Origin of the sequence: Herbaspirillum sp. WGmk3, assembly GCF_023952535.1 — a bacterium.
GTDB lineage: Bacteria > Pseudomonadota > Gammaproteobacteria > Burkholderiales > Burkholderiaceae_D > Herbaspirillum > Herbaspirillum huttiense.
Genome location: NZ_JAKYWT010000004.1, coordinates 570,279 through 627,949, shown reverse-complemented (window position 1 = coordinate 627,949; position 57,671 = coordinate 570,279). Strand labels below are relative to the sequence as shown.

General features: G+C 63.1%; 47 protein-coding genes, 1 other RNA gene and 1 riboswitch (1 of these 49 only partly in view). Of the genes, 24 read left to right on the top strand and 24 right to left on the bottom strand.

What is annotated here, in order from left to right; translation table 11 throughout:
• The 3 genes from tolQ to MKD49_RS18395 all read right to left on the bottom strand — a co-directional run.
• Positions 1-519, bottom strand: the 5' portion of a protein-coding gene (tolQ, locus tag MKD49_RS18405) for a protein TolQ (RefSeq protein ID WP_252697019.1). Its footprint begins 183 nt before the window's first position; only the first 519 of its 702 coding nucleotides appear in the window; it begins with the start codon at positions 517-519; its stop codon lies beyond the left edge, outside the window.
• A 235-nt stretch (positions 520-754) separates the two neighbouring features.
• Entirely contained in the window at positions 755-1,216 is a 462-nt protein-coding gene (gene ybgC, locus MKD49_RS18400; protein ID WP_252697018.1) for a tol-pal system-associated acyl-CoA thioesterase, read from the bottom strand.
• A 228-nt stretch (positions 1,217-1,444) separates the two neighbouring features.
• Positions 1,445-2,197, bottom strand: coding sequence for an SDR family oxidoreductase (locus tag MKD49_RS18395; RefSeq protein WP_034335166.1), 753 nt, complete (start codon positions 2,195-2,197; stop codon positions 1,445-1,447).
• Between the two features lie 255 nt (positions 2,198-2,452).
• A riboswitch (ZMP/ZTP riboswitch) is annotated at positions 2,453-2,552 on the top strand.
• Positions 2,553-2,693: 141 nt separating this feature from the next.
• On the opposite strand from MKD49_RS18395, the gene glyA reads away from it, so the two are divergent.
• Both glyA and nrdR read left to right on the top strand, forming a co-directional pair.
• Positions 2,694-3,938 carry a serine hydroxymethyltransferase gene (gene glyA / locus MKD49_RS18390; RefSeq protein WP_008326559.1) on the top strand — a complete coding sequence of 415 codons (1,245 nt, stop codon included), beginning with the start codon at positions 2,694-2,696 and terminating at the stop codon, positions 3,936-3,938.
• Between the two features lie 275 nt (positions 3,939-4,213).
• On the top strand, positions 4,214-4,693 hold the full coding sequence (gene nrdR, locus MKD49_RS18385) for a transcriptional regulator NrdR (protein ID WP_121037869.1): 480 nt from the start codon (positions 4,214-4,216) through the stop codon (positions 4,691-4,693).
• Between the two features lie 108 nt (positions 4,694-4,801).
• On the opposite strand, the gene ssrS is transcribed toward nrdR, so the two are convergent.
• The 5 genes from ssrS to recG all read right to left on the bottom strand — a co-directional run bounded on the left by ssrS (position 4,802) and on the right by recG (position 9,022).
• Positions 4,802-4,978, bottom strand: a non-coding RNA gene (gene ssrS / locus MKD49_RS18380) — 6S RNA.
• 183 nt (positions 4,979-5,161) lie between these two features.
• A complete protein-coding gene (locus MKD49_RS18375; RefSeq protein ID WP_121037871.1) occupies positions 5,162-5,479 on the bottom strand; it encodes a cell division protein ZapA in 318 nt (105 codons plus the stop codon).
• Positions 5,476-5,712 (bottom strand): hypothetical protein, encoded by a 237-nt coding sequence (locus MKD49_RS18370; protein WP_034330350.1) that lies wholly within the window; start codon positions 5,710-5,712, stop codon positions 5,476-5,478. Before MKD49_RS18370 ends, MKD49_RS18375 begins: the two co-directional genes overlap by 4 nt.
• A gap of 196 nt (positions 5,713-5,908) precedes the next feature.
• Positions 5,909-6,595 carry a tRNA-uridine aminocarboxypropyltransferase gene (locus MKD49_RS18365; protein WP_039789792.1) on the bottom strand — a complete coding sequence of 229 codons (687 nt, stop codon included), beginning with the start codon at positions 6,593-6,595 and terminating at the stop codon, positions 5,909-5,911.
• A 306-nt stretch (positions 6,596-6,901) separates the two neighbouring features.
• On the bottom strand, positions 6,902-9,022 hold the full coding sequence (gene recG / locus MKD49_RS18360; RefSeq protein ID WP_252697042.1) for an ATP-dependent DNA helicase RecG: 2,121 nt from the start codon (positions 9,020-9,022) through the stop codon (positions 6,902-6,904).
• Positions 9,023-9,242: 220 nt separating this feature from the next.
• Here recG and queA point away from each other — a divergent pair, with 220 nt between their 5' ends.
• Both queA and tgt read left to right on the top strand, forming a co-directional pair.
• Positions 9,243-10,259 carry a tRNA preQ1(34) S-adenosylmethionine ribosyltransferase-isomerase QueA gene (gene queA / locus MKD49_RS18355; RefSeq protein ID WP_252697017.1) on the top strand — a complete coding sequence of 339 codons (1,017 nt, stop codon included), beginning with the start codon at positions 9,243-9,245 and terminating at the stop codon, positions 10,257-10,259.
• Positions 10,260-10,287: 28 nt separating this feature from the next.
• Positions 10,288-11,418: a tRNA guanosine(34) transglycosylase Tgt gene (tgt, locus tag MKD49_RS18350; protein WP_039788974.1), complete on the top strand. Its 1,131-nt coding sequence runs from the start codon at positions 10,288-10,290 to the stop codon at positions 11,416-11,418.
• Positions 11,419-11,474: 56 nt separating this feature from the next.
• On the opposite strand, the gene MKD49_RS18345 is transcribed toward tgt, so the two are convergent.
• The 6 genes from MKD49_RS18345 to MKD49_RS18320 all read right to left on the bottom strand — a co-directional run bounded on the left by MKD49_RS18345 (position 11,475) and on the right by MKD49_RS18320 (position 19,684).
• The gene (locus MKD49_RS18345) at positions 11,475-13,292 is read right to left on the bottom strand and encodes an ATP-binding protein (RefSeq protein ID WP_252697016.1); all 1,818 of its coding nucleotides are present in this window, start codon (positions 13,290-13,292) and stop codon (positions 11,475-11,477) included.
• 3 nt (positions 13,293-13,295) lie between these two features.
• A complete protein-coding gene (locus MKD49_RS18340) occupies positions 13,296-13,907 on the bottom strand; it encodes a response regulator transcription factor (RefSeq protein ID WP_252697015.1) in 612 nt (203 codons plus the stop codon).
• Positions 13,908-14,034: 127 nt separating this feature from the next.
• Entirely contained in the window at positions 14,035-15,516 is a 1,482-nt protein-coding gene (locus MKD49_RS18335) for a PAS domain S-box protein (protein WP_252697014.1), read from the bottom strand.
• Complete coding sequence (locus MKD49_RS18330; protein ID WP_121037892.1) at positions 15,503-16,471, bottom strand: HDOD domain-containing protein; 969 nt, start codon at positions 16,469-16,471, stop codon at positions 15,503-15,505. The genes MKD49_RS18335 and MKD49_RS18330 overlap by 14 nt, the downstream gene beginning before the upstream one ends.
• A complete protein-coding gene (locus MKD49_RS18325; RefSeq protein ID WP_039788967.1) occupies positions 16,468-17,505 on the bottom strand; it encodes an HD domain-containing phosphohydrolase in 1,038 nt (345 codons plus the stop codon). Before MKD49_RS18325 ends, MKD49_RS18330 begins: the two co-directional genes overlap by 4 nt.
• Positions 17,486-19,684, bottom strand: coding sequence for an ATP-binding protein (locus MKD49_RS18320; protein WP_252697041.1), 2,199 nt, complete (start codon positions 19,682-19,684; stop codon positions 17,486-17,488). The genes MKD49_RS18325 and MKD49_RS18320 overlap by 20 nt, the downstream gene beginning before the upstream one ends.
• A 368-nt stretch (positions 19,685-20,052) precedes the next feature.
• On the opposite strand from MKD49_RS18320, the gene MKD49_RS18315 reads away from it, so the two are divergent.
• Positions 20,053-20,352, top strand: coding sequence for a hypothetical protein (locus tag MKD49_RS18315; protein WP_121037898.1), 300 nt, complete (start codon positions 20,053-20,055; stop codon positions 20,350-20,352).
• Positions 20,353-20,374: 22 nt separating this feature from the next.
• Here MKD49_RS18315 and chrA read toward each other — a convergent pair whose 3' ends face one another.
• Positions 20,375-21,619 (bottom strand): chromate efflux transporter, encoded by a 1,245-nt coding sequence (gene chrA / locus MKD49_RS18310; RefSeq protein WP_252697013.1) that lies wholly within the window; start codon positions 21,617-21,619, stop codon positions 20,375-20,377.
• A gap of 272 nt (positions 21,620-21,891) precedes the next feature.
• On the opposite strand from chrA, the gene yajC reads away from it, so the two are divergent.
• From yajC to tcdA, 4 genes are all read left to right on the top strand, one after another.
• Complete coding sequence (yajC, locus tag MKD49_RS18305) at positions 21,892-22,224, top strand: preprotein translocase subunit YajC (RefSeq protein WP_088757356.1); 333 nt, start codon at positions 21,892-21,894, stop codon at positions 22,222-22,224.
• A gap of 164 nt (positions 22,225-22,388) precedes the next feature.
• On the top strand, positions 22,389-24,293 hold the full coding sequence (secD, locus tag MKD49_RS18300; RefSeq protein WP_121037904.1) for a protein translocase subunit SecD: 1,905 nt from the start codon (positions 22,389-22,391) through the stop codon (positions 24,291-24,293).
• A gap of 70 nt (positions 24,294-24,363) precedes the next feature.
• Positions 24,364-25,308 (top strand): protein translocase subunit SecF, encoded by a 945-nt coding sequence (secF, locus tag MKD49_RS18295; protein WP_039788956.1) that lies wholly within the window; start codon positions 24,364-24,366, stop codon positions 25,306-25,308.
• Positions 25,309-25,441: 133 nt separating this feature from the next.
• The gene (gene tcdA, locus MKD49_RS18290; RefSeq protein ID WP_252697012.1) at positions 25,442-26,290 is read left to right on the top strand and encodes a tRNA cyclic N6-threonylcarbamoyladenosine(37) synthase TcdA; all 849 of its coding nucleotides are present in this window, start codon (positions 25,442-25,444) and stop codon (positions 26,288-26,290) included.
• An 18-nt stretch (positions 26,291-26,308) separates the two neighbouring features.
• Here the strand turns inward: tcdA and MKD49_RS18285 are convergent, their stop codons facing one another.
• The gene (locus MKD49_RS18285) at positions 26,309-27,247 is read right to left on the bottom strand and encodes a DMT family transporter (protein WP_252697011.1); all 939 of its coding nucleotides are present in this window, start codon (positions 27,245-27,247) and stop codon (positions 26,309-26,311) included.
• Positions 27,248-27,402: 155 nt separating this feature from the next.
• Positions 27,403-27,963 (bottom strand): DUF4337 domain-containing protein, encoded by a 561-nt coding sequence (locus MKD49_RS18280; RefSeq protein WP_252697010.1) that lies wholly within the window; start codon positions 27,961-27,963, stop codon positions 27,403-27,405.
• A 578-nt stretch (positions 27,964-28,541) separates the two neighbouring features.
• Between MKD49_RS18280 and katG the strand changes: the two genes are divergently transcribed.
• Together katG and MKD49_RS18270 are read left to right on the top strand one after the other, a co-directional pair.
• Positions 28,542-30,791 carry a catalase/peroxidase HPI gene (katG, locus tag MKD49_RS18275; RefSeq protein WP_121037916.1) on the top strand — a complete coding sequence of 750 codons (2,250 nt, stop codon included), beginning with the start codon at positions 28,542-28,544 and terminating at the stop codon, positions 30,789-30,791.
• Positions 30,792-30,956: 165 nt separating this feature from the next.
• Entirely contained in the window at positions 30,957-31,535 is a 579-nt protein-coding gene (locus MKD49_RS18270; protein WP_034332666.1) for a phosphonate degradation HD-domain oxygenase, read from the top strand.
• On the opposite strand, the gene MKD49_RS18265 is transcribed toward MKD49_RS18270, so the two are convergent.
• The 3 genes from MKD49_RS18265 to MKD49_RS18255 form a co-directional block, all read right to left on the bottom strand.
• Entirely contained in the window at positions 31,523-32,287 is a 765-nt protein-coding gene (locus tag MKD49_RS18265; RefSeq protein WP_252697009.1) for an AraC family transcriptional regulator, read from the bottom strand. The two genes, MKD49_RS18270 and MKD49_RS18265, sit on opposite strands and share 13 nt — an antisense overlap.
• Positions 32,288-32,335: 48 nt before the next feature.
• A complete protein-coding gene (locus MKD49_RS18260) occupies positions 32,336-34,471 on the bottom strand; it encodes a DNA/RNA non-specific endonuclease (protein ID WP_252697008.1) in 2,136 nt (711 codons plus the stop codon).
• 165 nt (positions 34,472-34,636) lie between these two features.
• Positions 34,637-35,419, bottom strand: a complete 783-nt coding sequence (locus MKD49_RS18255; protein ID WP_034332649.1) for a 3-hydroxybutyrate dehydrogenase — start codon at positions 35,417-35,419, stop codon at positions 34,637-34,639.
• Between the two features lie 499 nt (positions 35,420-35,918).
• Between MKD49_RS18255 and MKD49_RS18250 the strand changes: the two genes are divergently transcribed.
• The 5 genes from MKD49_RS18250 to MKD49_RS18230 all read left to right on the top strand — a co-directional run bounded on the left by MKD49_RS18250 (position 35,919) and on the right by MKD49_RS18230 (position 42,928).
• On the top strand, positions 35,919-36,686 hold the full coding sequence (locus tag MKD49_RS18250) for a GNAT family N-acetyltransferase (RefSeq protein ID WP_039788946.1): 768 nt from the start codon (positions 35,919-35,921) through the stop codon (positions 36,684-36,686).
• Positions 36,683-37,573 carry a UDP-2,3-diacylglucosamine diphosphatase gene (locus MKD49_RS18245; RefSeq protein WP_034332653.1) on the top strand — a complete coding sequence of 297 codons (891 nt, stop codon included), beginning with the start codon at positions 36,683-36,685 and terminating at the stop codon, positions 37,571-37,573. The genes MKD49_RS18250 and MKD49_RS18245 overlap by 4 nt, the downstream gene beginning before the upstream one ends.
• A 49-nt stretch (positions 37,574-37,622) precedes the next feature.
• Positions 37,623-38,672: a glycosyltransferase family 1 protein gene (locus MKD49_RS18240; RefSeq protein ID WP_121037928.1), complete on the top strand. Its 1,050-nt coding sequence runs from the start codon at positions 37,623-37,625 to the stop codon at positions 38,670-38,672.
• A 380-nt stretch (positions 38,673-39,052) separates the two neighbouring features.
• Complete coding sequence (locus MKD49_RS18235) at positions 39,053-40,813, top strand: methyl-accepting chemotaxis protein (protein WP_252697007.1); 1,761 nt, start codon at positions 39,053-39,055, stop codon at positions 40,811-40,813.
• Positions 40,814-41,173: 360 nt separating this feature from the next.
• Positions 41,174-42,928: a methyl-accepting chemotaxis protein gene (locus MKD49_RS18230; RefSeq protein ID WP_121037933.1), complete on the top strand. Its 1,755-nt coding sequence runs from the start codon at positions 41,174-41,176 to the stop codon at positions 42,926-42,928.
• 164 nt (positions 42,929-43,092) lie between these two features.
• On the opposite strand, the gene sixA is transcribed toward MKD49_RS18230, so the two are convergent.
• Together sixA and ppk1 are read right to left on the bottom strand one after the other, a co-directional pair.
• Entirely contained in the window at positions 43,093-43,572 is a 480-nt protein-coding gene (sixA, locus tag MKD49_RS18225) for a phosphohistidine phosphatase SixA (RefSeq protein WP_039788936.1), read from the bottom strand.
• A gap of 41 nt (positions 43,573-43,613) precedes the next feature.
• The gene (ppk1, locus tag MKD49_RS18220; protein WP_034332662.1) at positions 43,614-45,734 is read right to left on the bottom strand and encodes a polyphosphate kinase 1; all 2,121 of its coding nucleotides are present in this window, start codon (positions 45,732-45,734) and stop codon (positions 43,614-43,616) included.
• A gap of 417 nt (positions 45,735-46,151) precedes the next feature.
• Here ppk1 and pstS point away from each other — a divergent pair, with 417 nt between their 5' ends.
• The 8 genes from pstS (at position 46,152) to MKD49_RS18180 (ending at position 55,273) form a co-directional block, all read left to right on the top strand.
• Complete coding sequence (pstS, locus tag MKD49_RS18215; RefSeq protein WP_134134616.1) at positions 46,152-47,201, top strand: phosphate ABC transporter substrate-binding protein PstS; 1,050 nt, start codon at positions 46,152-46,154, stop codon at positions 47,199-47,201.
• A 171-nt stretch (positions 47,202-47,372) separates the two neighbouring features.
• Positions 47,373-48,383, top strand: a complete 1,011-nt coding sequence (gene pstC, locus MKD49_RS18210; RefSeq protein ID WP_121037939.1) for a phosphate ABC transporter permease subunit PstC — start codon at positions 47,373-47,375, stop codon at positions 48,381-48,383.
• Positions 48,383-49,279 carry a phosphate ABC transporter permease PstA gene (gene pstA, locus MKD49_RS18205; RefSeq protein ID WP_039788929.1) on the top strand — a complete coding sequence of 299 codons (897 nt, stop codon included), beginning with the start codon at positions 48,383-48,385 and terminating at the stop codon, positions 49,277-49,279. The genes pstC and pstA overlap by 1 nt, the downstream gene beginning before the upstream one ends.
• Positions 49,280-49,314: 35 nt before the next feature.
• Positions 49,315-50,115 (top strand): phosphate ABC transporter ATP-binding protein PstB, encoded by an 801-nt coding sequence (pstB, locus tag MKD49_RS18200; protein WP_204725603.1) that lies wholly within the window; start codon positions 49,315-49,317, stop codon positions 50,113-50,115.
• 176 nt (positions 50,116-50,291) lie between these two features.
• Positions 50,292-50,999: a phosphate signaling complex protein PhoU gene (gene phoU / locus MKD49_RS18195; RefSeq protein ID WP_121037942.1), complete on the top strand. Its 708-nt coding sequence runs from the start codon at positions 50,292-50,294 to the stop codon at positions 50,997-50,999.
• Positions 51,000-51,092: 93 nt separating this feature from the next.
• Positions 51,093-51,770: a response regulator gene (locus MKD49_RS18190; RefSeq protein ID WP_034332673.1), complete on the top strand. Its 678-nt coding sequence runs from the start codon at positions 51,093-51,095 to the stop codon at positions 51,768-51,770.
• A 121-nt stretch (positions 51,771-51,891) separates the two neighbouring features.
• Complete coding sequence (gene phoR / locus MKD49_RS18185; RefSeq protein ID WP_252697006.1) at positions 51,892-53,202, top strand: phosphate regulon sensor histidine kinase PhoR; 1,311 nt, start codon at positions 51,892-51,894, stop codon at positions 53,200-53,202.
• A 430-nt stretch (positions 53,203-53,632) separates the two neighbouring features.
• The gene (locus tag MKD49_RS18180) at positions 53,633-55,273 is read left to right on the top strand and encodes a methyl-accepting chemotaxis protein (protein WP_252697005.1); all 1,641 of its coding nucleotides are present in this window, start codon (positions 53,633-53,635) and stop codon (positions 55,271-55,273) included.
• 163 nt (positions 55,274-55,436) lie between these two features.
• On the opposite strand, the gene MKD49_RS18175 is transcribed toward MKD49_RS18180, so the two are convergent.
• Entirely contained in the window at positions 55,437-56,189 is a 753-nt protein-coding gene (locus tag MKD49_RS18175; RefSeq protein ID WP_209568695.1) for an SDR family NAD(P)-dependent oxidoreductase, read from the bottom strand.
• 146 nt (positions 56,190-56,335) lie between these two features.
• Positions 56,336-57,181 carry an ureidoglycolate lyase gene (locus tag MKD49_RS18170; RefSeq protein WP_252697004.1) on the bottom strand — a complete coding sequence of 282 codons (846 nt, stop codon included), beginning with the start codon at positions 57,179-57,181 and terminating at the stop codon, positions 56,336-56,338.
• Positions 57,182-57,671: the final 490 nt, after the last annotated feature.

Sequence of the window (57,671 nt, the reverse complement as noted above, 5' to 3'; positions counted from 1 at the left end):
GGCTTGCTGCACGTTGGCCAGGCCACGGAAGGCGTTCATGATGCCCCACACGGTACCGAACAGGCCCACATACGGGGAAACCGAACCGACCGAGGCCAGGAAGGCCAGGTGCGATTCCAGCGCATCCATCTCGCGCTGGTAGGCGGCGCGCATGGCGCGACGGGCACCGTCGAGCAGCAGGGAGGGTTCGACCGCACCGCCACGCGCGGCCACCGACGCCTTGGCCTTGGTGAATTCACCCATGCCGGCCTGGAAGATGCGCTCCAGCGCGCCACCGGCACCGGCCTTGCGGCGGTTGGACAGGGCATCCTGGTACAGCGCCGACAGGTTGCCGCCGGACCAGAAGACGCGTTCAAATTCCTCGGTCTGCACACGGGCCGAGCGGATGGTGAACATCTTGCGGAAGATGTAGGTCCAGCTGATGATCGAGGCCGACAGCAGCAGCAACATCACGAGTTGCACCAGGACGGACGCGTTGGCGATCAGTGAAATGAAGGACAGGTCTTGTGTGACGTTCATGGGGAAGTGTGGCGGCTTGAAGGCGGCGTTGGGGTGAGGAGGCTAGGTTAAAAATCTGTTGTTTTGTGTGATCGTTCAGTGAGGCGGTGACGCTATATGAAACGGTACGAAACAAAAGACGGCAAATGTGCAGAGAAGTTTTCCACGGCGCAGATTGTCCCAACCGACGGGAATGTGTCGCCACAAGGCGACAGTCCCAGCACCATAAAGGCCCGGATGAGCTTTTCCGTTGACATCATGTTGTCTTCTTGATGCGATTCAGCAATTCGTCAGGAATCGGACGCGGCCGGAAAGTGGCCTGATCCACGCAGACTACGGTGATGCTGCCTCGTGCCAGCAGACGCGGTGCGCTGTCATCGGGGCCTGCGCTACCTGAGCCGTCCCCCGACGGCAGGCACCAGGCCTCCTGGATGAATTGCATGGAGGCATTTCGAATTTTTTCGACCACGACGGTCAGGCGGAGTTCATCGTCCAGGCGGGCGGGCGAGAGATAGTCGACGCTGGTGTTCTTGACGACGAAGATGGCACCGGTGGTTTCGGCCAGGTGCTGTTGCTGGAAACCGAAGGAGCGCAGCCATTCGGTGCGGGCGCGCTCAAAGAACTTCAGGTAGTTGGCGTAGAAAACCACGCCTCCGGTGTCAGTATCTTCGTAATAGACCCGGATCTTCCAGTCGAATGGACTACTGGCGGCACTCATATGCTTCTTGTTATTGGGAAATCTGCTGTGGCAGGGGAGAAAGAATCAGGAAATCAGGAAAAGTGAACCAGGAAATCCATCGCAATCCGCGATGATGCCGTCAGGCAAGCGAACGAATTGACGGCTGCTCGCTGCCTGTAGAACTTGTCCATCAGCCAAGGTCGGGCGAGGATGGCGTTCTTGCGGTGCCAGGGCACCTTCGGCAAAAACGCCATTCTACTCCATCCCTTACTGTTTGCGCTTGATGTTGAAGGGGCTGAAGCCCTGGCAGGTCGGCATCAGTTCCATGTAATTGATGTTCACATGGGCGGGCATGGTGGCGACCCAGAAGGCGGCTTCCGCGATGTCTTCAGCCGTCAGCGGGGTCGTTCCTTCATAGACCTTCGCCGCCGCGCCATCGTCGCCCTTGAAGCGCACGTTGGAGAACTCGGTGCCGCCGCACAGGCCGGGCGCCAGGTTGGTGGCGCGCACCCCGGTACCGACCAGGTCGGCGCGCAGGTTCAGGGTGAACTGGTCAACGAAGGCCTTGGTGGCACCGTAGACGTTGCCGCCCGGATAGGGATAGGCTCCGGCCACCGAGCCCAGGTTGATGATGGTGCCGCTGCCGCGCTTGACCATCTCCGGCAGCAGGGCGTGGGTGATGGTGACCAGGCCCTTGACGTTGGTGTCGATCATGGTTTCCCAGTCCGACAGCGCCACTTCGTGGGCCGGGCCCAGGCCCAGCGCCAGGCCGGCGTTATTGACCAGCACGTCGACCTGCTTCCACTCGCCCGACAGGCTGGCCAGGCCGGCGTTGATCGATTCCTTGCTGGTCACGTCCAGCACCAGGGGCAGCACCTTGTCGGCACCCAGTTCCTTGACCAGGTCATCCAGGCGCTCCTTGCGGCGACCGGCCGCGATCACCTTGTGACCGTTGCCGGCAAATTTGCGCGCCATGGCGGCACCGAAGCCTGCGGTTGCTCCTGTAATCAACACGACCATCTCTTGATTCTCCTGTTGTGTGGCGATGAGACCGGCGCCGTGCAGCGAAACTGGATAAAGCTTCACACCGGCGACCCGGAAGTAAAAACGAAAGAAGCGAAATTGTAGCCCAAAGCCGCTTTTTACGAGGATGGGCTCGCTTTTTTCGGGGTTTTTCCAGCTTTTTTCTTTCATATCGGCTCGGGAGCGGGGCTGTTGCGCGGCCACCATGGTTCTTGCCCAAATCGCCCCGTTTCACTACAATGCGCTCACCATTTCGTCTCACGTGACTGGCGAAACGTCGGGTAAAACCGGCCAAGATGGGGATCCATCGGGAAGCGTGAGATTTCAACAGCCGTGCGCCTGGGCAGCCGAATGGACAGTACGACTGAGGCTGCCCGCAATCCCATTCCATTTTTCCGGCCCTCATTCGATTTCGGAAGTCGAGCCCCCGGCATGTCCGCATGCTGCCGGTGACGCGATCTTCGGCCCCAGCTCATCAATTTGGAGAAAAGCCATGTTTGACAAGAACCAGACTCTCGCGAAAGTCGATCCCGACCTGTGGTCTGCCATCCAGAAGGAAAACACCCGCCAGCAGGATCACATCGAGCTGATCGCATCTGAAAACTACACCTCGCCGGCCGTGATGGAAGCGCAAGGTTCGCAGCTGACCAACAAGTACGCCGAAGGCTATCCGGGCAAGCGCTACTACGGTGGCTGTGAATTCGTGGACGTGGCCGAGCAGCTGGCCATCGACCGCCTGAAGGCCCTGTTCGGCGCCGAAGCCGCCAACGTGCAACCCAACTCCGGTTCCCAGGCCAACCAGGGCGTGTTCTTCGCCATGTTGAAGCCGGGCGACACCATCATGGGCATGTCGCTGGCAGAAGGCGGCCACCTGACCCACGGCATGGCACTGAACATGTCGGGCAAGTGGTTCAACGTGGTCTCCTACGGCCTGAACGAAAAGGAAGAAATCGACTACGACGCCATGGAACGCCTGGCCCGTGAGAAGAAGCCCAAGCTGATCATCGCTGGCGCTTCGGCTTACTCGCTGCGCATCGATTTCGAGCGCTTCGCCAAGATCGCCAAGGAAGTCGGTGCCTACTTCATGGTGGACATGGCCCACTACGCCGGCCTGATCGCCGCAGGCGTGTACCCGAACCCGGTGCCCTTCGCCGACTTCGTCACCTCGACCACCCACAAGTCGCTGCGCGGTCCGCGCGGTGGCGTGATCCTGATGAAGGCCGAGCATGAGAAGGCCATCAACTCGGCCATCTTCCCCGGTATCCAGGGCGGCCCGCTGATGCACGTCATCGCGGCCAAGGCCGTGGCCTTCAAGGAAGCAGCTTCGCCGGAATTCAAGGCGTATCAGCAGCAAGTGGTGAAGAACGCCGATGTGCTGGCCAAGACCCTGATCAAGCGCGGCCTGCGCATCGTCTCGGGCGGCACCGAGTCGCACGTGATGCTGGTGGACCTGCGTCCCAAGGGCCTGACCGGCAAGGAAGCCGAAGCCATCCTGGGTTCGGCCCACATGACCTGCAACAAGAACGGCATCCCCAACGATCCGGAAAAGCCATTCGTGACCTCCGGCATCCGCCTGGGCAGCCCGGCCATGACCACCCGTGGTTTCAAGGAAGCCGAAGCTGAAAAGGTCGGCAACCTGATCGCCGACGTGCTGGACAACCCGCACGATGCCGCCACCATCGAGCGCGTCAAGGCCGAAGTGAAGAAGCTGACCGAGGCCTTCCCGGTCTACGGCTGATTGACGACGGAAATGCCGGTCCGTTGGGGGCCGGCGTGAAGTTTTCTGCCAAAAAGCGGAAACTGCACCTGTCGTAGAAGATGTTCCGGACGGCGCCCGTTACTGCGGGCGCCGTCGCTTATTTGGACCGGCCGGTTTGCCCTCGCATACGATGGCCGGGCCGGCCTGGGGATGCAACACTGTGGTGCTGGCCATGGCGTGGCCGGCGCGTCATCGAAGTACCGGGCCCCGGCCCTCATTGTCCAGCTCAATCCAACTACTGCCTCACTGCCACCATGAAGTGCCCATTCTGCAATCACGAAGATACCCCGGTGCTGGATACGCGCCTGTCCGAGGACGGCCATTCCATTCGCCGCCGCCGCCGCTGCGGCAATTGCGACAAGCGCTTCACGACTTACGAGCGCATCGAGCTGACCATGCCGGTGATCGTCAAGAAGAATGGCAGCCGTACCGACTTTGATCCGGCCAAGCTGCGCGGCAGCCTGATGCTGGCACTGCGCAAGCGCCCGGTATCGGCCGAGGCGGTCGATATGGCCATCCAGAGCATCCAGGACAAGCTGCTGCAAAGCGGCGAGCGGGAAGTGATGTCGGGGCAGGTCGGGGAGCTGGTGATGCGCGAACTGAAGCGTCTGGACAAGATAGCCTATATCCGCTTTGCCTCGGTCTACAAGAGCTTCGAGGATGTGACCGAATTCCAGGATGTGATCGATGAAGTGGGACTGGAGCGCAAGGGCGCGAAGAAACGCGAGAGCTGAGTGAGGCGAAGAGGGGGCGGCGCTGCTTGGTCCTCCGTCACGCCAGCAAACAGGCATTACAAACAAGGCATAAAAAAACGGCTGCGAATGCAGCCGTTTTTCTTCAATCCAAGTCCCGCCTGTGCCGCTGTGCCGGCATCCTGAACCTGACGGTTCAAGTTGGCTGCGGTAGTTCAATTTCGGGTTCATCGGACTAGCGACGCTCACGCCCATCAAACGATCCCACAGCCTATGCTCGTAAATGGTTCAAGGAATATATGGCAATCGCGAACACGGCAGGAGTACGAAGTCTAACCGATTCATCTTCGTCCTCCAAGACCTTCCTCAAAAATAAGTCGACGATTTTGTAACCGAATTTTCTTCAGGGGAAGTGCTTGCTCCGGGAAAGCAAAATGGCTGCGCAAGGCAGCCATTTTCTCAAGCATGCGTAAAGAATTTCCGCGTGTCAGCATGGCGCTGACAGCGCACTCAAAACAGTTTTTCCTGCGGGGCCAGCGCCTGGTCCACCACCTCGGTGATGGCGGCAATCTGCTGCTGCCATTGCGCAATGGTCAGGCCGGCGAAGGGACCTTCAGCACGTTGCATGCTCAGCAACTCGGCAGCGATGCCCAGTCCGGCCATCACGGCGATGCGGTCGGTGCCCTTGATGCGGCCGGCGTCGCGGATGGCGCGCATCTTCTGGTCGAGATAGGCCACGGCATGATGCAGCGCGGCCTGTTCGCCTTCCTGGCAGGCCAGCGTATAGGACTGGCCCATGATCATGGCATTGATCTGGATGGTGGTCATGCGGCCTCCTCACCGGCGGCAGCCGCTTCTTCTTCCACTTCGGCCACGGGCAGTTGCGCCAGCACGGCGGAGACGCGCTGGTAAGCCTGGTCCACGCGGGAGGCGAGGGTGGTGTTGTCTTCGGAGAGCAGTTTGACTTTCCGGCGCAGCTCGGCATTTTCTTCGCGCAGGCCTTGTGCCAGCTTGGCGAGCTGAGTGACTTTTTCAGCCAGTTGCAGGAATTCGGAACTCATGTGTTGATTTGTTCGCAGGGATGGGATGACGCCGGCCGGCGTCAACGTATGTCAGAGATGTTCAGGACCACAACGTCTCAATCGCACAATTATAAGCGCATTGCCACGCCACCTGAACAAGAACGGCCGCACGGAGCGGCCGGATGGGTTTGGTCAGCGATCAGCGCCTTTGGTTCCCCTGCGCCAGGCGGATCGCCTATTCGCTGCGCCGCGTCGCCTGGCCGTGCATGCGCATGTAGCCCTGTTGCAGGACGAAGTTGTCGAAGGCCGTCAGCAGCGGATGATATTTCTCGCTGTTGCGTTCCAGCTGCATGAGCGCGTAGCCGGTTGCTTCCAGCGTGGCCAGCTGTTCGGGCTTGTGCGACTTGCGGATGGTGTAGCGCGAGGTCGGGGTATCGATCAGCATCATGCGCGGCAGGGTTTGCAGGATCGGGTTTTCGAACAGCATCTTGCGGCTCTTGCGCCAGGTACCGTCGATGATCACCAGGCGCACGCGCTTGAGCGTCTCCTGCTTGTCCACCATCATGGTGCGCGCATCGAAGTAGCGGGTCTCGGGTGTGCAGACATCGTCCGTGTACAACAGCACCGGATGCACCGGTTCGGTCGAAGAGACGCCGCGCAGGCGGGACGGAGCGTGCATCATTGCGTGCAGTTCCTCGGCATCAAACACCGAGCCGACCACCAGCTTGCTGTACGGCAGGCTCAGGTGCAGCAGCCGCACGCTGTTCTTGGCATTGCTCACTTCCAGCGGATGCTGAAGGATCAGCACATCGACGGCATGATCGATGGGAGAGGTCCAGTGGCAGATGCAAGCCGTCAGTGCGCGTTGGCAGATGGGGCAGAGCAGTCTGCGGGCCAATTGTTGATCGTGGTTGGAAACCAAAATGTTCAGCCTTCTGTAGTTAGCGATGGTCATCCGGCGCAACGGGAAGCCGGTGAACCAGCGTGCGCCGCGCGATCCTTCATGAACCCGTTCACCGTGGGCCGTAGATTGGACTCAGTACTGCTCTCCGTCAATCGACATAAAGCGAAGAAATTCTCGATTTTTGCGGAAATCTGGTTGGCATTTTGCTGATTTGTGTTTGCAGACCTTGCATTGGCCTGCCGCGTGAGAGATGCTGGAAAGCTTTGCAAAAGACCAAGCCCGAAGCACGGCGAGGCGGCCTCTGCGGCGGCCTTCGCGGGTGTTTCATACCTTCAGGAAATCTTCCCGTCCGCCAAGCCAACGTGCCAGATGGCGATCCACGATATCGGTCGCATGCTGCAGCAGTGCCTGCGCCGTATCGCGCGCTTTTTCCACCAGCCACTGGTCGGTGGCCAGATCGGCAAAACGCAGCATGGCCTCACCGGACTGTCTTGCGCCGAGGAATTCTCCGGGGCCCCGAATATCCAGATCGCGCCGTGCGATCTCGAAGCCGTCGGTCGTCTCGCGCATGGTCGCCAGGCGCTGTTTGGCGGTGCCGCCGAGGGGGCCTTGATACAGCAGCAGGCACACGCTGGCTGCCGAGCCCCGCCCCACGCGTCCGCGCAACTGGTGCAGCTGCGACAGGCCAAAACGCTCGGCATGTTCGATCACCATCAGTGAGGCATTGGGCACGTCCACGCCGACTTCGATGACGGTGGTCGCCACCAGCAGATGGATCGCCCCCCGGCTGAAGCCTTCCATGACGATCTGTTTTTCCACCGGCTTCATGCGGCCGTGCACCAGGCCGATCTGCAGGTCCGGCAGCGCGGCTGAGAGGGCGGCATGGGTGTCGGTCGCGGTCTGCAGTTGCAAGGCTTCGGATTCCTCGATCAGCGGGCAGACCCAGTAGATCTGCTTGCCCTCCAGCGCTGCCGCATGCACCCGTTCAATGACTTCATCGCGGCGGTTCTGGTCGATCACGCGGGTGACGATAGGTGAGCGGCCTGGTGGCAATTCATCGATCACCGAGACTTCGAGGTCGGCGTAATAGGTCATCGCCAGCGTACGCGGGATGGGGGTGGCCGACATCATCAGCTGGTGCGGCACGGCAGCCGCTTCGCGGTCGGCCGGATTGAAGCTCTTGTTGCGCAGGGCCAGGCGCTGGCCCACGCCGAAGCGGTGTTGCTCATCGACGATCACCAGGCCCAGGTTCTCGAATTGCACCGTGTCCTGGATGAGCGCGTGGGTCCCGATGACCAGGCGCGCCGCACCGGATTCGATGTGGGCCAGGGCCTCGGTCTTTTCCTTTTTTTTCTGGCTGCCGGAGAGCCAGGCCACGCCGACATTGAGCGGTTCCATCCAGGCCGCAATCTTGCGGAAGTGCTGTTCGGCCAGGATTTCGGTCGGTGCCATCAGCACCGCCTGGCAACCGCTGTCGATGGCCTGGGCGGCGGCCAGCGCGGCCACCACCGTCTTGCCGCTGCCCACATCGCCCTGCAGCAGGCGCTGCATGGGGAAGGACTGGCGCAGGTCGGCGCGAATCTCTTCGAGAACGCGCTGCTGGGCACCGGTCAGCTGGAAGGGCAGGACCTTGGTCAGTTCCTCGGTGATGCGCCCGGTGACCGGCAGTGCGCGCGAGGTCTTGGCGCGGCGCGCGGCCTGGGCGCGCTTGAGCGAGAGCTGCTGCGCCAGCAATTCATCGAACTTCATGCGGATCCAGGCGGGATGGGAACGTTCGATCAGGGCATGCTCATCCACGTCCGGCGGCGGATTGTGCAGCAGCCTCACGGACGGCTCGAAGCCGGCCAGGTTCAGGGTCTCCAGCATCGAAGGCGGCAGCGTATCGCTCCAGTCCAGGCGGCTCATGGCATTGGCGATGGCCTTGCGCAGATAGGCCTGGGAGAGGCCTTCGCCAGCCGGATAGACGGGCGTGAGGACATCGGGCAGCGGAGCGCCTTCGTTGACCACCTTGTAAGAGGGATGGACCATCTCGGCGCCGAAGAAACCATGCCGCAATTCGCCGCGCACCCGCACCCGGGTACCTTCGGCCAGTTGCTTGGTCTGGCTGCCGTAGAAATTGATGAAGCGCAGGGTCAACTGCCCGCTGTCGTCGCCGACTGTCACGATCAACTGCCGGCGCGGGCGGAACTGCACGTCGCAGGCAGTGACCACGCCTTCGACCTGCACCGTCTGCAGGCCCCGCATGGAGGCCTCGGCGATGCTCATGAGGGTGGTTTCATCCTCATAGCGCAGCGGCAGATGCAGCACCAGGTCCATGTCATTGTGCAGGCCCAGCTTGGCCAGCTTGTTTTCGGGCTTGGCGGCAGGCTTTGCGGTGGCCTTGGCAGCGGGAGCCGCTTTTTTCTTCGAGGCCGGCGGGGTGGTTTTCTTCGCGGTAGCGGGCATGCGGTCGGCGTGGTATGGACGGAGGGCCATTGTGGCTAGTCGCACGCGCATATGGGAAAAACGCGCAGACAGCGTAAAATAACGGGTTACGCTATTTTACTGTGAATATTTACAGTATCAATCCCGCCGGCAACACTTCTTGCCCGGGAAGTGCCCCGGCACCGGGCCATTTGGCCATGTTGGCTGCCGTGCGCATCGCCTCCACCCATATTTTGCAAGCATGTACTCTCTTTCCGACTTCGATTTCGAGCTCCCTCCCGAGCTCATCGCCCAGACCCCGCTGGCCGAGCGCAGCGCTTCGCGCCTGCTGCAGGTGCAGGGTGCGCAACTGACTGATCGCCGCTTCTCCGACATCGTCGAGCTGCTGCAGCCCGGCGACCTGCTGGTCTTCAACGATACCCGCGTCATCAAGGCGCGCCTGTTCGGTGTGAAGGAAACCGGCGGCAAGATCGAGGCCCTGGTCGAGCGCATCCTCGATCCGCGCACCGTCCACGCCCAGGTACGCGCCTCCAAGTCGCCGCCACCAGGTACCCGCATCCGCCTGGCCGATGCCTTCGATGTCACCGTAGGTGAACGTTTCGGCGAATTCTTCACCCTGCATTTCCCCGCCGACGCCTTCGAGTTGCTGGAGCAATACGGCAGCCTGCCGCTGCCGCCCTACATCGACCACGAGGCCGATGCCTATGACGAGACGCGCTACCAGACCGTCTACGCCAAGGAACCCGGTGCCGTCGCTGCACCGACCGCCGGCCTGCACTTCGATGAAGCCCTGCTGCAGCAACTGGCCACACGTGGCGTCAAGCAGGCCTTCGTGACCCTGCACGTGGGTGCCGGCACCTTCCAGCCGGTGCGGGTGGAAGATCTGTCGCAGCACAAGATGCACAGCGAGTGGTACACCATCTCGCCCGAGACGGTAGAGGCCGTGCGTGCCACCAAGGCCGCCGGGGGCCGTGTCATCGCGGTGGGGACCACCAGCATGCGCGCCCTGGAGTCCGGCTCGCAGAGCGGCCAGCTCGAGGCCGGCAGCGATGACACCCAGCTCTTCATCACGCCCGGCTACACCTTCAAGACCGTCGACCAGCTGGTAACCAACTTCCACCTGCCCAAGTCGACCCTGCTGATGCTGGTGTCAGCCTTCGCCGGCTATGAACACATCCGTGCGGCCTATGCGCACGCCATTGCACAGCAATACCGTTTCTTCAGCTATGGCGATGCCATGCTGCTGACCCGTACCTGAGAAACCCGGAAAGAAAACAGAGAGCACCATGCTGGAATTTACCCTGCTGAAAACCGACGGAAAGGCCCGCCGCGGCCGCGTCAAACTGAACCACGGCACCGTCGAGACGCCCATCTTCATGCCGGTGGGCACCTATGGTTCGGTCAAGGCCATGTCGCCGCTGGAACTGAAGGAAATCAACGCCCAGATCATCCTCGGCAATACCTTTCACCTGTGGCTGCGCCCGGGACTGGAAGTGGTCAGCAAGTTCGGCGGCCTGCACAAGTTCATCGGCTGGGACAAGCCCATCCTGACCGACTCCGGCGGCTTCCAGGTGTTTTCGCTGGGCGAGATGCGCAAGATCACGGAAGAGGGCGTGCACTTTGCTTCACCCATCAACGGTGACCGCCTGTTCCTCTCGCCCGAGATCTCGATGCAGATCCAGCGCGTACTCAATTCGGACATCGTCATGCAGTTCGATGAATGCACGCCTTACGAGATCGATGGCCGTCCCGCCACTCGCGAAGAGGCCGGCAAATCCATGCGCATGTCGTTGCGCTGGGCCAAGCGTTCCAAGGATGAATTCGATCGCGGCGAAAATCCGAACGCGCTCTTCGGCATCGTCCAGGGCGGCATGTTCGAAGGCCTGCGCGATGAATCGCTGGCTGGCCTGGAAGAACTGGGCTTCGATGGTTTCGCCATCGGCGGCCTGTCGGTGGGCGAGCCCAAGGAAGACATGATGCGCGTGCTGGAACATGTCGGCCCGCGCCTGCCGGCCGACAAGCCGCACTACCTGATGGGCGTGGGTACGCCGGAAGACCTGGTGGAAGGCGTCTCCAACGGCGTGGACATGTTCGACTGCGTCATGCCGACCCGCAATGCGCGCAATGGCTGGATCTTCACGCGCTATGGCGACGTCAAGATCAAGAACGCCAAGTACAAGAACGACGACCGCCCCTTCGACGAGAGCTGCGACTGCTACGCCTGCAAGAACTTCTCGCGCGCCTACCTGCACCACCTGCATCGCGCCGGTGAAATCCTGGGAGCCCGCATGAACACCGTGCACAATCTGCACTACTACCTGCAACTGATGCAGGAGATGCGCGACGCCATCGACGCCGGCACCTTCCAGGACTTCGTCAAGAAATTCAAGGAAGACCGCGCACGCGGCGTGGACTGATCCATTGATGCGTCAATGCGCTGATGTGTTGGTGCCCGCCATTGCGCATCAACACATCATTGCGGATGCACGCCGCCAGCCTTCGCCGCCAGCCGCAGCAGTGCCTCCCACAATTGCGCCGGGGCCACCGGTTTGTGCAGCATGGGAATGCCGCTTTCGCTGGCTTCGCGCAGCCGGGCCGGTGCCGTATCCCCGGTGATGAGCAGCGCACCGACATGCTCCCGGCTGGCAGCGCGGACTGCCGCAATGGCTTCGGTGCCATTGCGATGCGCACGCAGGCGGTAGTCGCTGATGACCACGTCGAATTCCTGTGAGTGGGCCAGCGCTTCGGCCTCTTCCAGGCCTTCGACGTCGATGCAATGGCAGCCCCATTGGCCCAGCAGCTGCGCCATGCTGTCGCGCACACGCTGGTCGTCATCGATCAGCAGGATGCGCAGGCCGTGCAGGTCGCGCTGTGCCGTGAGTGCCGGTGCCGGCTTGCCCGCCTGCGCCGGCAGCGGCATGAGCGCCGCCGGCAGTTGCAGCCGGAAGACACTCCCTCGTCCCGGCCGTGACTGGACCGTCAGCTGCAAGCCCTGCATCTTCGCCAATCCCTCGGCAATCGCCAGACCCAGGCCCATCCCCTTGTTGTGATCGCGTTCCGGATTGCCCAGCTGGTGGAATTCGCGAAAGATTTCCTGCTGCTGCTCCGGCGCGATGCCGATGCCGGTATCCCATACCTCCAGCCACACCTGTGGACCCCGCTGACGGCAGGCCACCAGCACGCCACCTCGTTCGGTATAGCGGATCGCATTGGACACCAGATTGCGCAGGATCAGTTCGGTCAGCCCCGCATCGGCGCTGGCCACTGCCTGGCTCTCGCGGGTGCGGAACACCAGACCCTTGGCCTCGGCCTGCGCGGCCATCTCGCGGCTGATGCGATGGATCAGCGCCTGCGGGCGGAAAGGGGCCAGCTGCGGTGTCACCACGCCCGCTTCGATGCGTGAGTAATCCAGCAGGGTGTGCAGCATGTCGGCGCAATTGTCGGCGGCATTGCGCAGGCGGCCGACCACCTCGCGCTGCATGGGATCGAGCGGGGTATTGGACAGCACTTCCAAGAACAGCCCCTGGGCATGGATGGGTTGCCGCAGGTCGTGGCTGGCCCCGGCCAGGAAACGCGACTTGGCGGCATTGGCCTGTTCGGCTTGCTGCAGGGCCTGCTGGGTTTTTTCGGATTCGCGCTGCAGGCGCTCGATGAGCGCATTGTTCTCGAAGCGCAGCATGATGGCCGCGCGCGCCGCACCTGCACTGTTGCGCGCCTGGACCATGAGCGAGGCGACGTAGAGCAGGGCGGCCACGGCCAGTACCTCAAGTGCGTCTTCATGCGTATGCCAGGCGCTGGCCGCCAGCATGCCCAGCTCCACCAGGCAGAAGGAGACGAAGGCCGGCAGCACCGGCGACAGGATCGACATGGAATTGCCGGCCACCCCCGCCAGCACCCCGATGAGCAGGATGCTGCCACCCGGGCTGGCGGTATCCAGCGCCAGCGGTGCCAACAGGCCCCAGGCGGCACCATCGATGCCATGCAACACGACCAGGCGGCGCTTGATCAGGTCGATGTTGGCGGGCGTGATTTCCATGCGCAACATGCGCCGCGCATCGGCGTAGTCGAACAGCTTGGAGGCGATTACCCCGGCAGCCCACCCCAGCAGTGGCCACAGACCGGCGCTCTCGCGCAGTGCATAGGCCACCAGCAGCGCCACCAGAATGCCCGGCAGCACCGAGCTGCCCAGATTGCCGCACAACAGCCGCACCTGCTCCACGCGGACGCGGTGCAGCGTGTCGTCGCCCGCCGCGTGCACAGGTGCGCTCCCCAGCGCGCCGTCGCTCTTCATGCGTTAGCTCACCAGGCCGCGCCGGCGGGCGGCAAAGGCGGCTTCGGCGCGGTTGTCCACGTCCAGGGCCAGCAGGATGGCCTGGACATGGCCGCGGATGGTGTTTTCCGAGAGATTGAGCCGGCGGCCGATGGCCTTGTTGGTCAGGCCTTGGCTGAGCAGGCCCAGTACCTCGTACTGGCGTGGCGTGAACTGGGGTTTGCCGGTGGCATCGGCGGCGACATCGGCCACAGGGAGGACATGCCGTCCGCCAGCCACCTCCAGCAAGACCCGCAGGATGTGGTCAGCGGTGGCTGCCTTGGAGACGAAGGCGGCCGCGCCGCGCCGGGTGGCTTCACGCACGGTTTCGTCGGTATCGTCGGCGGAAAGAATGATGACCGGCACCTGCGGCCACTTGCGCGCCAGCACGGACATGCCGTCGATGCCATTGAGCCCGCCCAGCTGGATGTCCAGCAGCACCATGCCGGGCGGCTGGCCGTCCTCAAGGCGCATGGCGTCCTCCAGCGAGGCGGCCTCGCCGATGTTGGCTTGCGGCAAGGCGGCCTGCAGCACCAGCCGCAGGCCGCAACGAAAGAGCGCATGATCGTCAATGATCAGGAGACGTGAAGTCGGCATGTTTGGAAACCCTCCCGCAGCCATGCTCCCCACGGGAAGCAGCCTTCGGAAACTGTTTTTGTTGTGCCGCGATTCTACGCTGTTGTGGTGGATTGGCGCACGCCGAGATGTCACGGCATGCGCTGGCTCAAGTGCTCTCTTCGAGGCAGAGCGTGAAACGGCTGCCGGTCCCGACCCGGCTTTGTACCGTAATCGTGCCGCCCATGTGGTTGGCAAGCTTCTGGCTCAGGTAGAGGCCCTGGCCCATGCCCTCGTGCTTGCGCGAGGCGGTGGCGTCGAGCTGGGTGAAGGCGCGAAACAGCTTCTGCTGGTCCTGTTCGCTGATGCCGCAGCCGCTGTCGCTGACCTCGATCCAGCTGGTCAGGGTCTTGTCGTGGCGTTGCTGGCGCAGCTTCACCAGCACCTGGCCGCGATCGGTGAACTTGATCGCGTTGCCGACCAGGTGCATCAGGATCTGCGCCAGGGCGCGCCGGTTGGCATGGATGCGCACTTCGCCCGCATAGGGTGCCAGCTCCAGCTGCAAGCCTTTCTTCATTGCGGCCGGGCGCACTACGGCCACGGCTTCCTCGATCAGTTCCGAGCAGAGCAGGGCCTCGGGGATCAGGTCTTCCGCCTCGGCCTCCATGCGCGAGACATCCAGCAGGCTGGTGATCAGTCCCAGCAGATGCTGGGCGCTTTCGTGCACGGTCTGCAGCTGTTGTTCCTGCTCGGCCGTGAGCGGTCCGCCCATGCGTGTGAGCAGGATTTCGGTAAAGCCCAGGATGGCGTTCAGGGGCGTGCGCAGCTCGTGCGAGGTATTGGCCAGGAAGCGGTTGCGCGACTCCACGGCCTCCTGCAAGGCGCGGTTCTTTTCTGCCAAATCTTCTTCGATGCGCTTGCGGTCACTGATGTCGCGCACGGCGATCATGAGGAAGGTCTCGCCCTCGATGGCCAGCGGGCTCAGGCTGACGTCAACCGGGAATTCGCTGCCATTGCGCTTGAGCCCGCACAGGTCGGGCGTGGTATTGCTGGCCGGAGCGGCGCGGCCGGACAGGTACTCCGCCAGGTTTTGCGCATGCATGGCCAGGAAGCGCTGCGGGATCAGGACATCGATGGCACGGCCGGTCAGTTCGCCAACCTCCCAGCCGAACAGCTCGCCGGCGCGGCGATTGGCCAGCACCACGCGGTCCAGCGCGTTGACCACGATGATGCCGTCGGGCAGCGAATCATAAAGCCCGTGGACACTGGCCGCGATCAGGCTGATGTCACGCTGCACCGTGGCCTGGCTGATGTCCCGCTTGCAGGACAGCACGTATTGCGGTTGCCCTTGCTCATCGCGCAACAGCTTGTTGGAGACTGACAGGTGCAAGAGCGAGCCGTCCTTGCGGCGGCGGATGGACTGGCATTCGGCCCGGCCCAGCGCCAGCGTATCGGCGAACACCCGCTCTTCCTCTGCGCGCCGCTCGGGCGGCACGATGAAGTCCGCCAGATGCTGGCCCAGCACTTCCTGGCCGCTGTAGCCGAAGATCTGTTCGGCGCAGCGGTTCCAGTAGACCACGCCGCCTTGCATGTCCATGAGGACATAGGCGTCGGGTGCTTCGCTGAGCAGCAGTTGTTCAAGTGCCTGCATCGTCTCCGCCGACGGCCTCTTGCAGGCGCAGCAGTTTGTCGTGGACCTGCCCCGGGAGACCCTGCCACAGGGTCTTGGCGGTCAGGTGCATGGTCTGGGTCCAATCCTGCCAGTCCTCCCCTGCGGCCTGATACAGCGCCGGGAAATCATTCGGTGCCAGTTGCAGTTGCGGCAGCGCCCGCGCGATCTTGGGCAGGGCGGCCTCGGCTACCTGCGGTGTGCCGCAGCCCAGTTCGGCCATGGCGGCCGAGAGATACAGGGTCCAGATGATTTCCAGCGGGCGCGGAGCCGGCAGCTCCTCCGGCAGGGCCGGGGCTTCGTAGTGCAGCACGGCATCGCAGAACAGTTCCGGGATCTTCCAGTCCTGCATCAGTGCCGCCGCGATGTTGAGGTGATTGAAGCCAAACAGCGATTGTTCCATCGCCAGTTGCCCCGACGGTTCCAGCGGGCGCGTCAGCAGCGACGAATAGCCGGCCGGATGGGCCGAGGCCAGGGTCAGCTTGCCGATGTTGGCCAGCAGGCCGGTGGTGAACATTTCTCCCAGCGGTGCCACGCGGGTGTGGCCACTGATGGCCTGGGCACTGCAGGCCATGGCGAAGCTGTGGGCCCAGAAGGCCGGCAGCTTGAAGTTGGCGCAGGAGGCCGGGGCCGTCGTTTCCGCCAGCGACAGCGCCAGGGCCAGCTGGCGCACGGCCTGCAGGCCGACCAGCAGCATGCTGTCCATGCTGACCGAGGCGATCGGGCGCACGCGGTCGGCATTGAGTACGTTGACGATGCGGATGATGCGCCCGGACAGGGCCGGATCGGCCTGCACCAGGTGGATCAGTTCATGCATGTCGGGATCATCCTGCGCACACAGGCGCATGATGGTCAGGCGCACCCCGCCGGGCGAGGGCAGGGCTTGGGCGCTCCTGAGCTTCTCGAACAGCGTGGGTTCAATGAAGGTGAGCATCATTTGCCGTCCTGGTTGCGGTTGTAGATATCGACCACTTCCTCCCAGCCGGCAAAGAAGGCTTCCACGCAGCGCGGATCGAAGTGGCTGCCCGCATTGTCGCGCAGATAACGCGCCGCGTCTTCCAGGCTCCAGCCTTTTTTGTAAGGACGCGAGGAGGTCAGCGCGTCGAACACGTCGGCCACGGCCACGATGCGGCCATACAAAGGAATGTCGTCGCCCTTTATCCCATTGGGGTAGCCGCTGCCATCCCATTTTTCATGATGGGTCTCGGCGATCCGGGAGGCGGTCTGCAGCAGTGAGGACGGACTGCCGCGCAAGATGTCGGCACCGATCTGCGCGTGCAGGCGCATGACCTTCAGTTCTTCCTCGTCCAGCCGTCCGGGTTTGAGCAGGATATGGTCGGGGATGCCCATCTTGCCGATGTCGTGCATGGGGGAGGCCGCCAGCAGCAGGTCCTGCTCCTCCTTGGGCAAGCCGAGATGGGCGGCGATGATGCGGGTGTAATTGGACATGCGCACCAGGTGTTCGCCCGTTTCCGGATCGCGATAGCCGGCCGCGCGCGAGAGCAGATCCACCGAATTGAGCGCCAGACTGGTGCTCTGCTGCGCCTTCTGCTCCACCTCTTCAGACAAGTCTTCGATCTTCCGGCTCATGGCCAGCTGCGACTTGCGCATGGCCAGCATGTTCTTCACCCGCGCCAGCAGTTCCACCCGGTTCACCGGCTTCGACAGGAAATCATTGGCCGACATCTGCAGCGCCTTGTGCCGCACCTGCAGGCCCATGTCGGCGGTGATCATGATGACCGGCGTCATTTCCTGGCCCGGCATGGCGCGAAAACGCGAGAGGAAATCGAGGCCATCCATGCCCGGCATCATGTAGTCCAGCAGGATCAGGTCCGGATCGTGGCTGCCGCACCAGTCCAGCGCTTCATACGCATCGGGGCAGGTGCTGATGCTGGTATCGGGCAACTGCGCCAGCATGTGCGTGAATAGCGACAGATTGGTCTTGTCGTCGTCAACGATCAGAATCTTCATGTGTTCCCCCGGCCCTCTCTTTTAGGTGTTGTCGCAAGGCGGAGAAGGCGCTTGCGCACTCCTCGGCGAGCTTGCGCACGTGTGCCAGTTCGCCCTGGCGTGCCGCCAATTCCATGTTGCGTCCCGCCTGTCCCAGCGCCTGGATGCCCAGGTTCAGGCAGCTGCCCGCCAGCCGGTGGCCCAGCGCCTGGATCTCGCCCAGCAGCGGATCGCTGGCCTGGCAATGCCGCGCCAGATCGTCCATGACCGGCGTAGTGTGTTCGACGAACATGTCCAGCATCTGGCCAGCCAGCACGGTGTCCTCGCCGAACAGTTCCTGCAGGCGGCTCTCGTCGAGCATGAGCGGCGCAGCACCGGTGTCGGCGGCCGCTTCCTGCGCCGCCGGCAGGTAATGCTCCAACATCGCCGCCAGTTGCGAGCGCAGCAAAGGCTTGGTCAGGTAATCGTCCATACCGGCCTCCAGGCACTGTTCCCGATCCCCGGCCATGGCATTGGCGGTCATCGCGACAATGGGGGTGTGGGCCAGCTCGCCCTGCAGACGCCGGATGCGGCGCGTGGTTTCGTAGCCATCCAGCACCGGCATCTGGCAATCCATCAGGATCAGCGCGTAAGCGCGCCGTGCCAGCTTCTCCAGCGCCTCCGCACCGTTGGAGGCGATATCGACCGCGTAGCCCATGGCATTGAGCTGGTACACCGCCACCTTCTGGTTCATCACGTTGTCTTCCACCAGCAGGAGTTCGCGCTGTTCCTGCTGCCCCTGTTGCCCCGGATGGGACGCCCGGGCCGGGCGCGCTGCCGTCAATTCCCCGTCGGCCGCATCCTTGCCTCCCGCCTGCGGATCGACCGCACGCAGCAGCTGTTGCTTGCGCAGCGGCAACTGCAGGGCTGGCGACGTTGATTTTCCGTCTATATTAAGGCCGTGTACGCCATGGTCAAGCAGCACGCACGTAACTGTCGGCCTTTCCGCGTGCAGGCGTGCCAGCACTGCGGCCGGCGGCACATCCCGGATCTCGCTGCTGACGATGAGGGTATCGATGCCGGTGGCCGTGGCCGCCGGGCCGGTCAGCGCCGCCAGGGCGTCGCTGGCACTGCTGTAGCGCACCGTTTCCAGCCCGGCCCCGCGCAGGTATTCGTGCAGCATGGCGGCACTGGCATCGTGCGTTTCGAGCAGGGCCACCTGTCGTTTTTTGGCTGCATGCGGACGGGTGGCGAACTGCGCGGGTTGCGCCACGGGAATGCCCAGTTCGAACCAGAAGCAGGAACCGTTACCGGGCGTGCTCTCCACGCCGATCTTGCCGCCCATCAGTTCCACCAGGCGCTTGCAGATCGACAGGCCCAGGCCGGTGCCGCCGTATTGGCGGGTGACCGAGTTGTCGGCCTGCGAGAAGGGCGAGAACAGGCGGCGCAGCGTATCGTCATCCATGCCGATGCCGCTGTCGCGCACCTCGAAACGCACCCGGCAGTGATCGCCCGACACGTGCAAGGCCTGCACCCGCAGCAGCACTTCGCCCACATGGGTGAACTTGAGCGCGTTGCCCAGCAGGTTCAGGAGGACCTGGCGGATGCGTCCGGGGTCGCCCAGCAGCCGCACCGGCAGGCGCGGATCGACGTGCGCCAGCAAGCGCACGCGCTTTTCGTGCGCCTTGAAGGACAGCGCTTCGGCGCTGGCTTCCACCACTTCCAGCAGGTCGAACTCGACCACGGCGATGTCCATCTTGCCGACGTCGATCTTGGAGAAGTCCAGCACGTCATTGACGATGCCCAGCAGGGCATTGGCCGAATCCTCGATGGCCTTGGCGAATTCGGCTTGCTGCGTATCCAGGCGCGTGGTGCGCAACAGTCCGGCCATGCCCAGTACCGCATTCATGGGTGTGCGGATTTCGTGGCTCATGGTGGAGAGGAAGGCCCCGCGCGTGAGCATGGCCTGGTCGGCCGCTTCCTTGGCCAGGACCAGGTTGCGCGCGGCACGCTGATGGTCGCGCAGCAGGCGCAGCAGGATCAGGGCCCGTACCAGCCACAGCGCCAGCAGTCCCACGATCAGCCAGGGCGGCAGGTCGGCATGCCACAGCGCGGCCACCGTCAGCACGGCAAAGCCGGCCTCGGCCAGCGCCAGCGGCAAACGCCCGTCGCGCGGGCGCGCCGGGGCGTGCTGCGCATTGTTGTGGGTGCTGCCTGGCATCACGAGCTTGTCTCCATGTTTCCCGACTCCGGTTCGATTCCGCCCGCAAGTGCGAAGAGGCAGTGCGGGTTTGGATGGAATCAATTATAACGAATCGGTTCATAAATTGCCGAAATTGTTTTATTTGTTCCACTGGAGAAGCCCGTCTGTGGTCAAAATGCGGCACAATGATGAGCTTGTCATTGCGATAATAATTGGCCTCTGTCACGCTGCTGCTGGTACTGCGCGGCTTCCGCTGCAAGTTTGAAATAAGCGATATTGTTATTTTGTTCTGTCAAATTAATTTTATTGATTTATTCGATTAATTTATTTAAGATGACAGCACAACCAAACAATGCAGTGGCCCAACCCGACAAGGAGCCCGCACCATGGCACATCCCCCCTCGATGGCACGCGCCCGACTGGCCCGTCCTGACCTGCTGCGCTGGCATGCCGCGCTGCTTCTGCTCACGCTTGGCTGCTGGGCCTGGCCGCATTTGCAGGCGGCCACCACGGCCAAGCTCTCCATCTCGGTGCTGGTGACTACGCGCTGCAACGTGGTGGTCAATATCATCAATGGCATGGCGGCCGTGACCAATACCTGTGGTGCCGCGCCGGTGGGTAGCCCGGATGGGCGTGCCTTCCTGCTGGTGAACCAGCAGGAGCGTTCGGTGGTGGTGGTTTACTGAGTCCGCTGCAACTGCTCGCCAGTCAGATCCCGGCCAGCGCCGGCAGGGCCGCGGCCAGCACCGCCAGCAGCACGACCGCCCAGGAGGGCAGTTTCAGCCACACCAGAGCAGCAAAGGCCGCCAGCGCAATGAGCAGGTCACGCCCGCCGAAGATGGCGCTGGTCCACACCGGCTGGTAGAGCGCTGCCAGCAGCAATCCCACCACCGCGGCATTGACGCCCGCCAGCACCGCCTGCATCGCGGCCTGACGGCGTACCGCATCCCAGAACGGCAGCAGCCCGGTCACCAGCAGGAAGGACGGCGCAAAGATGGCCAGCAGGCAAAGTACGCCACCGGCCACCCCATTGGGCCAGGAAGACATCACCACGCCCAGATAGGCCGCCAGTGTGAAGAGCGGGCCGGGGATCGCCTGGGCTGCGCCATAACCGGCCAGGAAAACATCCTTGTCGACCCACCCCGTGGGCACCAGCTCGGCCTGCAACAGCGGCAGCACCACATGGCCGCCCCCGAAGACCAGGGAACCGACGCGATAGAAGATGTTGATCTGCTGCAGCCAGGCCGCCGGATGGAGCGCGGCCAGCAGCGGAATGCCCGCCAGCAGGACGAAGAACAGCAGCAGGCAGGCACGCCCCGTGCGGCGGCTGACCACCAGCGGCAGGTGTTCCTGCAGCGCAAGCTGCGGGCCGTGCAGCAGCAGCCGTCCGGCCAGACCGGCGGCCACGATCACGCCCAGCTGTACCAGGCTGCCCTGCAGCTGCCACGCCGCCAGCGCAGCCAGCGCCATGATGGCCAGGCGTACCGGACCGCGGCACAGCGTCTGCGCCATCCCCCATACCGCCTGCGCCACGATGGCCACGGCCACGATCTTCAAGCCGTGCACCACCTCCCCGGAGAGCCAGTGCGCATCCTCCAGCACCGACAAGGCCACCACCATCAGCAGCAGCGCCGAGGGCAGCGTAAAGCCCAGCCAGGCCGCCAGCGCACCGCGATAGCCGCCCCGGATCAGGCCGATGGCCAGCCCGACCTGGCTGCTGGAGGGGCCGGGCAGGAATTGGCACATGGCTACCAGGTCGGCATAGGTCTGTTCGGACAGCCAGCGCCGCCGGGCCACGAACTCATGGCGGAAATAGCCGAGATGGGCGGCCGGCCCGCCAAAGGAGGTCAGCCCCAGCCGCAGGAAGACCAGAAAGATCGCCCACGCCGGTTGGCGCGGGGCGGCGGGCACGGCAGTGGGGGTGGCGGGTTCGGGAGCGGGGGAGGCAGGCATGCGGTGTCGGATCGGGGTGAATCGGGCGCGCGGGGCAGGAGGCCGGCGCGCCGTCTATATTAGGGGCGGCTTGAGGGCGAAATGAAGCTTTTTTCATGTGCCCTGCCATTTCATGCGGGATACGCCGCTTTTCCAGTTTGCGCAGGTGACAAAAAAGGCCGATTTTGCCTGGTGCCCCCTTGATCTGCGGCAATGCACCCCGATTTGGCGGTTTGGTGCCTGCGCAGTGCTAGAATGCAGGGCTATTTTTCAATCAACCTTTGGAGCCTTACGTGTTTATTTCCGACGCATACGCGCAAACGGCCGCAGCAGCCCCTGGTGGCGCGATGGGCAACCTGGCCAGCTTCCTGCCGATCATCCTGATGTTCGTGGTCCTGTATTTCCTGATGATCCGCCCGCAGATGAAGCGTCAGAAAGAACAGAAAGCCATGATGGACGCACTGGGCAAGGGCGACGAAGTCGTCACCTCCGGTGGTCTGCTGGGCCGCATCACCAAGGTGGCCGATGGCTACATCACCATCGAAGTCTCCGAAGGCACCGAAGTCATCGTGCAAAAGGGCGCTGTCACCACCTTGCTGCCCAAGGGCACCATCAAGGGCCTGTAATCGGCCTCACCGGTTGGCCGGCCTGAACCGGCGAACCCATGGGCGCATCGCTGATGCGCCCATGTCGTTAGAACGGTGTGCAGAAACTTCCGGTTCCTGGCACCCGTTCTGAACAGGGCGGCAGGTCCCTGCCTCCCTCTCCCGCAAGCAAGAAGCACAAGACCATGAATCGTTACTCTCTCTGGAAATACGCACTGATCGTCCTGGCCCTGCTGTTCGGCGTGATCTATACCGTCCCGAACTTCTTCGGCGAATCCCCCGCGGTGCAGATCAGCAGTGCCAAGTCGACCCTGAAGGTCGAGCCTGCCGTGGCCGGCCGTGTCGATCAGATCCTGAAACAAGGCAATCTCGGCGCAGAGAGCGTGGCGTTCGACAATGCCGGTTCGCAGCCTTCGGTGCGCGCCCGCTTTGCCACCACCGACATCCAGTTCAAGGCCAAGGCCCTGCTGGAGAAGGAACTCAATACCGACCCCAGCGACCCGACCTACATCGTCGCCTTCAACCTGCTGCCCAATACCCCGCAATGGCTGCAAAGCCTGCACGCCTTCCCGATGTACCTGGGCCTGGACTTGCGCGGCGGCGTGCACTTCCTGATGCAGGTCGACATCAAGGCGGTCCTGAACAAGCGCCTGCAAGGCATGCAAGCCAGCGTGCGCAGCCTGCTGCGTGACAAGAACATCCGCCACAGCGGCATCAACCGCTCGGGCGACAGCATCGAGATTTCCTTCCGCGATGCCGATACCCGCAACAAGGCCCGCGCCGCCCTGGGCGAGCTGCAGGAAATGCTGCTCACCGACGCCGGCAGCGGCGATGACCTCAAACTCATCGCCACCCTGCGTCCGGAAGCCCTGAAGCAGACTCAGGAAGACGGCGTCAAGCAGAACATCAGCACCCTGTCCAAGCGTGTCAACGAACTGGGCGTGGCCGAGCCGCTGATCCAGCGCCAGGGCGCCGACCGCATCGTGGTCGAGCTGCCGGGCGTGCAGGACGTCTCGCGTGCCAAGGACATCATCGGCCGTACCGCCACTCTGGAAGTGCGCATGGTCGATGAAAGCGTGGTGCGCGGCACCGAAGAAACCTCGGCCATCCCCTTCGGCTCCGAACTGTTCAAGATCGGCAAGGGCGCACCCGTGGTGCTGAACAAGGAACCGGTGCTGACCGGCGACTACATCTCCAACGCCTCGGCCAGCTTCGATGAAAACCACCAGCCGGCGGTGAGCATCGACTTGAACGGCGACGGCGGCCGCAAGATGCGTGAAGCCACCCGTGACAAGGTCGGCAAGGCCATGGCCATCGTCCTGTTCGAAAAGGGCAAGGGCGAAGTGCTGACCGTGGCCACGATCCGTTCCGAACTGGGTTCGCGCTTCCAGATCACCGGCATGGGTTCGCCCGAAGCGGCCAGCGACCTGGCCCTGCTGCTGCGTGCCGGTTCGCTGGCCGCACCGATGGACATCATCGAAGAGCGCACCATCGGCCCGCAACTGGGTGCCGACAACATCAAGAAGGGCTTTGATTCGGTGCTGTATGGCTTCCTGGCCATGGCCGTCTTCATGGTGATCTACTACCAGCTGTTCGGTTTCTTCAGCGCCCTGGCGCTGTCGGTGAACGTGCTGCTGCTGGTGGCGCTGCTGTCCACGCTGCAGGTCACGCTGACCCTGCCGGGTATTGCCGCCATCGCGCTGGCACTCGGTATGGCGATCGACTCCAACGTGCTGATCAACGAACGCATCCGTGAAGAACTGCGCGCCGGCAATTCGCCGCAGGCAGCGATTGCCGCCGGTTTCGACCGTGCGTGGGCGACCATCCTGGACTCCAACGTGACCACCCTGATCGCCGGCCTGGCGCTGCTGATCTTCGGCTCCGGCGCGATTCGCGGCTTCGCCGTGGTGCACTGCCTGGGCATCCTGACCTCGATGTTCTCGGCCGTGTTCTTCTCGCGCGGTGTGGTCAACCTCTGGTATGGCCGCAAGAAGCGTCTGTCGGGCCTGGCCATCGGCCAGATCTGGAAGCCCGAGGGCGATGTGCTCTCGACTTCCGGCAAGGCCGCCGCCAAGCGCGACGCCAAGTAATCATCAGCAGCACAGCCAGATTTGAGCCAGGCACCCCGCTGCAGGTGGTGCCGGCACCGAAAGGATAGTGATGGAATTTTTCCGCATCAAAAAAGACATTCCCTTCATGCGTCATGCCCTGATCTTCAATGCGATCTCGGCACTGACCTTCGTGGCCGCGGTGTTCTTCCTGTTCTCCAAGGGATTGCACTTCTCCATCGAATTCACTGGCGGCACGGTCATGGAAGTGGCCTACAACAAGCCGGCCGACCTGGAGAAGATCCGCAAGTCGATTGAAGGACTGGGTTACCGCGACACCCTGGTGCAAAGCTTCGGCACCGCCCAGGACGTGATGATCCGCCTGCCCGCCCAAGCCGGCGTGAACGCCAGCCAGCAGAGCGAAAAGGTCAATGCCGCCCTGAAGGCAGAGGATCCGGACGTGCGCCTGCAGCGCGTGGAATTCGTCGGCCCCCAGGTGGGCGATGAGCTGGCCCATGATGGCCTGCTGGCCCTGGGCATGGTGGTGCTGGGCATCGTGATCTACCTGGCCTTCCGCTTCGAATGGAAGTTCGCGGTGGCGGCGGTGATCGCCAACCTGCACGACATCATCATCATCCTGGGCTTCTTCGCCTTCTTCCAGTGGGAATTCTCGCTGACCGTGCTGGCCGCCATCCTGGCCGTGCTGGGCTACTCGGTCAACGAATCGGTGGTGGTGTTCGACCGGGTGCGCGAAGCCTTCCGTGATCGCCGCTTCGGCAAGCTCTCCGCGCCCGAAGTGCTGAACCACGCGATCACCAGCACCATGTCGCGTACCGTCATCACCCACGGCAGCACCGAAATGATGGTGCTGGCGATGTTCTTCTTCGGTGGCCCGACGCTGCATTATTTCGCGCTGGCGCTGACCATCGGCATCCTGTTCGGTATCTATTCCTCGGTGTTCGTCGCCGCAGCGCTGGCCATGTGGCTGGGCGTGAAGCGCGAAGACCTGATCAAGCCGGTCAAGGTCAAGGACGAAAACGGCGGCGCAGTGGTCTGATTTCCAGATTCACCTGCGTTGCACAGGGAGGGCCGCCGCGATCACGCAGCGGCCCTTTTTCATGAAAGGCCCGCAAAGGCGGGATAATGCTGCTCTTCACGACAGCACATCACTGTATTCCCCTTTTTTCATCATGACCGCATCCATCGATCTGAACGATATCGACTATGAGCGCCGCTTCGGCGGCGTTGCCCGCCTGTACGGCGCGGCAGCCCTGCAACGCTTCGGCCAGGCGCGCGTGTGCGTGGTCGGCGTCGGCGGCGTGGGCTCCTGGATCGTCGAGGCGCTGGCCCGCAGCGCCATCGGCCACCTGACCCTGATCGACCTGGACAACCTGGCTGAATCGAATGTCAATCGCCAGATCCATGCGCTCACCGGCACCCTGGGACAGGCCAAGGTGACGGCCCTGCATGAGCGCATCCGGCAGATCAATCCGACCTGCGTGGTCACCGAGGTGGAGGATTTCGTCGATCCGGAGAATGTCGAGCAGATGCTGGGCGGTGGCCGTTTCGATTACGTCATCGACGCCATCGACAATGTCCCGGCCAAGGTGGCGATGATCGCCTGGTGCCGCAAGAACGGCATGCCCATGGTCACCATCGGCAGCGCCGGCGGGCAGATCGATCCGACTCAGATCGAGATCCGCGACCTGTGCCGTACCGAGCAGGAACCGTTGCTGGCCAAGGTACGCAAGCGCCTGCGTTCACAGCATGGTTTCCCGCGCGGGACCAAGAACAAGTTTCATATCGACGCAGTGTTCTCGACGGAACCGCTGCGTTTCCCTGAACTGGCCGAGGGCGAAGCCTGTGAGATCGCACCGGCGGAAGACCTGGATGTGGGTGAGGATGCCGCCGACAGCACGCAAGCCGGCGTCACAGGGCTGAACTGCGCCGGTTTCGGCTCGGCCATGGTGGTCACGGCTACCTTCGGCCTGGTGGCCGCAGCGCATGTCTTGAAGAAGCTGGCCGAGAAGGCCAGCTAAGCCAGGGTAGGCCGGGCCTCAGTGCCCGCCGCCCTCATCGACCCGGTGCGCGGACACGCACAGCAGCACGCTGACGGTGACCAGCACCATGGCCGCGATCTCCAGCAGGGTCGGCCAGCGCTGTTCCCACAGGAAGCCGTAGAGCAGGGCGAAGAGGGTCTCGAACAGGATCATCTGCCCGATCATGGTCAGTGGCAGCAGGCGGCTGGCCTTGTTCCAGCAGGCATTGCCGAACAGCGATGCAAAGATCGCCACCCCCGCCGACACCGCCACGAAATGCATCCACTCGCTGCCCGCATGCGGCTGCAGCATCACCGTGAAGGCCGGCACTGCGATGAACAGCGACAGCAGCCCCGTGACCACGCCGATCAGCAGATTCCAGTCATGCGCAGAAACTTCATGCAGGCGCGCCAGCCAGCGGCTGTTGCCGACCGCATAGGTGGTCCAGGAGGCCAATGCGGCCAGGGCGCAGAAGAAGCCGATGACACTTTGCTTCATATCGCCTCCAGCCGACCCGGATAGCGACTGCCAGGCCACGCAGGCGATGCCGGCCAGGCCCAAGGCCAGCGACGGGGCCAGCTTGCGCAGCGAGACCGCGCCATGGCCGCGGCTGCCGATGATGCTCACCGCCACCGGCAGGAAGCCGATCACCAGCGAGGTCATGGCCATGCCGCCCAGTTGCACGGCACTGGCCAGGAACACGTAATACACCACATTGCCCAGCAAGCTCAGCCACACCAGCGCGCGCCATTCGGCACGGCCCAGGTGCGGCAGCAGTTTCTTGATGCGCGGCGCGATCAGCAGCGCTGCGAAGAGTCCATAGGCGAGATAGCGCCCGGCCGTCAGTTGCCAGGGCGAGAAGGCGCGCGTCAGTTCAGGTGCCAGGAATACCAGGCCCCAGGCGGCGCCGGCCAGCGCGCCATAGAAAATGCCTTGCAGGATCGTGTTGGAACTCATCGGGAATCAAAGCCAGCCATGTTGCAAAGGGGGGCAGTATGCCCCAGCCGACGCGGGAAGGATTGTTGCAGGCTACGGTTTTCTTGTGGCGGGCGAGGGCAGAAACGAAAACGCCGGCACGAGGCCGGCGTTGGTCTGCTGTGCGGTCAAGCCGTTCAGATCGCGGTGCCGAACAAGCCCGCACCGATAAAGGCCAGCGCCACCACGCCGATGCCCATCGACAGGTAGGCCAGCACGGCCACGCCGGTGATGATGGTGGCCGAGGCCAGCACGATGGCCACTTGCAGCATGCCGGCGGCCATTTCCATCTTTTCGTATTTCTCCATGTAGGCATGCGCCTCATGCTCGGCTTCGCGCGCCTTGTGGGACAGTTCCTTCTTGCCTTCGCCGCTCTTCTCGTCGCTGTCGTAATGGGCGATGGCGTCGTCGAGCTTGGCCACGGCCGCGCTGATGCGTTCATCCTTGGGATTGCCCAGCAAGCTCAGTTGCTGCTTGGCCAGCTGCGCCGCATTGCCGCGCACCGACTTGGCCTGGAAGAAGGACCACAGGTTGGCCGCCTCCTGATGCTTCAGGATGACCTCGGTCTGGTAGGACTTGGACAGGGTTTCGGTAATGGCCAGCACCAGCGCCAGGATGGCGATGAGCAAGGCCAGCTTCTTGTTGCCGGAGGCATGAGCGTGCTCGGCGTGTTCCAGGTTTTCGGTGGCTTCCGTCATGATGGTTCTTGTAATGTGGGAAAAGGAGGATGGCCCGGCGCGCGGGCAGCGTCCCATCAACGATTCACCTCCATATCGGTTGACCTGAAGAATATTGAAACTCGTATTTTCCTGAAGGGCAGGAAGGCAGCTTCCCTCAGGTAAGATTGCCCCTAAAGGCAATGCGCGCATCCGATATTCGCATTTCCTCACGGTCGGGTCGATGGCGTTCTCCGCTGCTGTTGCGCACGGCCTGCACATACAATGTGCCGCAAGTTCAGCAGGAATATTTGCCTTTGGCTACACTGTTCACCCACAAATTCTGAACCTGTGGGATTGGATTTATTGACTGGCATTATACAAAAAGACAATCACGCGATTGTTTTCGATCAATTACATTAATGGTTCTTCGCAAGCACGACCGGAACAAGGCGAAGCTGGCCCCGCAGTACGGCGTCATGGTGCCGTAGCAGAACGCAGTCAGCCTGTCGCTGCAGCACAAGCCGCTATGTCCAGCCAGGCTGGAGGTAGCCACGAAGATGCCCGTTTCCCGGTCCGGGCGTCATGACCCATCGGGTCGATCAACAGGAGAGAACGCAATGTCGAATGAAGCCAAGTGCCCCTTCAACCACACCGCCGGTAGCGGCACCAGCAACCGCGACTGGTGGCCCAAGCAGCTGCGTGTGGATCTGCTGGCCCAGCATTCTTCCAAGTCCAACCCCATGGGTGAGGATTTCAACTACGCCGAAGCCTTCAAGAGCCTGGACCTGGCCGCCGTCAAGGCCGACCTGGCCAAGGTGATGACCGATTCGCAGGACTGGTGGCCGGCCGACTTCGGCCACTATGGTCCGCTGTTCATCCGCATGGCCTGGCACAGTGCCGGTACCTATCGCATCGGCGATGGCCGCGGTGGTGCCGGCCGTGGCCAGCAGCGCTTTGCGCCCTTGAACAGCTGGCCCGACAACGTCAACCTGGACAAGGCACGCCGCCTGATCTGGCCGGTCAAGCAGAAGTACGGCAACAAGATCTCCTGGGCTGACCTGCTGATCCTGACCGGCAACGTCGCGCTGGAAACCATGGGTTTCAAGACCTTCGGTTTCGCCGGTGGCCGCCAGGACGTGTGGGAACCGGACCTGGACGTCTACTGGGGTACCGAATCGACCTGGCTGGGCGGCGATGACCGCTACGGCAAGGGTAAGGCCGGCGCCAGCCACGGCGAGATCACGGCCGATGCCGACCGTCATGGCAATGAGCAGAGCCGCACCGGCCCCACCGGCCGCAACCTGGAAAACCCGCTGGCCGCCGTCCAGATGGGCCTGATCTACGTGAACCCGGAAGGTCCGGAAGGCAACCCTGATCCGGTGGCCGCCGCCCATGACATCCGCGAAACCTTCGCCCGCATGGCGATGGACGATGAAGAAACCGTGGCCCTGATCGCCGGTGGCCACACCTTCGGCAAGACCCACGGTGCAGGCGACGCCAAGCACGTGGGCCGTGAACCGGAAGGCGAGGGCCTGGAACACCAGGGCATGGGCTGGAAGAGCAGCTTCGGCAGCGGCGTCGGTGGCGACACCATCAGCTCCGGCCTGGAAGTGACCTGGACCCAGACTCCGGCCCAGTGGAGCAATTACTTCTTCGAGAACCTGTTCAACTATGAGTGGGAACTGACCAAGAGCCCGGCCGGTGCCCATCAATGGGTGGCCAAGGGCGCCGATGCGGTGATCCCGCACGCCCACGGCGGCGCACCCCTGCGTCCCACCATGCTGACCACGGACTTGTCGCTGCGCTTCGATCCGGCTTACGAAAAGATCTCGCGCCGCTTCCTGGAACACCCGGAGCAGTTCGCTGACGCCTTCGCCCGCGCCTGGTTCAAGCTGACCCACCGCGACCTCGGTCCGCGTGCCCGCTACCTCGGCCCGGAAGTGCCGGCTGAAGAACTGATCTGGCAAGATCCGCTGCCCAAGGCAGAAGGTGCGCCGATTGATGCAGCCGATGTCACGGCCCTGAAGAGCAAGATCCTGGCCTCGGGCCTGTCGGTGAGCGAGCTGGTCTCGACCGCCTGGGCTTCGGCCTCCACCTTCCGGGGGGGCGACATGCGCGGTGGTGCCAACGGTGCGCGTGTGCGCCTGGCGCCGCAGAAGGATTGGGCTGCCAATCAGCCGGCCCAGCTGGCCAAGGTGTTGAAGGCACTGGAAGGCATCCAGTCCGAGTTCAACCAAGGTGCCAAGAAGGTGTCGCTGGCGGACCTGATCGTGCTGGCCGGTAGCGCAGCCGTCGAAAAGGCGGCCAAGGATGCAGGCGTGGCCGTGACTGTACCCTTCAGCGCAGGCCGTGTGGATGCGTCGCAGGAGCAGACGGACGTCGCTTCCTTCGAGCCGCTGGAACCCGTCGTTGATGGTTTCCGCAACTTCCAGAAGCAGCGTTATGCAGTGCGTGCCGAAGACATGCTCATCGACAAGGCCCAGCAACTGACCCTGACCGCGCCGGAAATGACGGTCCTCATCGGTGGCCTGCGCGTGCTGGGCAACACGGTGGGGGGCAGCACCAAGGGTGTGTTCACTTCCAAGGTGGGCGTGCTGTCCAATGACTTCTTCGTCAATCTGCTGGACATGGGCACCGAGTGGAAGTCCACTTCGCCCGCCCAGGAAGAGTTCGAAGGCCGTGATCGCAAGAGCGGTGCCGTCAAGTGGACCGGCACCCGTGTCGACCTGGTGTTCGGCTCCAACGCCGTGCTGCGCGCCCTGGCTGAAGTCTACGCCAGCTCGGACGCCAAGGAAAAGTTCGTCAAGGACTTCGTGGCGGCCTGGGTCAAGGTGATGGATCTGGATCGCTATGACCTGAAGAAGTAAGCAGCAAAGCAGTCAAGCAGTCATGCAGTGAAGCGATGAACGACGGCGGGCCGCAAGGCTCGCCGTTTTTCTTTGCGCGTGCGCATGTCATGGAGATGTCACGGAGTGCGCCGATGCAGGGGCTATAGTGGCGTTCGGTATTTTTCTTCACCTGCGAGGCGCATGATGGCCCTGAGCCTGGATGACATTGCCCTGCTGTTCACACGGCACGGCCACACGCAATACACCGGCGAGCCGGTCACGCAACTGGAACACGCGCTGCAATCGGCGCTGCTGGCCGAGCAGGAGGGCGCAGCGCCCAGCCTGATCGTGGCCAGCCTGCTGCACGATCTCGGCCACCTGCTGGAAGACCTGGGCCAGACGCCCACCCTGGCCGGCATCGATGACCTGCACCAGTATCGCGTGCTGCCTTTCCTGCGCGGCGTCTTCCATGAATCCGTGCTGGCGCCGATTGCCCTGCATGTGGATGCCAAGCGCTACCTGTGCGCCACTGATCCGGACTACTTCGCGCAGCTCTCGGCCGATTCGGTGCGCAGCCTGCAATTGCAGGGCGGGATCTTCGATGTGGAACAGGCGGCGGCTTTCATCGATCGGCCCTATGCCGAGGATGCCGTCAGGTTGCGGCGCTGGGATGATCGTGCCAAGACGGCGGGTTTGCCGACGCCCGATTATGCGCACTATGCAGGCTACTTCAACGAGTGCCTGCTGCGGCCGGGCAAGGCCAGCCGTCCTCAGGGCAAATAACTTTTCCGATACGCTGATGGGGTCGTGCCGCGCAGCTTGCGCAGCGCATGCGTGAGCGCACTCTGGTCGCCATAGCCACAGTGCTGGGCAATCTGCGCCAGCGGCAGGCTGCTGGTGCGCAGCAGCTGGCAGGCCCGGGCCACGCGCACTTCGGCCAGCCAGGCGCGCGGCGACGTGTCCAGTTCAGCGCGAAACCATTCATGCAAACGGCTGGGGGAGATCGCCGCCAGCTCCGCCATCTGCGCCACCGTCCAGGGATGCTCGGCGCGCGCCTCCACCCGTGCCAGCATCAAACGCAGCCGCGACAGCGCCTGCGGCTGCTGCGTGAGCGCGTCCAGCAGCAGGGGAACCCAATGCTGCAGCGTGTTGCCGGCGGGGCGGTTGTCGCTCGCCGCCACCGCCATGAATTCCACCAGTTTCCCGGCGGCGCGGGACAAGGGCAGGAACGGGCGCTGTGCCAGCGCCTCCAGTTGCAGGCTGCCGACCGCATCGGGTGCCAGGTCGACCACCAGCGAACGATTCTCGCCGCCCGCGCGCGTGGCATGCCGCGCACCGGGTTCGACGAAGGCCGCCGTGGCGGTATCGGCCAGGCCTTCACGGCCGGCAATGTCCATCGCCAGATGGCCTGCCAGCGGTAGCACCAGTTGCGGAAAATCATGCCGGTGCGCCAATGACTCCTCCCGATAGCTGCGCAGGTGCAGCTGCGCCACGGGTGGGGCAGTGTCGGGATGCGGTCGCGAGGATGGGATCATGGCGGGCAGGGATGCAAAGCAATCCCGCCATGATAGCGGACTTCGCTGCTACAGCCGGATCTGCTCGAAGGCCGTGATGCGCTGGCGCGCTTCGCCGACCTGAGGCTGCTTGCCATCGGCAATGGTATCGGCGGCGCGTACCCTGGAACCGAAGTCCAGCCCGGTCATCCTTTCCAGTTCGGGAATGGCCACGCGCCAGTGGTTGACGTCCATCGAGGGCAGGTCGCGCGGCGTTCCCAGGCTGTGCCGGCTCTCCGACAGCAGGGCCGACTGGTCGGCCAGCAGGCCTACCGCTTTCAAGCTTTGCTTGCCCTTCCACACCACGATCTTGAAGAAGGCCGAAGGGATCTGCACCTCATCGGCCCACAGGTCCACCTGGTCGTTGAACACCGGGCCCTGGAAGACGCACAGGCGGCCCTTGCTGCTGGCAGCCAGCACGCCGTTCTCCAGCACATAGCGCTCCAGGCCCTGCCAGTAGGTCGCGCTCTGGTTGAAGCGGAAATGCTGGGGCGAGCAATTGGTGAAATGGAAGGTATCGGCATTGGCGCGCTCGGCTTCTTCCGGCGTACCCCAGCTGGGATCGGAGCGGCGCGTCAGGTGGCCGCGATCGAAATAGGTCGACCACGCCGAATAGAAATCCTGCTCCAGCACGCTGCCGGCCGCCACGCGCGGATCGCGGAACCAGGCATCGCCTTCGGCCGCATTGACCTGGCCGCTGCCGCGATCGACAGCAAGGTAATGCGTGCCGTCGATGTTGGTGGCAGTGAAGGCGGCCATGCGGCGGCGCTTCAACAGCTTGATGCTGAAGTGTTCGTATTTCAGTTCGCCGTCGTTGCCAGCGGCACCGGCCCCGGCCCCGGCCACAGTGGGCAGCAGCGGGACGATGTCGCCCGCCAGCTTCGCATCCGGCTGCGGCAGCGGCATTTCGGCACCGGGGATGAAAGCGGCATCGTAGCCGCTGCGATTGCCGTAATCCGGATCGATGTGCAAGGCTTCTGCGCCTGCAGAGGGGCGGGGCGGAGAGAGCCGGCGTGGTGCCTGCAAGGTCGCGTTGTTGGCAGAGAGGCTTGCGTTGGCGGCAGCGGGTGTCGTCGCCTGGGCGACGGTCGCTGCACCTCCCGCAACCCGCACCGTCACTTCCAGCGGAATCGTCAGGGTTGCGGTCTGCAGAGCGATGTCTTTGCCACTGTTGTTCATGCTGATCTCCTGTGTCATGTCGGATGCGGTGTTGTCGGCGACGGTGAGGGCAGCGGGCGCGCTGGCCACCTGATAGCTCAAGGCTTCCTGCAGCAACGCCCGGGCCTCAGGCGGCAAGGTGGGCAGGCGTGCCAGCAGGTCACGGTAGAGGGCGCTGATGCGTATGCCTTCGTTGACCTTGCGCAGCCGTTGATCTCCCGCACCAGCATCGCGATAAGGCTCCCCCCAGTGATGCAGGGCCACCAGCTGCCAGTCGTCATTGAAGACCGGCGAGCCGGACGAGCCTTGCTGGGTATCGGTCTCGTAGAGCAGGGTGTGTTCGGTGCGCGCGGTGACGGTGTTGTTGCGGATGCTGATCATCTTCATCCAGCCGGACGGATGCTGGATGATGTTGGCCGCCATGCCGATGACGTGCTTGTCGGGCTGGTCCGAGAGCGGGCAGAAGCCCAGCTCCTCCACCGTGGCCGTCCCTGACTGGCGTTCGCCCAGTGCGATGAGGGCATAGTCCAGCTGATCCGCTGGAGAGAACAGCGCCAGCCGCTCCGGTGCCAGCAGGTAGCTGGTGGTGGCACGCGGCACTCCGCGTGCGTCGAGTTCGCGCATGAAGGTGAGACGTGTGCCGCGTGCGGCGGCGGCATCCGCGATGACGTGCTGGTTGGTCAGGAACAGGCGCGGGCTGATCAAGAAGCCGGTGGCCAGTTCGCTGCTCTGATCGCTGTTGACCTCGACGTAGGCCACCGCTCGCGCCACCGCTGCGCCTTGCGCCAGGAAGCTGGCGCGCAGGAAATCCTCGCTGTCGCCGATGATCGATTCGGGACCGGCCGGATGGCCCAGGTTGCGCTGGCGCAGGGCATAGGCGCGCGCCCGTTCGCTGTCGGGCTCGGCCTCGCGCCATTGTCCGCAGGCTACCAGCGAGCGCACACGCTGGCGTTCGCTGGCAGTGTCGGCCACGCAGGCGCGGAAATCCTTGAGGGCTTGGGCATCCATGGCATCTCCAGATTCTCGGGGGAGGGTCCGGGGACGTTATTACCTTCATATGACATCGGCATGACCTGAAACATCTTGCAAAACATCAGTGTTTCCGGTGGCCAAGACAAAGCCGCCGGGCTTGCGCCACGGCGGCTTTGGGAGAAGCCTGGATGCGGGTGAAGCTTACTGCATATGCCAGCCGTGGCTGACCACGACGGACTGGCCGGTCAGCGCATTGGTCGGGAAGGCCGCCAGGAACACGGCGGTCTGGGCCACGTCCTGGGTGGTGGTGAATTCACCGTCCACGGTGTCCTTGAGCATGATCTTCTTGATGACGTCTTCTTCGCTGATGCCGAATTCCTTGGCCTGCTCGGGGATCTGCTTTTCCACCAGCGGCGTGCGCACGAAGCCGGGACAGATGACATTGGTGCGGATCTTGTCCTTGGCCCCTTCCTTGGCCACGGTCTTGGCCAGGCCCAGCAGGCCGTGCTTGGCGGTCACGTAGGGCGACTTGAGCGCCGAGGCCTGATGCGAGTGCACCGAACCCATGTAGATGATGGAGCCGCCACGGCCCTGCTTGATCATGGCTTTCATCGCCGCGCGGGTGGTCAGGAAGGCGCCGTCCAGGTGGATCGCCAGCATCTTGCGCCAGTTTTCCAGCGACAGTTCGGTGACCGGGCTGATGATCTGGATGCCGGCATTGCTGATCATGATGTCCAGCCCGCCGTAGGTGTTCACGGCATCGGCCACGCCCTTGTCGACCTGGGTTTCATCGGTGACGTTCATGGCCACCGCCATCGCGGTGCCGCCGTTCTTGACGATCTCTTCAGCCGTGGCCTTGGCGGCTTCCAGGGCCAGGTCGGCGATGACGACTTTGGCGCCTTGTTTGGCGTATTCGATCGCGATTTCCTTGCCGATGCCGCTGGCCGAACCGGTAATGAGTGCGACTTTATCCTTGAGTAGCATGATCTTCCTTTATGTTTCGAGTTGACGGACATTGCAAAGCCAGACCGCCATCGGCACCGGCGCTGTCGCGCACGGTGTCCGATGACGGTCATCAATCCCTGGTTTCGATGAACTGCGCATCGAAAGATTCCACGGGTGCCGATCTCGCCCCTGCACCCGTTTTCCTTGCCCTCGCGCATGCGTCTGCTCCCCGCAGGGAGGTCTCCGGACGCCGCTTTGTCACGCCATTGTAACGCTGGGCCGCTGGTTGTTGCTGCACTGCCAAAACGCCCGCAAAGGTCATGTGCGTGAAACATTCGCTGGTTAGTCTGTGCAGCGTTATCCCGGGGACATCGGCTGTTTCTCGAAATTAATCGATCAATTCTTCGATTTCATTTGAGGCAGCCGCAATTCTGAAGGGGACGCGGGAAGCAGTTCAGGTGAGGTCGCTTATGTTGTCTGGTTGACCTGGCTGACATCTTCCACGGTCTCTTTCAAACATCACCACAAAGGACAATGCATGAGACTGCTTACCATTCCTGCCGATGCCAATCCGAGTTTTGCCAAGCTGAACCTGAGCCTGGCCAGCACCCCGGAAGAAGTGCGCGAAGTTCAGCGCCTGCGCTACAAGGTCTTCATCGAAGCGATGAACCTGTCGGCCCTGGCCAACCCCGAAGGCCTGGACAAGGATGAGTTCGACGACTACTGCGATCACCTGATCGTGCGCGACAGCAAGACCCTCTCCGTGGTCGGCACCTATCGCGTGCTGAGCCCCCACGGTGCGCGCCGCATGGGCAAGTTCTACTCGGAACAGGAATTCGACCTCTCGCGCCTGGACAACATCCGCGGCGTCATCGCCGAAGCCGGCCGCGCCTGCATCCACCCGGACTACCGCAGCGGCGGCGTCATCATGATGCTGTGGGCCGGCCTGGCCGCCTACATGCGCAAGGAACGCTGCGAATACCTGATGGGCTGCGCCAGCGTGAGCCTGGCCGATGGCGGCCACAACGCCGCCGCGCTTTACCACGCCTTCCGCGAAAAGAACCTGGCGCCGCCGGACTACCGCGTCACGCCGCTCCTGCCCTTCCCGCTGGAAGACCGCCAGGCCGGCGTCGATCCGCAGATCCCGCCGCTGCTGCGCGGCTACCTGCGCAGCGGTGCGTGGGTGTGCGGCGAACCGGCCTGGGATCCTGATTTCCACTCGGCCGATTTCTTCCTGCTGCTGCCGCTTTCCAAGCTCGACAGCCGCTATGCCCGCCACTACCTCAAGGATTCGAGGACCGCATGAAGCCACGCGAACAGTTCATGGAAAAAGCCCAGGGGCTGTTCGCCGACCTGGGTCCCGACCACGATGCCGGTGACGAGGAAGCCAGGCGCGATCCGCTGCGCTTCCGCACCATCTGGATTTCCGATATCCACCTGGGCACCACCGGCTGCCAGGCCGAACGCCTGCTGGAGTTCCTGCGCGCCACCGAATCCGAAACGCTCTACCTGGTCGGCGACATCATCGACGGCTGGCAACTCAAGCGTCGCTGGTACTGGGACCAGTCCCACAACAACGTGGTGCAGACCGTGCTCAAGAAAGCCAAGAAGGGCACCAACGTCATCTTCGTTCCCGGCAATCACGATGAAGTGATCCGCCAGTTCATCGACCTCGATTTCGGCGGCATCAAGATCCGCGACGAGCTGGTGCACGTGACCGCCGAGGGCAAGCGCATGCTGGTACTGCACGGCGACCGCTTCGATGGCGTGATCGCCTGCGCCAAGTGGCTGGCCTACGTGGGCGACAGCCTCTACACCATGATCCTCAAGTTCAACCAGTGGTTCAACAGCTGGCGCGCCCGTGCCGGATTGCCGTACTGGTCGCTCTCTCAGTACCTGAAATCCAAGGTCAAGAATGCGGTGAACTACATCACCTCCTTCGAAGACGCGCTCGCCGACGAGGCCAAGAAGAAGGGTCTGGATGGCGTCATCTGCGGTCACATCCACAAGCCCGAGATCCGCGACATCGGCGGTGTCGTCTACTGCAACGACGGCGACTGGGTCGAGAGCCTGTCGGCGCTGGTGGAAGATCCGAACGGTGAACTGCGCCTGGTGACCTGGCAGGAAATCATGCAACTCAAGCGCGCGGGCAAGGAAGCGCGCCAGGCCGCCCGCGAACTCGCCACCGCCTGAGGCAGCGGGTTCCTCGCGAATCATATCGTTTATATTGTTTATATAGTTTATGCGCATTGCCATCATCAGCGACGCCGGAGAGCCGCAAGTCAACGGCGTCGTCAACACCTTGCGCTCCACCGTGCGTTGCCTGCGCGGTCTCGGTCACGAAGTGCTGCTGCTGTCGCCGCGCGACTTCCGCACCTTCGCCTGTCCGACCTATCCTGAAATCCGCCTGGCCTACAAGCCCTATGCCCGCATCGTGGCGGCGCTCGAAGCCTTCCAGCCCGATTGCATCCACATCGCCACCGAAGGACCGATGGGGCTGGCGGCGCGCCGTTATTGCGTGCGCCACAAGCTCAGTTTCACCACGGCGTATCACACCCGTTTCCCGGAATACCTGGCTGCGCGCAAGCTGCTGCCCAAGGCGATCACCTATCGCCTGCTGCGCTGGTTCCATGGCCGCTCCGAAGCGATCATGGTGCCCACTCCCGCGATGAAGACGGCGCTGGAAGAGGAGGGCTTCCGCAACGTCGTACTGTGGGGGCGCGGAGTGGATACCAATCACTTCCGCCCGGCGGTGGAAGACCATGCCTGCATCGAACGTCCACTGTTCCTCTACGTGGGCCGCGTGGCGGTGGAAAAGAATATCGAAGCCTTCCTCAAGCTGGACCTGCCCGGCACCAAGTGGGTCGTGGGCGATGGCCCGCAACTGGAAGACCTGAGCGCGCGCTATCCGGAAGTGCGCTTCCTGGGGGCCAAGGGCCACGATGAGCTGCCGGCGTATTACAACTGCGCTGATGTGTTCGTCTTCCCAAGCAAGACCGATACCTTCGGCCTGGTGCTGCTGGAGGCCATGGCCTGCGGCATTCCGGTCGCGGCCTATCCGGTGGAAGGTCCGATCGACGTGGTCGACAACGGCGTGTCCGGCGTATTGCGCCAGGACCTCAAGCAAGCCTGCCTGCAGGCCATGAAGCTCGACCATGAGGCGGTGCGCGCCCACGCGGCCACCCGCTCCTGGGAATCGGCCACCCAGCAGTTCCTGCAGCACCTGCACCTGGCGCACCGCAGTGCGCCCGGCAAGGCTGCGGCCATCAAGCCGGTGCGAGAGATCCGCTGACCCGGCAACGGCAGCCTTGCGCAGCCGTTCAGTTCTTCATCTTTTGATAACTATGCAAGACGCACATGAGGGCATGCCGACAAAGCATTGGCATGCCCGCGTACCCCTCTTCTAAGATGCGCCACGCCCGCGTGCGCCGCTTGTAATACCGATTACAAAAAACCAAGAATCCACACCGGCGGCACGCCGCAGACCGGTCGCGTGGGCCTGAGAGCCGCTACGGGCGGGCCTTGCCGGGGCAAGATGGCGGGCCGGGCATGAATCATGCTCCACCGCGAGCGCAACAATACGCAGTAAAAAGAGCAACTCGCAGGGTGCTGGTTCACCGTGCGCGCAATTGCATCACCGTCGACGTTCGCGTTATCAGGAAGAGACACGCCATGATTCAACATCTCAAGATCGGCAGCCGCCTGGCATTCGGCTTCTGCCTCATTCTGCTGCTGGCCACCGCCATCCTGCTGATCGGCCTGTGGCGCATGGCCGAGCTGGAAGCCAGCAGTGAATACGTGATCGACCAGAAGGTCGCCGCCATGACCAGCGCCATGAACATGCGCGAGGCCGGCAGCCAGCTGGCCCTGGCGCTGCGCAAGGTGGTCACGCCCACCGATGCCGCCGAGGGCAAGGCCGAGGACGCACACCTGGGCGAGATCCTGAAAGCCTATGCCGGCTTCGAGAAGCAGATCACAGGGTTGTCCGCCGATGGCCGTGGCAAGGATTTGCTGGCAGCCACCAGCGGCGAGAGCAAGAAGCTGTTCCCGCTGGTGGAGCAGATCCGCCAGCAGGTGGCCAGCAACAATTACTTCGATGCAGCCCAACAGCTCAAGAGCGATTTTCTCCCTGCGCATGAGAAGTGGATGGCCAGCGTGGCGGCGCTGGCGGCGTTCCAGCAGGAGGACATGAAGCAGGCCCACGCTGACGCCAAGGACAGCTACCGCAAGGCGCAGATCGGCATGCTGGCCATGGGCGTGCTGACGCTGGGCCTGGGCTTCTTCTTCACCTTCATCATCACGCGCTCCATCGTCAATCCGCTCAAGCGCGCCGGCAGTATTGCGGAAACGATTTCCCGTGGCGATCTCACCCACGACTTCCACGACCAGGGGCGCGATGAAGCCGCACATCTGGTCAACGCCCTCGATGCCATGCAGGGCAATCTGGCGACCACGCTCAACGAGGTCAAGGAAAGCGCCGCCGTCATCGCCGTGGCCTCGCATGAAATCGCGCGCGGCAACGTCGATCTCTCCAACCGCACTGAATCGCAGGCCTCCAGCCTGGAAGAAACCGCCAGCTCGATGGAACAGCTGACCTCCACCGTGCAGCAGAACGCCGCCAACGCGCAGCAGGCCAACCAGCTGGTGTTGTCAGCTTCGGATTACGCCACCAAGGGCGGGCGTGTGGTCGGCGACGTGGTCGCCACCATGGGTTCGATCAAGGAGAGCTCGGGCAAGATCGTCGACATCATCGGCGTGATCGATGGCATTGCTTTCCAGACCAATATCCTCGCGCTCAACGCGGCAGTGGAAGCGGCCCGCGCGGGCGAGCAGGGACGCGGGTTTGCGGTGGTCGCCTCGGAAGTGCGCGCGCTGGCCCAGCGCAGCGCGGCGGCCGCCAAGGAAATCAAGGAGCTCATCAGCGATTCGGTGGACAAGGTCGATGCCGGCGGCAAGCTGGTCGATGAGGCCGGGGCCACCATGAGCGAGATCGTGGCGTCGGTGAAGCACGTGGCTGACATCATGGGCGAGATCACGGCCGCCAGCCAGGAGCAGAGCGCCGGTATCGCCGAGGTCAACAATGCCATCGCGCAGATCGACGAGATCACCCAGCAGAATGCGGCACTGGTCGAGCAGGCCGCCGCCGCTGCCGAAAGCCTGCAGGAGCAATCCGATGTGCTGGCCCGTGCCGTGGCCGTGTTCAAGCTGAAGACGGCGGCGCAGGCGCGGCCTCAGTCACAGCCTCAACATCCCGCGCACAAGCAGTCCGCCGCGCCGGTGATGAACAGCCCGGCAGCGGTGCGCACGATCAATCCGCCGCCCGCGGTGGCTGCCGCCAGGAAGCCAGCCGCGGCCAGCTTGCCGCCTGCCTCCGGTGCGTCCAAAGGCAAGCCGGCGACGGCCGCGCGTGATGATGATTTCGAGGAATTCTGATCGGATGCGCTGTTGCAAGAACTTGTAATTCTGGTTAAGCATTAGTCAACTGAAAATCAAGTTGGTGTGCAAGCGCCGCCACCCGTCAAGGTGGCGGCGTTTTTATTTTTCAGGGGCGGGCAAGCACGCTGCGTGAGAATTCAAGATAATTGCGAAGTTGCCGTAAAGCTATATCAAATGTTGCAGGCGGATTGCCCCGGCAAGGGGAGGGCGGTCACCTGCGCACCCGGGGGGAGAGCGCGGCGTCGCAGCAGCGGCCACACAGGCCGGACGACGACCACGCCGATTGCGCAGAGTGTGCAGCACGCGGCCCCGGGGATTGCAGTGCGGCCCTTTCCCTTCATCCACCGGAATCAGTCCATGTCCATCAAGAACCTCTCGATCAAGGCGCAACTCGCCATTGCCGTCCTTGTCCTGTCCCTCCTGCTGCTTGCGCTCGGCCTGTCGGGCCTGCTGGGCATGTCGGCCGCCGTGAGCATCAACCGCCAGCTTTCCGAAGAACGCATTCCCAAGACGGTGGCCGCCGACAACACCCTGATCTGGATCGGCCGCCAGCGGACCTCGCTGGACCAGGCCGCCATGAGCCTGGATGCGGCCTGGACCGAGCGCATGTTCGTCATGGAAGCCAATGCCCGCAAGGAAGCCCTGCAATGGTGGGACAAGTACACGGCTCTGCCGCAGACGGACGAGGGCAGGGCGCTGGTGAAGAAGGTCTCCGAAGGCATTGCCAATACCCAGGTCGCGCTGGACAAGTTCACGGCCGCCATCAAGTCCCAGGATCGCCAGGCCATCGCCGATCAGGCACGCAAGGTGGGCCAGGCCTACAGCGCCATGCAGCTCGATGGCCAGGCACTCAACAAGTACGAGACCGAGCAGGCCGCAGAAAGCCTGGCTGCCACCAACGCGCGCTACCAAGCCTCGCGCATGTTCTCGATTGCCGCCGTCATCGGTGGCCTGCTGCTGGCCTTCTTCAGCTGGTGGTCGCTGCGCCGCGCGATCGGTGAGCCGATGCAGCGTGCGCTGCGCCACTTCGATGCCATCGCCAATGGCGACCTGACGCAGCCGGTCCACGTGCATTCGAAGAATGAAATGGGCCAGCTGCTGCAAGGTCTTTCCCGCATGCAGGAGAGCCTCTCGCGTACCGTGCGTGCCGTGCGCGGCGGCAGCGATGCGATTGCCACGGCCACGCGCGAGATCGCGTCCGGCAACCTGGACCTGTCCGCACGCACCGAGCAGCAGGCCGCCTCGCTGGAAGAAACCGCCTCCAGCATGGAAGAACTGACCGGTACCGTGAAGCACAACGCCGACAATGCCCGCCAGGCGACGACCCTGGCGGTCAACGCCTCTACCATCGCTGCCGACGGCAATGCCGTGGTGGGCCGCGTGGTGCAGACCATGGAAGAGATCCGCGAGAGTTCGGCGCGCATCACCGACATCGTCAGCATCATCGACGGCATCGCCTTCCAGACCAACATCCTGGCCTTGAACGCCGCCGTGGAAGCGGCCCGTGCCGGTGAGCAGGGCCGCGGCTTTGCGGTAGTGGCCACCGAAGTGCGGGCGCTGGCGCAGCGTTCTTCCAGTGCCGCCAAGGAAATCAAGGAACTGATCATGCACTCGGTGGAGCGTGTGCAGGCCGGTTCGGAACTGGTTGGCCAGGCCGGCGAGACCATGAGCGACGTGATCCAGGCAGTGCAGCGCGTCACCGACATCATGAGCGAGATCTCGGCCGCCTCCAATGAACAGAGCGCCGGTATCGACCAGGTCTCGCGCGCGGTCACGCAGATGGATGAAGCGACCCAGCAGAATGCCGCCCTGGTGGAACAGGCCAGTGCTGCGGCCAAGTCGCTGGAGCAGCAGGCGCAGGCATTGATGCAGGAAGTGGCGATCTTCCGCGTAGGCCAGGGCGATGTGGTGAGCTTACGGCCGCAGGTCAACGTGCAGCAGCCTGCCCCCAAGGCTGCCGCCACGCCGGCCAAGCCTGTTGCAGCGACCAAGCCGGCCGTACCCAAGGCGGTCCCGGCACTGAAGCGCCCGGCCTTGCCGGCAGCCGCCGCCAGTGCCAAGCCCGCCTCGCGTCTGCCGGCGGGGGATGATGGCGACTGGGAGACCTTCTGATTTCCTGATCTTCTGATCTCCTCCGCTCCGGACGATCTGGCGTTTTTGCCAGAAACTTCACCCCGCTCCATGAAGAATCGCCGCAGCCCGCTTGCGCAGGGTGCGGCGATTTTTTCATTCACTTTTCACGCAAAAGGGGGCGATCCACCCCTCCCGTACGGGGATCAGCGCGGCGGATGCTTGCCCGGGCTGTTCAGCAATTCCGGGGCGACCACGGCCTTGAGGTAATTGGTGGTCACGTCGCCCCGGTCGCGCTGGGCGATCCACCACACGTTGCCTTTGCGCAGCGACCATTCCTGCGGCTGCCCCGAGATCAGGCGTGCCGCCACCTGGCCCAGCGTCGGCTGGTGGCCCACGATCAGCACCGGCTCGCGGCTGTCGGGCCAGTTGGCCGCGCGCAGCAGGTCGTCGGCGCTCATGTTGGGGGCCAGGTCGGCCACCACCTTGTACTTGCGCTTCAAGGCTTCCACTGTTTGCAGCGTGCGCGTGGCCGGGCTGACCAGGATGCGGCAGCTCTCGGGCAGGTTGCGGTCCAGCCATTCGGCCATCTTGGCCGCCTGCTTGTGCCCCTTCGGGGTCAGGGCGCGGCCCTCGTCGGGTTCGCCCAGTTCAGCCTCGGCATGACGCCACAGAATCAGGTCCATCTCAGCTCCTTGAGGAAATCAGCAGGCCGCCATGCGCGGCATTACACAGGCTCTTCCGGCGGCGTGGCCGGGATGCCCAGCGTGGTCATCAGATGCTGCTGGGCGTTGAAGGACTGCTGCTTGCTGCGCGCTTTCTTGAGGGTATAGACACCATTGACGTCGAGGTGCCAGGCGTTGGTGTTGTCCTTCAGGTAGGGATTCAGGCCCTCGTTCATCACGCGCTTCTTGAGTGCCTTGTCCAGCACCGGGAAGCCGACCTCGATGCGGCGGAACAGGTTGCGGTTCATCCAGTCGGCGCTGGCCAGGTAGACGTCGTGCTTGAGGTCGTTGCGGAAGTAATAGATGCGTGAGTGTTCCAGGTAGCGGCCGATGATGGAGCGCACCTTGATGTTCTCCGACAGCCCCGGCACGCCGGGCCGCAGCGCGCACGCACCGCGCACGATCAGGTCGATCTTGACGCCGTCGGCCGAGGCCGCATAAAGCGCGCGGATCACCGATTCATCCAGCAGCGCATTCATCTTGGCGATGATGCGCGCCGGCCGGCCTTCGCGGGCGATCTGCCCTTCGTTGCGGATGGCGCGAATGATTTCCTTCTGCAGCGAGAACGGGGCCAGCCACAGGTGCGTGAGATTGCGCGGTTTGGTCAGGCTGGTGAGGTGGATGAAGACTTCGTTGACTTCGGCGGTCAGCTCCTGGTTGGAGGTCAGCAGGCCAAAGTCGGTATAGAACTTGGTGGTATTGGGGTGGTAGTTGCCGGTGCCCAGGTGCGCATAGAAGCGCAGGTTCTGGTCGTCGTCACGACGGATCACCAGGGCCAGCTTGGCGTGCGTCTTCAGGCCGACCACGCCGTAGACCACTTGCGCGCCGGCCTGCTCCAGCTTGACGGCCCAGTTGATGTTGGCTTCTTCATCGAAGCGCGCCATCAGCTCCACGATCACCGTCACTTCCTTGCCATGCTGGGCGGCGTAGATCAGGGCCTCCATCAGGTCCGAGTTCATGCCGGTGCGGTAAATGGTCTGCTTGATGGCCAGCACGCGCGGATCGTGGGCGGCGGTGCGGATGAAATCGACCACCGGCTGGAAGGACTGGAAGGGGTGGTGCAGCAGCACGTCCTTCTTGTCCAGCGCGGCGAAGATGTTTTCGTTGGCCAGCTGCGGCGGCAGCGTGGGCGAGAAGGGCGGGAAGCGCAACTCCGGCTGGTTCACCAGATTGACGATCTCGCCCAGGCGCACCATGTTCACCGGACCCTGCACGGCGTACAGACGATTGCGCTCGATGTTGAACTGGTTCAGCAGGAACTGCGCCAGGTGTTCCGGGCAATTGGCCGCCACTTCCAGGCGCACCGCCACGCCGAACTGGCGGCTCTGCAATTCGGTCTCCAGCGCCTGGCGCAGGTTCTTGACCTCTTCTTCATCGACCCACAGGTCGCTGTTGCGGGTAACGCGGAATTGCGAATAGGCCGTGATGTCGCGGCCCGGGAACAGGTCCGCGATATGCGCATGGATCACCGAAGACAGCAGGCAGAACGAGGATTGCCCCTTGGCCGACAGGTGGTCCGGCAGCTTGATCACGCGCGGCAGTACGCGCGGTGCCTTGACGATGACGATGGCCGTGCCGCGTCCGAAGGCATCCTTGCCGGAGAGCTCGATGATGAAATTGAGGCTCTTGTTGTGCACCTGCGGGAAGGGGTGGGCCGGATCCAGCCCGATGGGCGTCAGCAGCGGCCGCACGTGCTGCTCGAAATATTGCTTCACCCAGGCGCGCTGGGCTTCGTTGCGGTCGTCATGGCGCAGCAGGTGGATGCCGTTGGCGGCCAGCTGCGGCAGGATCTCTTCGTTCAGGAGTTCATATTGGCGCGTGACGATGCGGTGGCACTCGGCGCTGGTGCGTTCGAGCGCGGCGCGCAGTTCGGGCGGGTCGATGTTCTCGCCCTCGATGCGGTTGGCCAGCAGGCTGGCGATGCGCACTTCGAAAAATTCATCGAGATTGCTGCTGCAAATGCACAAATAGCGCAGGCGCTCCAGCAGCGGCACGCTGTCGTCTTCGGCTTGGGCCAGCACGCGGCGGTTGAAGGCCAGTTGCGACAGTTCACGGTTGAGGTAAATCGTACTGGCGGGAAGTTCAGGTTGGGTACTGCTCTCCGGCTTTGCTTTTCTGGTCATCAATGGTCCCTGTCCATCCACTTAGAGCGGGCAGTGTATTTAGGAGGTATGACGAGTTTATGACAACGCCTTGGCCACTTTGTCACATTTGCTTCAGTATAAATCGATCTCTATATGATGACAAAATCATATTTGTCTGCAGGCAACCCGTGACATCACCCGCCACGGGCCATGACATCAAACTGTCAGGAAAGCCGCACCGCGCGCGGCATGCGGGTTTTCGGTCGGTTGCCGGGTGCCGGGCAGGGAGTGTTGCAGCGCGGCGCGGAGGCCCGTGCGATCTGGACTGAATGACAAGTTCGGGTCATAAACTCGTCACATTAGCTGGTTAAAGTTCGCCCTGTCTCGAAAGTCATCCCTCCCGACGTGATGTTTCTCGGTGACCGTCCTCTCTTCAAAATCATAGGAGTAGCAGAAATGGGTTTTAACCATCTGATCAAGTCTGTTGCAATCGCAGTGGCTGGCGCTTTCGCTTTCAGCGGTGCCGCGCATGCAGCAGAAATCACCGGCGCTGGCGCCTCCTTCCCGTACCCGGTCTACGCCAAGTGGGCTGAGCTGTACAAGGCCGCCACCGGCAACAGCCTGAACTACCAGTCCATCGGTTCGGGCGGTGGCATCAAGCAGATCAAGGCCAAGACCGTCGATTTCGGCGCTTCGGATGCTCCGCTGCCGCAAAGCGAACTGGCTGAAGCCGGCCTGACCCAGTTCCCCGCCGTCGTCGGTGGCGTGGTTCCCGTGGTCAACCTGGACGGCGTGACCCCCGGCCAGATCAAGCTGTCGGGCCAGGTGCTGGGCGACATCTATGCCGGCAAGATCACCAAGTGGAACGCACCGGAGATCACCGCCCTGAACCCGGGCGTGAAGCTGCCGAATGAAGACATCACCGTCGTCTACCGTTCGGACGCATCGGGCACTTCCTACGTCTTCACCTCCTACCTGTCCAAGGCCAACGCCGACTTCAAGAGCAAGATCGGTGCCGGTACTGCCGTCAAGTGGCCCACCGGCGTGGGTGGCAAGGGTAACGAAGGCGTTGCCGCCAACGTGCAGAAGGTCAAGGGCGCAATCGGCTACGTCGAGTACGCCTACGTCAAGAAGAACAAGCTGAACTACACCCAGCTGAAGAACAAGGATGGCAACTTCGTCTCCCCGGACGATTCCACCTTCAAGGCTGCCACCGCCGCTGGCGACTGGGCCAAGACCCCTGGCTTCGCAGTGGACTTCACCGACGCAGCCGGCAAGGAATCGTGGCCGATCTCCAGCGCCACCTTCATCCTGCTGCACAAGGAACAGGCTGGCGATGGCGCCAAGGGCAAGGAAGTCCTGAAGTTCTTCGACTGGGCCTACAAGAACGGCGGCAAGGTTGCTGCTGAACTGGACTACGTGCCCCTGCCGGATTCGGTCACCAAGCTGGTGGAAGATTCCTGGAAGAGCAACGTCAAGGACAGCAGCGGCAAGGCGCTCTGGTAAGCCAAGCCCAGTCCGGCCGGATGCCATGAACATCCGGTCATAGCAGCCTCTCCCCTACGGAGCATTCGGGTCATCGCAGCGAAAACGAGCAACTCTGGAGCACAGAGCATTCGCGGCGATGGCCCGTTTTAATGGTGAATTCAAATGAGCGCTAATTATTCCACCACGGCAATGTCGAATACCGAAGTCAAAAAATCCCCGACAGAGACTGAAAGTGCGCAAGCTGCGCGCGAGAAGTTGATGGCCGTCATGCGCCGCCAGCGTCTGCAGGATTTCTTTTTCCACAAGATCACCCTGATCTTCGCCCTGTCCGTGCTGCTGATGCTGGGCGGGATCATCGTTTCCCTCATCATCGGTGCCGCACCGGCGTTCCAGGCCTTCGGCCCGGGCTTCATCACGCGCGTCGAATGGGATCCGACCAATAACGAATTCGGCGCCATGATCGCCATCGTCGGCACGCTGTCGACCTCGATCATCGCCTTGCTGATCGCCTTCCCGGTCAGCTTCGGCATCGCCCTGTTCCTGACCGAAATCTGCCCGGCCAAGCTGCGCCGTCCGCTGGGCACCTGTGTGGAACTGCTGGCGGGCGTGCCCTCCATCATCTACGGCATGTGGGGCCTGTTCGTGTTCGCACCGCTCTTCTCCGAATACGGCCAGCCCTTCCTGAAGGCGACCCTGGGCCAGATCCCCGGCATCGGCGTGCTGTTCTCCGGCCCGACCATGGGTATCGGCATCCTGACCGCCGGCCTGATCCTGTCGGTGATGATCATCCCCTTCATCTCTTCGGTGATGCGCGACGTGTTTGAAGTCGTGCCCGCAGTGCTGAAGGAATCGGCCTACGGTCTCGGCTGCACCCGCTGGGAAGTGGTGCGCAAGGTGGTGCTGCCCTACACCAAGACCGGTGTGGTCGGTGGCGTGATGCTGGGCCTGGGCCGTGCGCTGGGCGAGACCATGGCGGTCACCTTCGTGATCGGCAACTCGCATCGCCTGTCCTGGTCGCTGTTCTCGGCCGGCAACTCGATTGCCTCGACCCTGGCCAATGAAATCGCCGAAGCCTCCAGCAAGCTGCACGTGTCCTCGCTGTTTGCCCTGGGCCTGATCCTGTTCGTCATCACCTTCATCGTTCTGTCCGCCGCCAAGATCATGCTCATGGGCATGACCCGCAAGGAAGGAGCCAAATAATGAGCCAGACCGTACAAGCCGGTGTGAAAAGCACCGACCAGGCGCAAGCCATGAACCCCGTCTACCGCCGTCGCCTGATGCAGCATCGCATGGGCATGCTGTTCTCCTTCCTGGCCATGGGCCTGGGCCTGTTCGTGCTGGCCTGGATCCTGCTGACCCTGGTCTTCAAGGGCGTGGCCGCACTGAACCTGGGTCTGCTGACCGAAAACACCCCCGGTCCGGGCGATGCCGGCGGCGGCCTGTTGAACCCCATCGTCGGCTCGCTGCTGATGGTCGGTATCAGCACCATCATCAGCACCCCGATCGGCATCCTGGCCGGCGTCTATCTCGCCGAATACGGCGAGGAAAGCAAGCTGGCCCAGGTCACCCGCTTCGTTACCGACATCATGCTGTCGGCACCGTCGATCGTGATTGGCCTGTTCATCTATGCGATCTACGTGGCCAACGTGAACCACTTCTCGGGCTGGGCCGGTACCTTCGCCATTTCGCTGATCGCCATTCCAGTGGTGGTGCGTACCACCGACAACATGTTGAAGCTGGTGCCGAGCGGTCTGCGTGAAGCCGCCTTCGCCCTGGGTGCCCCGCGCTGGAAGGTGGCCATCATCGTGCGCCTGCGTGCGGTCAAGGCGGGCGTGGTGACCGGCGTGCTGCTGGCCGTGGCGCGAATCTCGGGTGAGACCGCGCCGCTGCTGTTCACCGCCCTGAACAACCAGTTCTTCAGCACCAACATGAACCGTCCGATCGCCAACCTGCCGGTGGTGATCAACCAGTTCGCCATGAGCCCGTATGACAACTGGGTCTCGCTGGCATGGGGCGGCGCCTTGCTGATCACCTTCAGCGTGCTGCTGCTCAACGTGCTCTCGCGCACCCTGTTCAAACAACAAATCCCCGGCTAATTCTCCAAGTGACCGACATGACTACTGCTCATCAAATGGCAAGCCACGCTTCGACCGCACCTCTCAACGCCGCTGCGGTCCAGAAGACCACGCTGGAAGTTTCGCAACTGAACTTCTACTACGGCGGATTCCAGGGTTTGAAGAACATCAACCTGAACATCTATGAAGGCAAGGTCACCGCCTTCATCGGCCCCTCGGGCTGCGGCAAGTCGACGCTGCTGCGTACCTTCAACCGCATGTATGACCTGTATCCCGGCCAGCGCGCCGAGGGCAAGATCATCTATGCCGGCAACAACATCCTCGAACCGGGCCAGGATCTGAACATGCTGCGCGCCAAGGTCGGCATGGTGTTCCAGAAGCCGACTCCGTTCCCGATGTCGGTGTATGACAACATCGCCTTCGGTATCCGCCTGTATGAAAACCTGCCCAAGGGCGAGATGGATGAGCGCGTCGAATGGGCGCTCAACAAGGCGGCGCTGTGGGGTGAAGTGAAGGACAAGCTGCACAAGAGCGGCCTGTCGCTCTCCGGTGGTCAGCAACAGCGTCTGTGTATCGCACGCGGCGTAGCCGTGAAGCCGGAAGTGCTGCTGCTGGATGAACCGACGTCGGCGCTGGATCCGATTTCGACGGCCAAGGTGGAAGAACTGATCGGTGAACTCAAGAACGACTACACCATCGCCATCGTGACCCACAACATGCAGCAGGCGGCGCGCTGCTCGGATTACACCGCTTACATGTACCTGGGCGAGCTGGTGGAGTTTGGCGAGACCGATCAGATCTTCATGAATCCGGTGCGCAAGGAAACCCAAGACTACATAACCGGCCGTTTCGGCTGAACCGCCGTCTCGGCTACTGCGCGCTCCGATTTCGCGTCTGCGATGCTCGCCGTACCCCAGTACGGCTGCGCTTCTCGACGCGAACTCGAAGCGCTCGCTACGCCGATACGACGATTCCACAGAGTAGTCATTGCACCGTATATATTATTTATAGAAATTCTTTTTAGGGACGTCACATGACCGGCGATCATTCCTCCAAACAGTATGACCAGGATCTGGAGCAGATCCGCTCCAAGGTGCTCGCCATGGGCGGCATGGTGGAACACCAGTTCCAGGACGCGATTGCGGCCTTCCGCAACGGCAACCTCGACGTCGCCCATCGCGTGATGAAGGACGACGAAGCCGTCAATCGCCTCGAAGTCGAACTCGACGACGCCTGCAGCCACCTGATCGTGCGCCGCCAGCCAACCGCCAATGACCTGCGTACCGTCATGGCCACCATCAAGATCATCACCGATCTGGAACGCGTGGGCGACGAGGCGACCAAGATCGCCCGCACCGCCATCCACCTGCACAAGCGCGGCATCGGCCTGGTCTCGCACTATGAAACCGTGAGCCTGATCGCCGAACAGGCCATGGACCAGCTGCGCAGCGCCCTCGACGCCTTCGCCCGCCTGGATGACCAGCAGGCGCTGGAACTGATCAAGCAGGACGAACGCATCGACCACGGCTTCCGTTCCATCACCCGCAGCCTCATCACCTTCATGATGGAAGACCCGCGCACCATCTCCGGTTCCATCGATACCCTGTGGGTGGCCAAGGCCATCGAACGCATCGGCGACCATGCCAAGAACATCGCCGAATACGTGGTCTACGTGGTCGGTGGCAAGGATATCCGCCACACCGACTTCGGTTCGGCCAAGACGCTCCAGGAAGAAGACTAAGCACGACGGCACCGGTGCTGGCAGCGGGGGAAGCGCTGCCACTGCCGGATTGCGGAGGGGAGACCCGCGATACTGCTAACAAGCCTGACTATCATGACTACTATCCTCATCGTCGAAGACGAACCCTCCATTGCCGAACTGATTGCCTTCACCCTCAAGGAGGCAGGCTGGTCCAGCTTCGTCGTCTCCAACGCGGCCGCGGCCTGGGACTTCGTCCAGCACCGCGCCCCGCAACTGGTGCTGCTGGACTGGATGCTGCCCGACCGCAGCGGCCTGCACCTGCTGTCGCGCATCCGTGCCGACCGCCAGCTGCAGCAACTGTCGGTCATCATGCTCACCGCCAAGAGCATGGAAGAAGACAAGATCGCCGGCCTCGACAACGGTGCCGACGACTACATCACCAAGCCCTTCTCGCCGCGCGAACTGACCGCGCGCATCAAGGCCCTCCTGCGCCGCAAGAGCCCGGAGCACGCCCAGGAAGTGATGTCGGCCGGTCCGGTCACGCTCGATCCGGCCAGCTGCTCGGTGAGCCTGTCGGGCGCACGCATCGATATCGGCCACGCCGAATACAAGCTGCTGAAGTTTTTCCTGGCGCATCCTGATCGCGTGTTCTCGCGCAGCCAGCTGCTCGACCGCGTCTGGGGCGACCACGTGGTGATCGAGGAACGCACCGTGGATGTCCACGTGCTGCGCCTGCGCAAGGCTTTGCGCGATGCCGAGTACCTCATCAAGACGGTGCGCAGCGTCGGCTACATGCTCTCGACCAAATAAAGATCGAGCAAGCAAAGATCGAGTAAATAAAGATCAAAGACCAAACAGCCCGCGTCGTTCATAATCAGCAAAATTAAAAAGTTTGGCGCGCGGGCGCTTCCCAGATTTATCTGTCAAATCAATGAGTCCACAACTTCTGTTCTGGATTCCTGCTGTATTGCGCCTGGTGTTGTGCCTGGCCGGAGCAGGAGTCGTCGGTTTCTTCTTCGGCCCCATCATCGGGCTGGTCACGGCGGTGCTGGGCGTGGGCGCGATGATGATTGCGCACCTGCACTACCTGCTGCGCCTGTCGACCTGGCTGGATGATTCCGGCCAGTCGCGCCTGCCCGATGGCTGGGGGGCCTGGACCGATGTCTATGCACGGCTGTACCGCATGCGCCGCGACGATGAACGCAACCAGGCCGAACTGGCCGAGTGGCTGGCGCGCTTCCGCCAGGCCATGAGCCTGCTGCCGGATGGCGTGGTGATCATGGACGACGTGCTCTTCCTCGAATGGTGCAACCCGGCCGCGCAGTCGCACCTGGGCCTCAAGCTGGACCGCGACAAGGGCATGCGCGTCACCAACCTGATCCGCAATCCGGCCTTCATCGACTACATCATCCTGGGGCGCTACGAGCAGCCGCTCACGCTGGCCCTGCATGAGCGCAAGCTGATCATCCAGATCATCCCCTTCGAGAACCGCCGCCAGATCCTGGTCACCCACGACGTCACCGAATCGCAGCGCATCGACATGATGCGCCGTGACTTCGTGGCCAATGCCTCGCACGAACTGCGCACGCCGCTGACCGTCATCAACGGTTTTCTGGAAATCGCGCTGGCGCAGCCGAACCTGGAAGAGTCCATCCGCATGGCCCACCTGAAGCTCATGACCGAGCAGGGCCAGCGCATGCAGAACCTGATCGACGACATGCTCACGCTGACGCGCCTGGAATCGATCGACTACCCCCTGCGCTCCGAAGTGCTGCGCGTCCGTCCGCTGCTGGAGCGCATCGCCGAGGAAGGCCGTGCGCTGTCGGCGGGCAAGCATGACATCCGCCTGGTGGTCGACGGCCCCGACCTCAAGGGCAATGCCGATGAACTGCGCAGCGCCTTTACCAACCTGGTCACCAATGCCGTACGCTATACCCCGGAAGGCGGCACCATCACCCTGCGCTGGCAGAGTGACGAGCAGGGCGCGCATTTCGCGGTGCAGGATACCGGCATCGGCATCAGCCCCGAACATATCTCGCGCCTGACCGAACGCTTCTATCGCGTCGACAAGAGCCGCTCGCGCGAGACCCAGGGCACCGGCCTGGGCCTGGCCATCGTGCGTCACGTGCTGCTGCGCCACCATGCCACGCTGGATATTGCCTCGGTGCCGGATCACGGCAGTACCTTCACGGTGCACTTCCCGGCGACCCAGACCATCGCGGATTACGCGGCGCAGCAATAAACTGCCCACCTCCGGTCAAACCAAATGGAAAGGATGCTTCGGCATCCTTTTTTCATGTTTGAATCGGCCGCAGGCGCGTACTATTGCGCCATAGCTCAACGCTGACATGTCGTCAGTAAGTGAAATTACGAATGCCTGCCTTCTGTCTTCACGGCAACAATGGCGCCTCGCAAGCCCCGGCCATTGCCGGCGGCGCTGTCGCATGCATGTGCGCGCAACGGGCAGGCTTCGCATTCCTGGCCGGCACCGGGCGCATCCCGCCGTGTGCTAGCCAGCAAGCCGTCATCCCGTTGCCGCGATGACAGCTTGTTGTCAGGAAATCCCTGATCGCGCCGCGGCGGTATTCGTCGCACCATGAAGCCGAAGCGCCTGAGACCGGTCCGTAGATGTACCGGTCTACCCCTCCACCTACTGCGCATAAGAGAAAACGATGAGCTATTTCGCCAACATGAAGATCGGCCGCCGCCTGGGCCTGGGTTTTGCCGTCATCCTGGCCGCAGCCAGCGTGGTCGTCGCGCTGTCGATCTGGCGTTTGCAAGGCATCGCCGCCGCCACCGACGAAATGATGCACGAGCCGCTGACCAAGGAGCGCCTGGTCTCCGACTGGTATCGCACCATCCACACCAGCGTGCGCCGCACCACGGCCATTGCCAAGAGTGCCGATCCCAGCCTGGCCAGCTTCTTCGCGGCCGACGCCGCCGAGGCCAGCCGCATGTCCACCGAACAGCAGAAAGCCATCGAAGCCCTGATCGAATCGCCTGAAGAGAAAGCTGTCTTCGCCAAGCTGGGCGAGGTACGCAAGGATTACATCAAGCACCGTGACGCCATCTCCAAGGCCAAGGCCGACGGCAACGCCGAGGAAGCCGCCAAGATCCTGGCCGGCCCCTTCGATGCGGCAGCCAAGGGCTATCTGGAGAATCTGCAGCAGTTGCTCAACCTGCAACGCGCCAACATCGACCAGGTGGCCAAGGACATCCAGCAGGTCTATCACGAAAGCCGCAACCTCATGATCGGCCTGGCCATCCTGCAAGTGGTGCTGGGCTGGCTGTTCGCGCGCAGCCTGGCGCTGGGCATCACGCGGCCGCTGGAAAAGGCGGTCAATGTGGCCGAAGCCGTGGCCGCTGGCGATCTCACCACCCGCGTCGATGACCATCTGGCCGCCCGCAAGGATGAAACCGGCAAGCTGATGCACTCCCTGCAGGCCATGACCGGCAACCTGGCGCGCATCGTCGGCCAGGTGCGCAGCGGCACCGATGCCATCGGCACCGCCTCGCGCGAGATCGCCACCGGCAACCTCGACCTCTCGGCGCGTACTGAACGTCAGGCCGGTGCCCTGGAAGAAACCGCCTCGGCCATGGAAGAACTGACCTCCACCGTGGCCCAGAATGCCGACAACGCCCGCCAGGCCAACCAGCTGGCGGCCTCCGCTTCCTCGGTGGCACAGCAGGGCGGGGAAGTGGTGTCGCAGGTGATCTCGACCATGGGTTCCATCAATGAATCCTCGCGCAAGATCGTCGACATCATCAGCGTCATCGACGGCATCGCGTTCCAGACCAACATCCTGGCCCTGAATGCCGCCGTGGAAGCGGCCCGTGCAGGCGAGCAGGGCAGGGGCTTTGCCGTGGTGGCCTCGGAAGTGCGTTCGCTGGCCCAGCGCTCGGCCTCGGCCGCCAAGGAAATCAAGACCCTGATCGATGACTCGGTGGCCAAGGTCGGCTCCGGCAGCGAGCTGGTGGAGCGTGCCGGCACGACCATGGACGAAGTGGTGGCCAGCGTGCGCCAGGTCGTCGACATCGTCTCCGAGATCACGGCGGCCAGCAGCGAGCAGAGCGACGGCATCAGCCAGGTCAATCTGGCCATCACCGACATGGACCAGACCACGCAGCAGAACGCCGCGCTGGTCGAAGAAGCTGCCGCCGCTGCCGAAGCCATGCAGGAACAGGCCGCGCGCCTGTCCGAAGTGGTGAGCCAGTTCAAGGTACTGGCGCAGGACCAGGTGGGCTACGGCAGTGAGGAAGTGGTGAGCCGCCCACCGGTAGACATCACGCCGCCGCGACCGGCCTTGCGCTGACAAGGCGACGAAGCTGACACTGATGCCACAAACAAGAAACCCGCCATTCACATCCTGGCGGGTTTCTTGTTTTGGGCAGGCCGCAACGACGGTGGGTAGCGGCGCAAATGAAGCATTCTGCGTCACTTCCACCGAGGAAGACCGGGGGCCACGCCCCGCGCCCTCAGTAGGTGGCTCGTCCGCCCGAGAGATCGAAGACGGATGCCGTAGTGAAGGAATTCTCCTCGGACACCAGCCACGCCACCATCGCCGCCAGCTCTTCCACCTTCACGAAGCGCGCACGCGGGATCTTGGAGAGCATGTAGTCGATGTGGGCCTGGGTGCATTGCTCCAGGATGCGGGTCTGCGCGGCGGCCGGAGTGATGGCGTTGACAGCGATGTTGCGGGTCGCGGTCTCCTTGCCCAGGCTCTTGGTGAGGGCGATCATGCCGGCCTTGGCGGCGCTGTAGGCGGAGGCGGTCGGATTGCCTTCCTTGCCGGCGATGGAGGCAATGTTGACGATGCGGCCGTAGTTCTGCGCGATCATGCGCTGGACCACCACCTGGTTGACGTAGAAGGCCCCATTGAGATCGATGTCGATCACGCGGCGCCATTCTTCAGGCGAGTAGTCCGCCACCGGATTGTTCTGTCCGGCGATGCCGGCGCTGTGCACCAGAATGTCGATGGACTGGGTGAGTTTTTCGGTGGCTTCGATGGCTTGCTGGACGTCGGACTGGCTCGAGATATCCACGCGGACGGTCTCGACATTGCCCAGCGGTTCCAGCCTGGCGCGGGCCTCGGCCAGCGCTTTTTCGTCCATGTCCCACAGCACCACCTTGGCCTTGCCTTGCAGCAGGCGTTCGGCCACGGCATAGCCGAAGCCCTGGGCACCGCCGGTGATGATGGCGCTGCGGCCCTGGAAATCGTAGTGATTCATTGTGTCTTCTCCTTCCCTGTTGCGGTCATTGGATCGCGCAGGCGGACATGCGCCTGCGCATGGTCGTTCTTGTTCTTGTGGACTTCGATGGGGATGCAACCGCGCCGCCGACTGGCGGCGCGGGGTGACGCGGTGATCCTGATGGATCAGGCGTCGATGGTCTTCTGCTGCTGTTCGCCGAGGCCGTCGATGCCCAGGCGCATGGTCTGGCCGGCGCGCAGGTAGACGGCTTCCGGCTTGACGCCCATGCCCACGCCCGGCGGCGTGCCGGTGGAGATGACGTCGCCTGGCTGCAGGCTCATGAAGCGCGACAGGTAGGAAACGATGTGCGCCACGCCGAAGATCATGGTGCTGGTATTGCCATTCTGGTAGCGCTTGCCATCCACTTCCAGCCACATGCCCAGCTTTTGCGGATCGGCGACTTCATCGCGGGTGACCAGCCAGGGGCCGATGGGGCCGAAGGTATCGCAGCCCTTGCCCTTGTCCCAGGTACCGCCGCGTTCGATCTGGTATTCGCGCTCGGAGACGTCGTTGACCACGCAATAGCCGGCCACGTGGGACATCGCGTCCTTCTCGTCGATGTAGCTGCCGGCCTTGCCGATGACCACGCCCAGTTCGACTTCCCAGTCGGTCTTCTTGGAGCCGCGGGGGATCTTGACGTCGTCATTGGGGCCGACCACGGCGGAGGTCCATTTGTTGAACACGACGGGTTCGGCCGGGATGGGCAGGTTGGATTCGGCGGCGTGATCGGCGTAGTTCAGGCCGATGCAGATGAATTTGCCGATGTTGCCGACGCAGGCGCCGATGCGCGGCGAGCCTTCCACGGCGGGCAGGCTTTCCAGGTCCAGTTTGCGGATCTTGTCCAGGGAAGCGTCATCCAGTACGGCACCGTTGACGTCCTTGATGTAGGCGGACAGATCGCGGATCTTGCCGGATTGGTCGAGGACGCCGGGCTTTTCCTGCCCCACCGGGCCGTAACGCAGTAATTTCATCGTGTTTCCTTTGAGAAATGATTGTCTCTGAATGACGCCTTTTTGCCGTGGCTCGGCCTCAGCGTGCCGAGGGCGGGCGACAGGCGATGGGCTGTCGATTTGGGAAACTGGATATTACCAGTTTATTGGTAAGACCAATAGCGCGCGGCGCTTTTCCAATGAGTGGAGTCGCATGGAGTGTCAGGGGAGGCGAAAGGAAATCACCTGCGCGATTGGCGACCTTTGCGGAAAGGGAATGCAGGTTGCACGATCCATGACGCTCACCTTCTTGTTGGCGGCTGGTCCGCGACTTCGCCGACGTCAGGAAGAAGTCAGACGGGCCAGCAACAAGGCTTTGGCGATAGCGATACAACGAAAGGCTAGGGCCTGTTCACATTTAATCTGCGAGATGCGTTGCCCCCAGAAGGCGGGCTGGCAAGGCGCGCGTCAGGGCTGGTGGTGGTGCCACCAGCCCTGACGTGCAACGCGGCCAGCGCGCCTTCTGGGGGCA

Bases quoted from the DNA above. Each gene is read 5' to 3' on its own strand.
- ybgC (WP_252697018.1), bottom strand. From the start codon at position 1,216: ATGAGTGCCGCCAGTAGTCCATTCGACTGGAAGATCCGGGTCTATTAC.
- MKD49_RS18395 (WP_034335166.1), bottom strand. From the start codon at position 2,197: ATGGTCGTGTTGATTACAGGAGCAACCGCAGGCTTCGGTGCCGCCATG.
- glyA (WP_008326559.1), top strand. From the start codon at position 2,694: ATGTTTGACAAGAACCAGACTCTCGCGAAAGTCGATCCCGACCTGTGG.
- nrdR (WP_121037869.1), top strand. From the start codon at position 4,214: ATGAAGTGCCCATTCTGCAATCACGAAGATACCCCGGTGCTGGATACG.
- MKD49_RS18375 (WP_121037871.1), bottom strand. From the start codon at position 5,479: ATGACCACCATCCAGATCAATGCCATGATCATGGGCCAGTCCTATACG.
- MKD49_RS18370 (WP_034330350.1), bottom strand. From the start codon at position 5,712: ATGAGTTCCGAATTCCTGCAACTGGCTGAAAAAGTCACTCAGCTCGCC.
- recG (WP_252697042.1), bottom strand. From the start codon at position 9,022: ATGCCCGCTACCGCGAAGAAAACCACCCCGCCGGCCTCGAAGAAAAAA.
- queA (WP_252697017.1), top strand. From the start codon at position 9,243: ATGTACTCTCTTTCCGACTTCGATTTCGAGCTCCCTCCCGAGCTCATC.
- tgt (WP_039788974.1), top strand. From the start codon at position 10,288: ATGCTGGAATTTACCCTGCTGAAAACCGACGGAAAGGCCCGCCGCGGC.
- MKD49_RS18345 (WP_252697016.1), bottom strand. From the start codon at position 13,292: ATGAAGAGCGACGGCGCGCTGGGGAGCGCACCTGTGCACGCGGCGGGC.
- MKD49_RS18340 (WP_252697015.1), bottom strand. From the start codon at position 13,907: ATGCCGACTTCACGTCTCCTGATCATTGACGATCATGCGCTCTTTCGT.
- MKD49_RS18335 (WP_252697014.1), bottom strand. From the start codon at position 15,516: ATGCAGGCACTTGAACAACTGCTGCTCAGCGAAGCACCCGACGCCTAT.
- MKD49_RS18330 (WP_121037892.1), bottom strand. From the start codon at position 16,471: ATGATGCTCACCTTCATTGAACCCACGCTGTTCGAGAAGCTCAGGAGC.
- MKD49_RS18325 (WP_039788967.1), bottom strand. From the start codon at position 17,505: ATGAAGATTCTGATCGTTGACGACGACAAGACCAATCTGTCGCTATTC.
- MKD49_RS18320 (WP_252697041.1), bottom strand. From the start codon at position 19,684: ATGCCAGGCAGCACCCACAACAATGCGCAGCACGCCCCGGCGCGCCCG.
- MKD49_RS18315 (WP_121037898.1), top strand. From the start codon at position 20,053: ATGGCACATCCCCCCTCGATGGCACGCGCCCGACTGGCCCGTCCTGAC.
- chrA (WP_252697013.1), bottom strand. From the start codon at position 21,619: ATGCCTGCCTCCCCCGCTCCCGAACCCGCCACCCCCACTGCCGTGCCC.
- secD (WP_121037904.1), top strand. From the start codon at position 22,389: ATGAATCGTTACTCTCTCTGGAAATACGCACTGATCGTCCTGGCCCTG.
- secF (WP_039788956.1), top strand. From the start codon at position 24,364: ATGGAATTTTTCCGCATCAAAAAAGACATTCCCTTCATGCGTCATGCC.
- tcdA (WP_252697012.1), top strand. From the start codon at position 25,442: ATGACCGCATCCATCGATCTGAACGATATCGACTATGAGCGCCGCTTC.
- MKD49_RS18285 (WP_252697011.1), bottom strand. From the start codon at position 27,247: ATGAGTTCCAACACGATCCTGCAAGGCATTTTCTATGGCGCGCTGGCC.
- MKD49_RS18280 (WP_252697010.1), bottom strand. From the start codon at position 27,963: ATGACGGAAGCCACCGAAAACCTGGAACACGCCGAGCACGCTCATGCC.
- katG (WP_121037916.1), top strand. From the start codon at position 28,542: ATGTCGAATGAAGCCAAGTGCCCCTTCAACCACACCGCCGGTAGCGGC.
- MKD49_RS18270 (WP_034332666.1), top strand. From the start codon at position 30,957: ATGGCCCTGAGCCTGGATGACATTGCCCTGCTGTTCACACGGCACGGC.
- MKD49_RS18265 (WP_252697009.1), bottom strand. From the start codon at position 32,287: ATGATCCCATCCTCGCGACCGCATCCCGACACTGCCCCACCCGTGGCG.
- MKD49_RS18260 (WP_252697008.1), bottom strand. From the start codon at position 34,471: ATGGATGCCCAAGCCCTCAAGGATTTCCGCGCCTGCGTGGCCGACACT.
- MKD49_RS18255 (WP_034332649.1), bottom strand. From the start codon at position 35,419: ATGCTACTCAAGGATAAAGTCGCACTCATTACCGGTTCGGCCAGCGGC.
- MKD49_RS18250 (WP_039788946.1), top strand. From the start codon at position 35,919: ATGAGACTGCTTACCATTCCTGCCGATGCCAATCCGAGTTTTGCCAAG.
- MKD49_RS18245 (WP_034332653.1), top strand. From the start codon at position 36,683: ATGAAGCCACGCGAACAGTTCATGGAAAAAGCCCAGGGGCTGTTCGCC.
- MKD49_RS18240 (WP_121037928.1), top strand. From the start codon at position 37,623: ATGCGCATTGCCATCATCAGCGACGCCGGAGAGCCGCAAGTCAACGGC.
- MKD49_RS18235 (WP_252697007.1), top strand. From the start codon at position 39,053: ATGATTCAACATCTCAAGATCGGCAGCCGCCTGGCATTCGGCTTCTGC.
- MKD49_RS18230 (WP_121037933.1), top strand. From the start codon at position 41,174: ATGTCCATCAAGAACCTCTCGATCAAGGCGCAACTCGCCATTGCCGTC.
- sixA (WP_039788936.1), bottom strand. From the start codon at position 43,572: ATGGACCTGATTCTGTGGCGTCATGCCGAGGCTGAACTGGGCGAACCC.
- ppk1 (WP_034332662.1), bottom strand. From the start codon at position 45,734: ATGACCAGAAAAGCAAAGCCGGAGAGCAGTACCCAACCTGAACTTCCC.
- pstS (WP_134134616.1), top strand. From the start codon at position 46,152: ATGGGTTTTAACCATCTGATCAAGTCTGTTGCAATCGCAGTGGCTGGC.
- pstC (WP_121037939.1), top strand. From the start codon at position 47,373: ATGTCGAATACCGAAGTCAAAAAATCCCCGACAGAGACTGAAAGTGCG.
- pstA (WP_039788929.1), top strand. From the start codon at position 48,383: ATGAGCCAGACCGTACAAGCCGGTGTGAAAAGCACCGACCAGGCGCAA.
- pstB (WP_204725603.1), top strand. From the start codon at position 49,315: ATGGCAAGCCACGCTTCGACCGCACCTCTCAACGCCGCTGCGGTCCAG.
- phoU (WP_121037942.1), top strand. From the start codon at position 50,292: ATGACCGGCGATCATTCCTCCAAACAGTATGACCAGGATCTGGAGCAG.
- MKD49_RS18190 (WP_034332673.1), top strand. From the start codon at position 51,093: ATGACTACTATCCTCATCGTCGAAGACGAACCCTCCATTGCCGAACTG.
- phoR (WP_252697006.1), top strand. From the start codon at position 51,892: ATGAGTCCACAACTTCTGTTCTGGATTCCTGCTGTATTGCGCCTGGTG.
- MKD49_RS18180 (WP_252697005.1), top strand. From the start codon at position 53,633: ATGAGCTATTTCGCCAACATGAAGATCGGCCGCCGCCTGGGCCTGGGT.
- MKD49_RS18175 (WP_209568695.1), bottom strand. From the start codon at position 56,189: ATGAATCACTACGATTTCCAGGGCCGCAGCGCCATCATCACCGGCGGT.
- MKD49_RS18170 (WP_252697004.1), bottom strand. From the start codon at position 57,181: ATGAAATTACTGCGTTACGGCCCGGTGGGGCAGGAAAAGCCCGGCGTC.